Annotated in this window: 48 protein-coding genes and 1 pseudogene (1 of these 49 only partly in view); 20 read left to right on the top strand and 29 right to left on the bottom strand. The window is 69.2% G+C overall.

Features of this window, described 5'->3' with window-relative positions; translation table 11 throughout:
• Positions 1 to 945, top strand: partial view of a TIGR01777 family oxidoreductase gene (locus AC1D2H_RS15095; RefSeq protein WP_478011528.1) — the 3' portion only. It extends 525 nt beyond the left edge of the window; the window shows 945 of its 1,470 coding nt (coding positions 526–1,470); its start codon lies off the left edge, out of view; the stop codon is at positions 943 to 945.
• A complete protein-coding gene (locus AC1D2H_RS15090) occupies positions 926 to 1,852 on the top strand; it encodes a sugar phosphate isomerase/epimerase family protein (protein ID WP_478011527.1) in 927 nt (308 codons plus the stop codon). The genes AC1D2H_RS15095 and AC1D2H_RS15090 overlap by 20 nt, the downstream gene beginning before the upstream one ends.
• On the opposite strand, the gene AC1D2H_RS15085 is transcribed toward AC1D2H_RS15090, so the two are convergent.
• Positions 1,845 to 4,562 carry a M16 family metallopeptidase gene (locus AC1D2H_RS15085; protein WP_478011526.1) on the bottom strand — a complete coding sequence of 906 codons (2,718 nt, stop codon included), beginning with the start codon at positions 4,560 to 4,562 and terminating at the stop codon, positions 1,845 to 1,847. The two genes, AC1D2H_RS15090 and AC1D2H_RS15085, sit on opposite strands and share 8 nt — an antisense overlap.
• A gap of 161 nt (positions 4,563 to 4,723) precedes the next feature.
• Between AC1D2H_RS15085 and AC1D2H_RS15080 the strand changes: the two genes are divergently transcribed.
• Together AC1D2H_RS15080 and AC1D2H_RS15075 are read left to right on the top strand one after the other, a co-directional pair.
• Positions 4,724 to 5,392, top strand: a complete 669-nt coding sequence (locus tag AC1D2H_RS15080; RefSeq protein WP_477927495.1) for a response regulator — start codon at positions 4,724 to 4,726, stop codon at positions 5,390 to 5,392.
• A 155-nt stretch (positions 5,393 to 5,547) separates the two neighbouring features.
• Complete coding sequence (locus AC1D2H_RS15075; RefSeq protein WP_478011525.1) at positions 5,548 to 6,942, top strand: sensor histidine kinase; 1,395 nt, start codon at positions 5,548 to 5,550, stop codon at positions 6,940 to 6,942.
• Here the strand turns inward: AC1D2H_RS15075 and AC1D2H_RS15070 are convergent.
• The 9 genes from AC1D2H_RS15070 to AC1D2H_RS15030 form a co-directional block, all read right to left on the bottom strand.
• Positions 6,899 to 7,489, bottom strand: coding sequence for a 2OG-Fe(II) oxygenase family protein (locus tag AC1D2H_RS15070; protein ID WP_478011524.1), 591 nt, complete (start codon positions 7,487 to 7,489; stop codon positions 6,899 to 6,901). The genes AC1D2H_RS15075 and AC1D2H_RS15070 overlap by 44 nt on opposite strands.
• The gene (locus AC1D2H_RS15065; RefSeq protein ID WP_477927501.1) at positions 7,486 to 7,827 is read right to left on the bottom strand and encodes an antibiotic biosynthesis monooxygenase family protein; all 342 of its coding nucleotides are present in this window, start codon (positions 7,825 to 7,827) and stop codon (positions 7,486 to 7,488) included. Before AC1D2H_RS15065 ends, AC1D2H_RS15070 begins: the two co-directional genes overlap by 4 nt.
• The gene (locus AC1D2H_RS15060) at positions 7,827 to 9,737 is read right to left on the bottom strand and encodes a B12-binding domain-containing radical SAM protein (RefSeq protein WP_478011523.1); all 1,911 of its coding nucleotides are present in this window, start codon (positions 9,735 to 9,737) and stop codon (positions 7,827 to 7,829) included. The genes AC1D2H_RS15065 and AC1D2H_RS15060 overlap by 1 nt, the downstream gene beginning before the upstream one ends.
• A 57-nt stretch (positions 9,738 to 9,794) precedes the next feature.
• A complete protein-coding gene (locus AC1D2H_RS15055) occupies positions 9,795 to 10,430 on the bottom strand; it encodes a GAD-like domain-containing protein (RefSeq protein WP_478011522.1) in 636 nt (211 codons plus the stop codon).
• Positions 10,431 to 10,450: 20 nt separating this feature from the next.
• Positions 10,451 to 12,100 (bottom strand): GMC family oxidoreductase, encoded by a 1,650-nt coding sequence (locus AC1D2H_RS15050; protein WP_478011521.1) that lies wholly within the window; start codon positions 12,098 to 12,100, stop codon positions 10,451 to 10,453.
• Between the two features lie 54 nt (positions 12,101 to 12,154).
• On the bottom strand, positions 12,155 to 13,435 hold the full coding sequence (gene creD / locus AC1D2H_RS15045; protein WP_478011520.1) for a cell envelope integrity protein CreD: 1,281 nt from the start codon (positions 13,433 to 13,435) through the stop codon (positions 12,155 to 12,157).
• A 59-nt stretch (positions 13,436 to 13,494) separates the two neighbouring features.
• On the bottom strand, positions 13,495 to 14,916 hold the full coding sequence (creC, locus tag AC1D2H_RS15040) for a two-component system sensor histidine kinase CreC (protein WP_478011519.1): 1,422 nt from the start codon (positions 14,914 to 14,916) through the stop codon (positions 13,495 to 13,497).
• Positions 14,916 to 15,584: a two-component system response regulator CreB gene (gene creB, locus AC1D2H_RS15035; RefSeq protein ID WP_478011607.1), complete on the bottom strand. Its 669-nt coding sequence runs from the start codon at positions 15,582 to 15,584 to the stop codon at positions 14,916 to 14,918. Before creB ends, creC begins: the two co-directional genes overlap by 1 nt.
• A gap of 228 nt (positions 15,585 to 15,812) precedes the next feature.
• Positions 15,813 to 16,454, bottom strand: coding sequence for a MarC family protein (locus AC1D2H_RS15030; RefSeq protein WP_477927512.1), 642 nt, complete (start codon positions 16,452 to 16,454; stop codon positions 15,813 to 15,815).
• Between the two features lie 315 nt (positions 16,455 to 16,769).
• Here AC1D2H_RS15030 and AC1D2H_RS15025 point away from each other — a divergent pair, with 315 nt between their 5' ends.
• On the top strand, positions 16,770 to 17,999 hold the full coding sequence (locus AC1D2H_RS15025) for a reverse transcriptase family protein (protein WP_478011518.1): 1,230 nt from the start codon (positions 16,770 to 16,772) through the stop codon (positions 17,997 to 17,999).
• On the opposite strand, the gene AC1D2H_RS15020 is transcribed toward AC1D2H_RS15025, so the two are convergent.
• Both AC1D2H_RS15020 and AC1D2H_RS15015 read right to left on the bottom strand, forming a co-directional pair.
• A complete protein-coding gene (locus AC1D2H_RS15020; protein WP_478011517.1) occupies positions 17,962 to 18,753 on the bottom strand; it encodes a helical backbone metal receptor in 792 nt (263 codons plus the stop codon). The two genes, AC1D2H_RS15025 and AC1D2H_RS15020, sit on opposite strands and share 38 nt — an antisense overlap.
• Positions 18,750 to 19,661, bottom strand: coding sequence for a hypothetical protein (locus AC1D2H_RS15015; protein WP_478011516.1), 912 nt, complete (start codon positions 19,659 to 19,661; stop codon positions 18,750 to 18,752). The genes AC1D2H_RS15020 and AC1D2H_RS15015 overlap by 4 nt, the downstream gene beginning before the upstream one ends.
• Positions 19,662 to 19,881: 220 nt before the next feature.
• Between AC1D2H_RS15015 and AC1D2H_RS15010 the strand changes: the two genes are divergently transcribed.
• Positions 19,882 to 20,424 (top strand): RNA recognition motif domain-containing protein, encoded by a 543-nt coding sequence (locus tag AC1D2H_RS15010; RefSeq protein ID WP_478011515.1) that lies wholly within the window; start codon positions 19,882 to 19,884, stop codon positions 20,422 to 20,424.
• A 101-nt stretch (positions 20,425 to 20,525) separates the two neighbouring features.
• On the opposite strand, the gene AC1D2H_RS15005 is transcribed toward AC1D2H_RS15010, so the two are convergent.
• The 5 genes from AC1D2H_RS15005 to AC1D2H_RS14985 form a co-directional block, all read right to left on the bottom strand.
• On the bottom strand, positions 20,526 to 22,847 hold the full coding sequence (locus tag AC1D2H_RS15005) for a carbohydrate binding family 9 domain-containing protein (RefSeq protein ID WP_478011514.1): 2,322 nt from the start codon (positions 22,845 to 22,847) through the stop codon (positions 20,526 to 20,528).
• 223 nt (positions 22,848 to 23,070) lie between these two features.
• Positions 23,071 to 23,844, bottom strand: a complete 774-nt coding sequence (locus tag AC1D2H_RS15000) for an SDR family oxidoreductase (RefSeq protein ID WP_478011513.1) — start codon at positions 23,842 to 23,844, stop codon at positions 23,071 to 23,073.
• 163 nt (positions 23,845 to 24,007) lie between these two features.
• A complete protein-coding gene (gene lptC, locus AC1D2H_RS14995) occupies positions 24,008 to 24,658 on the bottom strand; it encodes an LPS export ABC transporter periplasmic protein LptC (RefSeq protein ID WP_477927526.1) in 651 nt (216 codons plus the stop codon).
• A gap of 5 nt (positions 24,659 to 24,663) precedes the next feature.
• Entirely contained in the window at positions 24,664 to 25,245 is a 582-nt protein-coding gene (locus tag AC1D2H_RS14990; RefSeq protein WP_477927528.1) for a KdsC family phosphatase, read from the bottom strand.
• The gene (locus AC1D2H_RS14985; protein ID WP_477927530.1) at positions 25,245 to 26,231 is read right to left on the bottom strand and encodes a KpsF/GutQ family sugar-phosphate isomerase; all 987 of its coding nucleotides are present in this window, start codon (positions 26,229 to 26,231) and stop codon (positions 25,245 to 25,247) included. Before AC1D2H_RS14985 ends, AC1D2H_RS14990 begins: the two co-directional genes overlap by 1 nt.
• Positions 26,232 to 26,371: 140 nt before the next feature.
• Between AC1D2H_RS14985 and AC1D2H_RS14980 the strand changes: the two genes are divergently transcribed.
• A complete protein-coding gene (locus AC1D2H_RS14980) occupies positions 26,372 to 27,076 on the top strand; it encodes a phosphatase PAP2 family protein (RefSeq protein WP_478011512.1) in 705 nt (234 codons plus the stop codon).
• Here the strand turns inward: AC1D2H_RS14980 and AC1D2H_RS14975 are convergent.
• Complete coding sequence (locus tag AC1D2H_RS14975) at positions 27,054 to 27,758, bottom strand: Hcp family type VI secretion system effector (protein WP_477927534.1); 705 nt, start codon at positions 27,756 to 27,758, stop codon at positions 27,054 to 27,056. The two genes, AC1D2H_RS14980 and AC1D2H_RS14975, sit on opposite strands and share 23 nt — an antisense overlap.
• Positions 27,759 to 27,909: 151 nt before the next feature.
• Here AC1D2H_RS14975 and AC1D2H_RS14970 point away from each other — a divergent pair, with 151 nt between their 5' ends.
• The 5 genes from AC1D2H_RS14970 (at position 27,910) to AC1D2H_RS14950 (ending at position 34,744) form a co-directional block, all read left to right on the top strand.
• Complete coding sequence (locus AC1D2H_RS14970) at positions 27,910 to 29,688, top strand: FAD-dependent oxidoreductase (protein WP_477927536.1); 1,779 nt, start codon at positions 27,910 to 27,912, stop codon at positions 29,686 to 29,688.
• A 79-nt stretch (positions 29,689 to 29,767) separates the two neighbouring features.
• A complete protein-coding gene (locus tag AC1D2H_RS14965) occupies positions 29,768 to 31,603 on the top strand; it encodes a 2-oxoacid:acceptor oxidoreductase subunit alpha (RefSeq protein WP_478011511.1) in 1,836 nt (611 codons plus the stop codon).
• Positions 31,600 to 32,652, top strand: a complete 1,053-nt coding sequence (locus tag AC1D2H_RS14960; protein WP_478011510.1) for a 2-oxoacid:ferredoxin oxidoreductase subunit beta — start codon at positions 31,600 to 31,602, stop codon at positions 32,650 to 32,652. The genes AC1D2H_RS14965 and AC1D2H_RS14960 overlap by 4 nt, the downstream gene beginning before the upstream one ends.
• Positions 32,653 to 32,662: 10 nt before the next feature.
• On the top strand, positions 32,663 to 33,154 hold the full coding sequence (locus AC1D2H_RS14955) for a hypothetical protein (RefSeq protein WP_478011509.1): 492 nt from the start codon (positions 32,663 to 32,665) through the stop codon (positions 33,152 to 33,154).
• Positions 33,155 to 33,253: 99 nt separating this feature from the next.
• On the top strand, positions 33,254 to 34,744 hold the full coding sequence (locus tag AC1D2H_RS14950) for a sulfatase-like hydrolase/transferase (RefSeq protein ID WP_478011508.1): 1,491 nt from the start codon (positions 33,254 to 33,256) through the stop codon (positions 34,742 to 34,744).
• On the opposite strand, the gene AC1D2H_RS14945 is transcribed toward AC1D2H_RS14950, so the two are convergent.
• The 7 genes from AC1D2H_RS14945 to AC1D2H_RS14915 all read right to left on the bottom strand — a co-directional run bounded on the left by AC1D2H_RS14945 (position 34,741) and on the right by AC1D2H_RS14915 (position 43,985).
• Positions 34,741 to 35,943, bottom strand: a complete 1,203-nt coding sequence (locus AC1D2H_RS14945) for an erythromycin esterase family protein (RefSeq protein WP_478011507.1) — start codon at positions 35,941 to 35,943, stop codon at positions 34,741 to 34,743. The two genes, AC1D2H_RS14950 and AC1D2H_RS14945, sit on opposite strands and share 4 nt — an antisense overlap.
• A gap of 45 nt (positions 35,944 to 35,988) precedes the next feature.
• Positions 35,989 to 37,557 carry a flavin monoamine oxidase family protein gene (locus tag AC1D2H_RS14940; RefSeq protein WP_478011506.1) on the bottom strand — a complete coding sequence of 523 codons (1,569 nt, stop codon included), beginning with the start codon at positions 37,555 to 37,557 and terminating at the stop codon, positions 35,989 to 35,991.
• 118 nt (positions 37,558 to 37,675) lie between these two features.
• On the bottom strand, positions 37,676 to 38,209 hold the full coding sequence (locus tag AC1D2H_RS14935; protein ID WP_478011505.1) for an Lcl C-terminal domain-containing protein: 534 nt from the start codon (positions 38,207 to 38,209) through the stop codon (positions 37,676 to 37,678).
• Positions 38,210 to 38,219: 10 nt separating this feature from the next.
• Entirely contained in the window at positions 38,220 to 39,632 is a 1,413-nt protein-coding gene (locus AC1D2H_RS14930) for an Lcl domain-containing protein (RefSeq protein WP_478011504.1), read from the bottom strand.
• 131 nt (positions 39,633 to 39,763) lie between these two features.
• Positions 39,764 to 42,139, bottom strand: coding sequence for an apolipoprotein N-acyltransferase (gene lnt, locus AC1D2H_RS14925; RefSeq protein ID WP_478011503.1), 2,376 nt, complete (start codon positions 42,137 to 42,139; stop codon positions 39,764 to 39,766).
• 53 nt (positions 42,140 to 42,192) lie between these two features.
• Positions 42,193 to 42,795 (bottom strand): hypothetical protein, encoded by a 603-nt coding sequence (locus AC1D2H_RS14920; RefSeq protein WP_478011502.1) that lies wholly within the window; start codon positions 42,793 to 42,795, stop codon positions 42,193 to 42,195.
• 74 nt (positions 42,796 to 42,869) lie between these two features.
• A complete protein-coding gene (locus AC1D2H_RS14915; RefSeq protein ID WP_478011501.1) occupies positions 42,870 to 43,985 on the bottom strand; it encodes an SGNH/GDSL hydrolase family protein in 1,116 nt (371 codons plus the stop codon).
• 252 nt (positions 43,986 to 44,237) lie between these two features.
• Here AC1D2H_RS14915 and AC1D2H_RS14910 point away from each other — a divergent pair, with 252 nt between their 5' ends.
• A complete protein-coding gene (locus AC1D2H_RS14910; protein WP_477927565.1) occupies positions 44,238 to 45,173 on the top strand; it encodes a zinc metalloprotease in 936 nt (311 codons plus the stop codon).
• Positions 45,170 to 45,481 carry a hypothetical protein gene (locus tag AC1D2H_RS14905; RefSeq protein ID WP_478011500.1) on the top strand — a complete coding sequence of 104 codons (312 nt, stop codon included), beginning with the start codon at positions 45,170 to 45,172 and terminating at the stop codon, positions 45,479 to 45,481. Before AC1D2H_RS14910 ends, AC1D2H_RS14905 begins: the two co-directional genes overlap by 4 nt.
• A 15-nt stretch (positions 45,482 to 45,496) precedes the next feature.
• Here the strand turns inward: AC1D2H_RS14905 and AC1D2H_RS14900 are convergent, their stop codons facing one another.
• The 3 genes from AC1D2H_RS14900 to AC1D2H_RS14890 form a co-directional block, all read right to left on the bottom strand.
• A complete protein-coding gene (locus tag AC1D2H_RS14900; protein WP_478011499.1) occupies positions 45,497 to 46,999 on the bottom strand; it encodes a TonB family protein in 1,503 nt (500 codons plus the stop codon).
• Between the two features lie 66 nt (positions 47,000 to 47,065).
• Complete coding sequence (locus AC1D2H_RS14895) at positions 47,066 to 47,437, bottom strand: VOC family protein (protein ID WP_477927571.1); 372 nt, start codon at positions 47,435 to 47,437, stop codon at positions 47,066 to 47,068.
• 46 nt (positions 47,438 to 47,483) lie between these two features.
• Positions 47,484 to 48,785, bottom strand: coding sequence for a M23 family metallopeptidase (locus AC1D2H_RS14890; RefSeq protein ID WP_478011498.1), 1,302 nt, complete (start codon positions 48,783 to 48,785; stop codon positions 47,484 to 47,486).
• 158 nt (positions 48,786 to 48,943) lie between these two features.
• Here AC1D2H_RS14890 and AC1D2H_RS14885 point away from each other — a divergent pair, with 158 nt between their 5' ends.
• Positions 48,944 to 49,195, top strand: coding sequence for a hypothetical protein (locus AC1D2H_RS14885; RefSeq protein ID WP_478011497.1), 252 nt, complete (start codon positions 48,944 to 48,946; stop codon positions 49,193 to 49,195).
• Positions 49,196 to 49,197: 2 nt separating this feature from the next.
• Here the strand turns inward: AC1D2H_RS14885 and AC1D2H_RS14880 are convergent, their stop codons facing one another.
• Positions 49,198 to 50,130: an NAD(P)-dependent oxidoreductase gene (locus AC1D2H_RS14880; protein WP_478011496.1), complete on the bottom strand. Its 933-nt coding sequence runs from the start codon at positions 50,128 to 50,130 to the stop codon at positions 49,198 to 49,200.
• Between the two features lie 127 nt (positions 50,131 to 50,257).
• On the opposite strand from AC1D2H_RS14880, the gene AC1D2H_RS14875 reads away from it, so the two are divergent.
• The 5 genes and pseudogenes from AC1D2H_RS14875 to AC1D2H_RS14855 form a co-directional block, all read left to right on the top strand.
• Positions 50,258 to 52,303 (top strand): M13 family metallopeptidase, encoded by a 2,046-nt coding sequence (locus AC1D2H_RS14875; protein WP_478011495.1) that lies wholly within the window; start codon positions 50,258 to 50,260, stop codon positions 52,301 to 52,303.
• A 570-nt stretch (positions 52,304 to 52,873) separates the two neighbouring features.
• Positions 52,874 to 53,296, top strand: coding sequence for a hypothetical protein (locus AC1D2H_RS14870; protein ID WP_477927581.1), 423 nt, complete (start codon positions 52,874 to 52,876; stop codon positions 53,294 to 53,296).
• 550 nt (positions 53,297 to 53,846) lie between these two features.
• Positions 53,847 to 54,029, top strand: coding sequence for a hypothetical protein (locus AC1D2H_RS14865; protein WP_477927583.1), 183 nt, complete (start codon positions 53,847 to 53,849; stop codon positions 54,027 to 54,029).
• Between the two features lie 108 nt (positions 54,030 to 54,137).
• Entirely contained in the window at positions 54,138 to 55,706 is a 1,569-nt protein-coding gene (locus tag AC1D2H_RS14860; protein WP_478011494.1) for a diguanylate cyclase domain-containing protein, read from the top strand.
• A gap of 242 nt (positions 55,707 to 55,948) precedes the next feature.
• Positions 55,949 to 56,115: pseudogene (locus AC1D2H_RS14855) on the top strand (IS5/IS1182 family transposase); the annotation flags it as partial.

Genomic DNA, 56,115 nt, shown 5'->3' with positions numbered 1-56,115 from the left:
CGCCGCCAGGGCGCCATCCTCGTCACCGGTGCGACTGGCTTCGTTGGCCAGGCGGTAGTGGCCGAGCTGTGCCGCGAGGGCCGCCGCGTCATCGCGCTGTCCCGCGACCTGCGCCAGGCGCGCGGCCTGTTCGGGCCTGGCGTCTGGGTGGTCGACGAGCTGGATGCCATCCCGTCCGAGACGCGTATCGACGCCATCGTCAACCTGGCCGGCGCCCGCGTGCTCGGCATGCCCTGGACGGCGGCGCGCCGGCGCACGCTGCTGGCCAGCCGCGTGGGCATCACGCAGCGGCTGGTGGCGCTGATGCGCCGCCTGGAACAGCGCCCTCGCGTGCTGGTCAGCGCCTCGGCCGTGGGCTTCTATGGCGCGGTCAATGACGGCTCGCCCTGCACCGAGGCCGGCCTGCCCCGGCCGGGCGAATTCCAGTCCGACCTCTGCGCCGCCATCGAGCACGAGGCGCGCCGCGCCGAGGCCCTGGGCGTGCGCGTCGTGCGCCTGCGCTTTGGCGTCGTGCTGGGGCGCGAGGATGGCGCCTATCCCATGCAGGCCCTGGCGGCGCGCTTCGGTCTGGGTGCTGTGCTCGGAAACGGCCGGCAACCCGCGCCCTGGCTGCATCGCGACGATGCCGTCGGCCTGATCCGCTTCGCGCTGGAGACGACCGAGCTGTCAGGCGCCGTCAACGCCGTCGCGCCCGACACGCCGCACCAGACCGGCTTTGCGCAAGCGCTCGCCGCTTCCTTCGGCCGCCGCGCCTGGCTGCGCGCGCCGGCCTGGCCGTTGCGCCTGCTGGCCGGCGAGATGTCGACCCTGCTGCTCGATGGCCAGAACGTCGTGCCCGCCGCCGCGCTGGCCGCCGGCTATCGCTTCCGCCACCCGACCCTGCAGACGGCGCTCAGCAACCTGGCCGCGCGGCATGATGCCGGCCATGAATGCCCTGCCCCTTGATCGCTGCAACGACGGCAGCCGGCGCCCGCCGCGGCTGCGCCGTGACATCAACCTCGGCACGATGGCCGAGCTGCCGCGCGGTTCGACCGGCTGGCGCGCCAGCCATGCCGAACAACTCGCGCTGCTGAAGGCCGATGGCCACGAGGCCGTGCAGATCTGGCAGCCAACCACCGAGGCTGCGCAGGCCGCACGCGACGCCGGCCTGGCCGTCACCGGCATCTGCCGGGCGCTGACACCGCCCGACGTGGACGCCATCGTGCGCGAGCAGCGTGACCTCGGTTGCGAGATCACGACGCTGCACGTCGGCAACTCCTTCGAGACCGATGCCGAGATGGATGCCCTGGCCGCGGCCGTGCTGGAGACGTCGGCGCGCCATGCCCACCCGGTCTACGTCGAGACCCATCGCGGCACGATGACCCAGGACCTGCGCCGCACGCTGGATCTCGTCGAACGCTGGCCGAACCTGCGCTTCAACGCCGACCTGTCGCACTGGTACACCGGCCACGAGCTGACCTATGGCGGCGAGTTCTACGAGCGCGCCGGCCGCCTGCAGCCGGTGTTCGAGCGCGTGCGCTTCCTGCATGCGCGCGTCGGCAACCCGGGCTGCATCCAGACCGGGCTCGACGACCCGGGCGACTATCTGAGCCATTTCCGCTGGATGTGGCAGCGCTGCTTCGAGGGATTTCTGCGCGAGGCGGGGCCAGGTGACTACTTGAGCTTCAACGCCGAGCTGCTGCCGCAGAAGATGGGCGCCGATTTCTGGCTGCACTACGCCCAGCCGCGCCGCGAACTCGTCGGCGACGCGTTGGTCGGCGAGCCCAGCGACCGCTACGACGACGCGGCGCGCCTGTGGCGGATCGCGAACGAATGCTTCGAGGCCGCCCGAGCGGCCGTGGCGCTTACTTAGCAGCCGCCTTCTTGTCGAAGTCGCCGGCCCAGGACCAGTTGGCCTTGGCGGGGTCTATCCAGCGCTTGATGGCCGCATTCACCTGCTCAAGCGTCAGCGCCTCGCCGCGCGCATCCAGCTCGGCATTCCACTTGAACTGGCGGCCGCGCTCCAGGTGGCCGGCGATGGCACCGGCCACGGCGCCGTCTTCGCTGCGCCAGGTGTCGCTCTGGGCCTTCATCGCGCGCTTGGCGGTGTCCAGCTCGGCCTGGGTCAGGCCGTCGCGCGCAAAGCGGGCCAGCTCGTCGTTCAGCGCCGCCTCCACGCGGGTGCGGTTCTCCGGCGCAAAGATGGCAAAGATGTCGAGCTGGGCGCGCGGCTCGAAGCTGGACGCGTTCAGCCAGGCGCCGGCGCCGTAGGAAACGCCTTCCTTCTGGCGCAGCCGGGTCAGCAGCCGTGAGTCGAAGCCGCTGGCGCCCAGCACATGGGCGGCGACGCGCAGGGCGGCGTAGTCGGCGTGGTCGTCGTTCATGGGCAGCAGCAGGCCGCCCAGGACCATCGCATTGGCCTTGTCTTTCAGCGTCGCGCTGAGCTTGAGCCCTTGCACGGGCGGCAGGGGCTGGGCGAGGCGGGCATAGGCCTGGGGCGCCGTCCAGCTGCCGAACAGGCGCGCGATCAGTGGCTTGACCTCGGCGGCGTCGAAGTCGCCCACCAGCACCAGCTCGCCGTGGGCGGCGCCGAAGAAGTCGCGGTGGAAGGCCTGCAGCTTCGCCGGCGTCACGGCCTTCACGGCGGCGATGTAGTCGGGGAAGGCGAGGAAGGCGCGTGGGTCGTCGGCCGGGTAGGCGGCGGCCAGGGCCTGCTGCAGGGCCTGCGGCGCGATGCCTTGGGGCTGCTGGGCCATCTCCTCCAGATTGGCGACCTGCTGGCGCACCATCTGCTCGACCTCGGTGGCCGGGAAGATGGGGTCCCGCAGCACCTCGGCCATCAGGCCCAGGGCCTCGGCGAGCTGGCCGCGGCGGCTGCCCAGCGTCAGGCGTGCACCGTCGGTCGCGCCGCTGTTGGACGAGAAGCGGGTCTTGAGGCGGTCGAAGCCGTCGCTGAGCTGGGCCCGCGTGTGCTGCCTGGTGCCCAGGGCCAGCGCCTCGCCGACGAGGTTGGCCTCGGTGCGCCGGCCGCGCAGGGCCTCCAGCGTGCCGTACTGCAGGTTCAGCGCCACCTCCACCGTCTCGCCACGCGAGCGCTTGGGCACCAGGGCGACCTTGAGGCCGTTGGGCAGCTGGTAGCGCTCGGTGCGGCGGTCGAAGTTGGCGGGGCTGGTGTCGAAGACCTCGCCGGCGGCGACGGCGGCCTTCGGCGTGTAGTCCTTCAGCGCGTCGGCGGCCGGCACGGCCAGGGCCAGTGGCGAGCGCGCCGGTGCGGCGGTGGCGAACAGGCGGCCGAGCGAGCGGTTGCTCGGCAGCAGCCATTTGCCCAGCGTCGCGTTGACGTCGTCCAGCGTGGCGGCCTCGATGCGGTTGCGCATCAGGAAGAGCAGGCGCCAGTCGCCCGCCGCAATCGCTTCGGACAGCGTCACGCACAGCTGCTGCGGGTTGGCCATCAGGTCGTCGAAGCGCTGCGTCCACTGCGTCTTGGCGCGCTGCAGCTCCTCGGCGGTGATGGGCTCCTTGGCCAGGCCTTCCACGGTGTCGACCAGCAGCTGCTGGGCGCGCTCGACGTCGTTGTCTTCCTTCAGCATCAGGCCGAAGTTCAGCAGCCCCGGCTCGGCATTGCGGCCGGGCCAGCCGAAGCTCTGGGCCGCCAGGCCGGGCTCGACGAGGCGCTTGTGCAGGCGGCCGCTGGGCGTGTCGGCCAGGGCGGTCACGGCGACGTCGAAGGCCGCGTACTCGGCGCTCGCCAGCGGCGGGATGTGATAGCTGACGAGCAGGCCCTGGTTGCCCGAGGGGCGGCGCAGCGTGACGAGGCGCTCGCCCTCCTGCACGGGCTCGACGGTGTAGCTGGCGCTGAGCTTGCGCGTGGGCTTGGGCAGGGCGCCGAAGACGCGCTGCACCTCTGCCAGTGTCTTGGTGGCGTCGAAGGCGCCGGCGACGATCAGCGTCGCGTTGTCCGGCTGGTAGTGGCGCTTGTAGAAGGCCTGCAGGTTGGGGATGTCGACGTTCTCGACGTCCGAGCGCGCGCCGATGGTGCTGCGGCCATAGGCATGCCACTGGTAGGCGGCGGCCTGGGTGCGCTGCACGAGGATGCCGAGGGCGTTGTTCTCGCCCGCCTCCATCTCGTTGCGCACGACGCTCATCTCGGTGTCGAGGTCGCTCTTCAGCACCTTGGCGCCGGTCATCCGGTCGGCTTCCATGCGCAGCGCCCAGCTCAGCGCCTCGGCATTGGCCGGGAAGGTCTCGAAGTAGTTGGTGCGGTCGACATTGGTCGAGCCGTTGAACTGCATGCCGCGCTTGGACAGCTCGGCGCCGACGTTGGCGAACTGCTTCGTCGTCTTGAACAGCAGGTGTTCGAGCAGATGGGCCATGCCGGTCTCGCCATAGCCCTCGTGGCGGCTGCCGACGCGGTAGGTCACGTTGACGGTGACGGTGGGCTTGGTCGCATCGGGGATCAGCAGCAGCTGCAGGCCGTTGGCCAGTCGGTACTCGCTGATGCCTTCGGCCTCGCGGACCGGGGCCGCCAGCGCCAGCAGCGGCAGGGCGAGGAAAAGGGCGGTGGCGCGGGCGGGCAATCGCATGGCTGACAGGGGGAGTCGGGTTGGCGGGCAGCATAGCCAGCGCCCACCCCGGCCGGGATGGTGACTAATGCCGCGTTGCCGCGACGGCTTGCCACGAACTGTCGCGCCGTGACAGCCCTGAGTCAGCACTTGGGCCACTCTCGCGCCATACTGCCGCCACCATGCGCATCCTGCTCGTCGAAGACGACGATCAACTCGTCGAAACCACTGCCCGCGCCCTGCGCTCCCAGGGCTGGGTCGTGGACTGCACCGCCCGCGGCGAGCCCGTGCCCCGTTCGCTGCGCGAGGACGCCTACGACCTGCTCATCCTCGATATCGGCCTGGCCGGCATCGACGGCTTCGAGACGCTGCGCCGCGTGCGCGCCGAGAGCATTGCCGTGCCGGTGCTGATCCTGACCGCCCGTGACGCCGTCGAGGACCGCGTGCGCGGCCTGGAAGGCGGCGCCGACGACTACCTCGTCAAGCCTTTCGCCTTGACCGAACTCGTTGCCCGCGCCCGCGCGCTGGTGCGGCGCAGCCAGGCGCGCACCAGCAACCAGCTGCAACTGGCGCGCCTGCGCATCGACCAGGAAGCGCGCCGCGCCTATATCGACGACGAGCCGCTGGCCCTGTCGGCTCGGGAATGGGATGTGCTGGGCTTCCTGATGGCGCGCTCCGGCAAGGTCGTGCCCAAGGAACACATCGCGCTGGCCAGCAATGCCTGGGACCAGGGCGTCAGCGACAACGCCATCGAAGTCTGCCTGTCGCGCCTGCGCGCCAAGATCGAGCCCGGCGGCGTGCAGCTGCGCACTGTGCGTGGCCTGGGCTACCTTTTGGAAGAAATAGGCTGAGTTGGCTCAACCCATGAAGCCGGCGTCTTTCGGGCCGAGCGCCGGGCCGCTCCCTAGCCGGCCCGTCATGGCGATGTGCTTGCCGGTCGGGCCGGCAAGCATCGCCGTCCCCTCGGGGGACCGGCCAAGGTACTCCTTGGACGAGGGGTTCGGTAGTGGCTGAAGCGCCGCGCTCCAGCCTGCAGCGGCGGCTGTTCGGCTGGCTGATGCTGCCGCTGCTCGTGGCCCTGCCGGTGCTTGGCACGGCGCTGTACGAGCAGGTCAGGCACAGTGCCCAGAGCTGGCTCGACGAGGGCCTGGAGGACACCGCCCTGACGCTGGCCGGTCAGATCGACGTGCGCAGCGGCGCTCCCCGCATCGACGTCAGCGCGACCATGGACCGCGCCCTGCGCTTCGACCGCCAGGACGACGTCTTCTACCTGGTGCTGTCGCCGCAAGGCGAGGCGCTGCAGGGCGACGCGGGCCTGGCGGAGCTGCAGCCCCGGCCGGCCCTGCAGGCCGCCGGCCACACCTATTACGGCGACGTGAAGCTGCGCGGGCGCGAGCTGCGCCTCGTCCAGCTCGGCCAGGACTGCGGCACCGGCGTCTGCCAGATCCTCGTCGCCGAGACCCTGCACAAGCGCGACGCGCTGCAGCGCGAGATCGGCAGTTCGGTGGCCCTGAACGGCGCCGCGCTGGCCCTGCTGCTGGCTCTGGCCGGCTGGTGGGCCATCCGCCAGGGTCTGGCGCCGCTGACCGACCTGAGCGCCGAACTGGAACACCGCGACCTGCATCGCCTCGCGCCGTTGGCGGCCAGCCTGCCGCGCGAACTCGTGCCGCTGCAGGCCGCCTTCAACCGGCTGTTTGAGCGCCTGGCCCGTGCGGCCGGGGCGCAGCGCGAATTCCTGGCCGATGCGGCCCACCAGCTGCGCACACCGCTGACCTCGCTGCAGACCGAGATCGAGCTGGCCATGCTGGAGCCGCACGACCAGCGCGTCGACCCGCTGCTGGAGCGGCTGCGCCAGCGCGTCGTGCGCAGCGCCCGCCTGGCCCAGCAGCTGTTGTCACTGGCGCGCGCCGAGGACCGCAGCGTCGACGTCGGCAATGCGCTGGACCTGCGCGACATCGCCACCGAAAGCGGCCAGGACTGGGCCCACCGCGACCTGCCCATCGGCGTCGACCTGGGCTTCGAGCTGGCCGAGGCGCCGGCCCTGGGGCATTCCTTCCTGCTGCGCGAACTGCTCGAGAACCTCATCCACAACGCCGTCAGCTACGCCGGCGCGGGGGCGCGCATCACGGTGCGTTGCGGCAGCGGGCCGGGCGGCCCGTGGCTGGAGGTGGAGGACAACGGCCCCGGCATTCCGGTCGCCGAGCGACCAGCGGCCATGCAGCGCTTTCGGCGCGGCAGCAGCGCCAGCGGCACGGGCAGCGGCCTGGGCCTGGCCATCGCGGCCGACATCGCGGCCCGCCACGGCGGCCGGCTGGAACTGCTGGACGCCCACGTCGGCCCGGGCCTGCGTGCCCGGCTCAGCCTGCGGCCGCTGCCACCGGATCCAGCCCCAGCTGCTTGAAGAGGTTCATCGCGACGACGACGCGCCGCCCCGGCGTGGCCGGCACCTCGTGCATGGTGATGCCGGGGAACATGATCAGCGTGCCCGGCCGCGGCTGGAAGGCGCTGGTCTTGGAGAACACCAGCGGCGCGCAGCCGGCTTCAGCCTCCAGGTAGACGACACAGCTCAGGTCGGCCGGCCAATGGTTGTGCGGCGCCGTGTAGTCGGCCTGTTCGTAGATGGCGCCCCAGCAGTGGGTGACGAGCAGGTCCAGCCCCAGGGAGTCCAGGTCGCCAGACCAGGCCTTGGGCGCCGCGGCCTTGGCGATCTCCACGACGCTGGCGCACAGCGGCATCAGCTTGTCGTTGAGCATGTGGCTCTTCCACGGGCTCATATAGGCCGCCTTCACGTTCGAGGCCGGCGACTGCGGATGGCTGATTCGCAACTCGTCGATGGCCTCGCGCGCGAGCTGCAGGCGGTCCGCGATGGGGCCCAGTTCGGCAATGATGACGGGCAGCTCGGTCTGGACGCTGGCGCCGACGACGTGAACGGACGCGGATGTGCTCATCCGGGCATTTTGAAGCTGCCCCGGCCGGCCAGCGGATGGGCGATGCCGCCGTCGCCATAGCTGCCGACGACTTCGGCGACGACGACCTGGTAGCCCTTCAGCCAGCGCGCCTGGGCCTGTTTGGCCTCGCGGTGGTCGGGGTGGCCCATCAGCTGCTGCAGGGCCTCCATCGAGTCCCAGTAGTAAACGTTGGAGATCAGGCCCGTGGCGGCGTTCTCCCAGGCCTCCTCGCCGAGGTAGCCGGGAATGCCGCGGGCCACGGCGGCGATGCGCTCGTCCAGCGCGAAGAAGTCGGCGTCGTAGTCGCCCTTGGCGAAGGTGAAGGTGGCGGTGTACATCAGCTGATTGTCGACAGCGCGCGCTCGACGAAGCGGCGCGGCACGGTGGTCTTGGGCACGCGCACCGGGAACCAGCTGCGGATGTCCTGCTCGATGCCGATGCCGTGCATGAAGTTGTAGAGGCCCTTTTTCAGCCCCTGGCCGAGGCCGTCGTGGTCGGTGGGCGTGGGGTCGACGAAGGCGATGTCGTTCTTCGCAAAGCGGCCGTCGGCGGGCAGGGGTTGCAGCGTGACACCGTACTCCGCCGGGTTCAGGCCGACGGGCGAATGCACGGTGCAGGCGAAGCGGTGGAAGAAGCCGCTGTGGATGCAGCCGTTCTCGAACAGCTGGCGCACGTATTCGAGCGCGTCGACGGTGTCCTGCGTCGTCTGCGTGGGGAAGCCGTACATCAGGTAGGCGTGCACCAGCACGCCAGCATCCGCAAAGGCCTTGGTCACGCGCGCCACCTGCTCGATGGAGACGCCCTTCTTCATCAGCTTCAGCAGCCGATCCGACGCCACCTCCAGCCCGCCCGAGATGGCGATGCAGCCGCTGTCGGCCAGCAGCTGGCAGAGCTCGGGGGTGAAGGTCTTCTCGAAGCGGATATTGCCCCACCAGCTGATGGCCACACCGCGGCGGATTAGCTCCTCGGCCAGGGCCTTCAGCGCCTTCGGCGGCGCGGCTTCATCGACGAAGTGGAAGCCCGTCTGGCCGGTCTCCCTGACGATGGCCTCGATGCGGTCCACCAGCACTTCGGCCGAGGCGGCCTCGTAGCGCGAGATGTAGTCCAGTGACACGTCGCAGAAGCTGCATTTCTTCCAGTAGCAGCCATGCGCCACCGTCAGCTTGTTCCAGCGCCCGTCACTCCACAGCCGGTTCATGGGGTTGAGCATGTCCAGCAGCGACAGATAGCGGTCCAGCGGCAGGCCATCCCAGGTCGGCGTGCCGACGTCGTCGAAGGGAATGTCGGGTTCGACGAAGTTGGTGTACTTGACCGCATCGCCATCGCGCCAGAACGTACGCACCAGGCGGGTCCTGGAGCGTTTGCCGGCGACATGTTCCAGCAGCGCCAGCAGCGGCCGCTCGCCGGCGTCCAGCGTCACATAGTCGACGAAGTCGAAGACGCGCGGCTCGGCCAGCTCGCGCAGCTCGGTGTTCACATAGCCGCCGCCCAGCACGCAGACGACGTTCGGCCGTGCGGCCTTGATCGTCTGCGCGATGCGCAGTGCCGCATAGACCGAGCCGGGGAAGGGCACGGACAGCAGCACGACGTCGGGCTGGTGCTGTTCCAGCGCGGCCAGCGTCAGCGCGTGCAGCGTGTCGTCGACGAGATTGGGCGGCGCGGCCAGGGCCTGGGCCAGCGGATCGAAATGCGCCTGCGCTGCAGCCAGCGACTCGGCATAGCGGACGAACTCGAAGCGCTCGTCGACGGCGTCGCGCAGCACGTCGGCGAGGTCGTTCAGGAACAGCGTCGCGAGATGGCGGGCGCGGTCCTGCAGGCCGAGGGCACCAAAGGCCCAGGCCAGCGGGTCGCCGCCGTCCTCGTCGACATAGTTGTCCAGCGAGGCGAAACGCGCGCCCTCCGGCAGGAAGCTGCGCGCGTTGATGCGATGCGCCAGCGTCGGGTCGTTGCCCTGCAGAAAGCCGAGGACGCGCGGTGTGGCGGCGGCGATGGCCGCGAATTCGGCATCAAACCAGGCGGTCTGCGGCGTGCGCCTGGCTTCGGGCAGGGCTCGGACGGCTTCGTGGATCCGGGGCATGCCGGCGGGGGAGAACAGTTCCAGCACCAGCGTCAGCGCCAGGTCCACCTGCCGCGCCTCGACGCCGCGCGAGCGCAGAAAGCCGGTCAGATAGGCGGTGGACGGGTAGGGCGTGTTCAGCTGCGTCATCGGGGGGATGACGGCGAGCACGCGAGGGGACGGGGACGACATAGATCCGATTGTCGCGGGCATGCGCGATGGACGCGATGGACCGCCCGGCGCGGATGCCTAGCCCAGGGCCAGCTCCAGCAGCAGGCTCAAGTGCACCGGCGCGTTGCCGCGAGCAATGCCGTCCAGGCCGCCATCACCGCCCAGCCGCAGCGCCGGCTCGTGGAAGTACATCTCGTCGCACTGCAGTGGCCCGGCCTTGGCCACCATTGCATCGAACTGCTCGGCATGCAGCTGGTCGACGAGGTTCTCGTCTTCACAGAGCCATTCGTTGAAGAATTGCGCCAGCGACCAGACCGTGCAGCCGGCCTCCGAGGTGTGAGGGTTCAGGAAGGACACGTCCTCGTCGCCGTCCTCGCTGAGCTTGCGGTAGTAGAAGATCGTGCCCATCGCGCTGATCGCGATGGGCAGGCGGTCCATGTCGGGTTCCTCGCGCATCAGCCAACCCCACAGGTTCTCGCTGTAGACGTCAGGGTTGATCAGCTGCACCAGCCCCTTGCCGTAGAAGCCGAAACCGTGCTGCTGCCACAGCGTCAGCAGCGGGGCGGGCAGGTGCTGGGCGTAACGGGCGAGCTGGCCGGCGCTGGCGCGGGTCAGGCTGGCGGTGGGCGGGTGGCGCTGCAGGAAGGGGTCCAGCCCTGGGGCGCTGCCGACGGGTTCCGCGGCAGACTCGGTGCTGAGGCCAAGAGCCCGCATGAAACGCCGCAAGGCCTGCATCACGCGGTCAGCCAGCCCGACAACTTCTCCGCAATCATCAAGGTCGGCGAATTCGTGTTGCCGCTCGTGATCGTCGGCATCACGCTCGCATCCGCGATGCGCAGGCCGGCCACGCCCAGCACGCGCAGCCGCGAGTCGACGACGGCGCCGGGGTCTTCCCTGCGACCCATGCGGCAGGTGCCGACGGGATGGAAGATGGTCGTCGCGATGTCGCCGGCCAGGCGGGCCAGCTCCTCGTCGGTCTGGTATTGCGACCCCGGCTTGTATTCCTCGGGCTTGAAGCCGGCCAGCGCCGGCTGCGACACGATGCGGCGCGTCAGCTTCAGGCTCTGGGCGGCGACATGGCGGTCCGCCTCGGTGGACAGGTAATTGGGCCGGATGGCCGGTGCCACCGACGCGTCGGGCGAGGTGGCGTGCACCGTGCCGCGGCTGGTCGGGTTGAGGTTGCAGACGCTGGCCGTGAAGGCATTGAAGCCGTGCAGCGGTTCGCCGAAGGCGTCCAGCGACAGCGGCTGCACGTGGTATTCCAGGTCGGGCCAGACCTTCTCGGGGTTGCTGCGCGTGAAGGCGCCGAGCTGCGACGGCGCCATGCTCATCGGGCCGCTGCGGCGCAGCGCGTATTCGAGGCCGATCATGGCCTTGCCCATCAGCGAAGCCGAGCGGGTGTTCAGCGTCYTGGCGCCCTCCACCTTGTAGACGCTTCGGATCTGCAGATGGTCCTGCAGGTTGGCACCCACGCCGGGCAGGTGCTGCTCGACCGTGATGCCGAGGCTTTGCAGCAGGTCGGCCGGGCCGAGGCCACTGAGCTGCAGAATCTGCGGCGAACCTACCGAGCCCGCGGCCAGGATGACCTCGCCGCCCGCATTGAGCCAGGGCTGCTCGACGCCATGCGGCGTCAGCACCTCGACGCCGCTGCAGCGCAGGCCAATGTCGTCGCGCATCAGCCGCAGCTTGCGCACCTGGGCACCGGTCCACAGCTCGAAATTGGGGCGGCCAAAGGTGGTGGGGCGCAGGAAGGCCTTGGCCGTGTTCCAGCGCAGGCCCTTCTTCTGGTTGACCTCGAAATAACCCACGCCCTCGTTGTTGCCGGCGTTGAAGTCGCTCGTGGCCGGGATGCCGGCTTGCGCCGCCGCGGCGGCGAAGGCGTCGAGGATGGGCCAGCGCAGGCGCTGCTGCTCGACCCGCCACTCGCCCTTGTTGCCATGCACGGCGGCAAAGCCTTCGGGCGCGGTCTTGGGGTTGTCCAGCCGCCAGTGGTTCTCATGCTTGCGGAAGGCGCGCAGCACGCGCTCCCAGCGCCAGGTGTCGTCACCGGTCACCTCGGCCCAGTGCTCGTAGTCGCGGCTCTGGCCGCGCATATAGATCATGCCGTTGATGCTGGAGCTGCCGCCCAGCACCTTGCCGCGCGGGTAGCGCAGGCTGCGGCCGTTCAGCCCCGCCTCGGCCTCCGTGTTGAAGCACCAGTCGGTGCGCGGGTTGCCGATGCAGTAGAGATAACCGACCGGGATGTGGATCCAGTGGTAGTCGTCCTTGCCGCCGGCCTCGATGAGCAGGATGCGCTTGTCCGGATTGGCGCTGAGCCGGTTCGCGAGCAGGCAGCCGGCGGTGCCGGCACCCACGATGATGTAGTCGAAACCTTGACGGGCCATGGAGCGCTAACGGGGCGTGCGAGGGGGACTGCGGGATGCAGCCCCTAGCGTACGTTACCCGGCGCTGGCGTTGCTCAGTCGATACCAGTCAAGCTTGCGCGTGAGTGTCATCACGGTTGCGAGCACGCTGAACAGCAGGATGGCGCCGATGGCCAGCGCCGCCTGCTCGCGGCTCAGCAGCACATAGAGGGCGCCATAGAGCAGCGCCACGCCGCCGCCGAAGGCCGCGCCGCGCAGCCAGCCCCCCAGCATGGCTGCGGCGTACTGCGTCAGCACCGCGGCGGCGGCGGCCGAGGCGACCAGATAGGCCACCAGGAAGGGCAGATGCTCGGACAGGCTGAGCAGCAGCAGGAAGAACAGGCTCAACGCCAGGCCGACGAGCAGGTACTGCACCGGGTGCACGCGCCGGCCCGTCAGCAGCTCGGTCAGGCCGACGGTGACGAAGGTCAGCGCGATGAACATCAGGCCGTACTTGATGGCGCGGTCGCTCATCACATAGGGGTTCACGGGGTCGATCAGGTCAACGGCAAAGGTGTCGAGATTGCCCTTGCCGGCCACCACGTCGGCGACGCCGCTGCTGGCCAGCTCGGTGACCTGCCAACGCGCCTTGAAGCCGTCGTCGCTGACGTCGCTGCTCGTCGGCAGGAAGCGACCGCCGAAGCTCGGGTGCGGCCAGCTGGATTCCAGCGTCATGGTGGTGTCGCTGGCAGCGGGCACGACAGCCAGGCTCCGCGTGCCGGCCAGGTCCACGACCAGCTTCAACTCCAGGCGCTCGCCCGCTTGCGGGGCCTGCAGCATGGCATGCAGGCCCGAGGTGTAGGCGGAGTCCATGGTGCCGGGCTTGACGGTCAGGGCACGGCCATCGCGTGTCAGCGTGACCTTGCGCAGGCCGCGCGCATCCCGGGCCGAGAACATCGCGATGACGTCCCCGCATTCGATGCGGCCACCGGCGTTGTCGGGCCGCGGTGTCAGGCCAGAGGTTTCCTCCCAACGCGCCAGCAGCGTCAGCTTGCCGGCGTAGGTGTTGACCTTGAACAGGCCGCGGTGGCGTGGGTCGGGGACGAGGTCGCCGCTCACCTGCAGTTGGGCGGGCGGCAACCTGTGTGTGAAGGTCCGGTTTTGATAGCCATTCAAGATCTCGGAGCATTGGCGGACGAGGATGGGGCCGAGCAGGGTCTGCGGCCCGGCGAGCGACTGCTCGACGTTCTGCTCGGCCTCCTGCTGCCGGGCCTGGCGTTCATGCGCGAGGCCGCGAATTTCGCCCAGCACGACGATCAGCAGCAGGGTGATGACAGCCAGGATGACCAGCTTGAGAAGAAGGGGGTGCTTGTTCATGCCGCCAGCATCGCCAGCGGTGGTGAGGGCATGACGAAGTCTGTGAAGCGTGCGTGAAGTCAGCGCGGGAGGGTGAGCGACACGCGCAGGCCGGGCTCGACCGCCTCGAACGCCAGCCAGCCGCCGTGCAGCTCGGCCACCCGGCGTGCGATGGCCAGGCCCAGGCCCGAGCCCTTGACCAGGCTGCCCGGCCGGGCCGTCGAGAAGAAGCGCTGGCCGAGTTGCGGAAAACCGGCGGGCGGCACGCCGGGGCCGTGGTCGCGCAGCGTCAGCCGCGCGGTGGTCGGCGTCGTGCTGACGGTCACCTCCAGCGCCGAGCCGGCGGGCGCGAAATCGATGGCGTTGACGAGCAGATTGCCGAAGGCCAGCTCCAGCAGCGCCAGGTCGGCGTCGACGGCCACGTCCTCGCGCGCCATCCAGACAACGCGCAAACCTTTCTGCGCGATGCGTGGGGCCTGCCGCTCCAGCTGGCTTTCGGCCCAGCCGGCCAGTGCGACGTGCTGGCGTTCACCCAGGCCCACCTGCGCTTCCAGCTGCGACAGCGCGAGCACCCGCTCCACCAGCGTCTGCAGGCGGGCCGTCTGGTCCAGCACCTGGGCGGCAAAGCGTTGGCGGTCGGCGGCGGGCAGTTCGTCCTGCAGCAGTTCGCCGCTGGCGCGCAGCGCGGCCAGCGGGCTCTTGAGCTCGTGGGTCAGCGCGCGCACATCGTGCTCGAGCTGCTCGCGCCCCTCCAGCCGGCGGCGCATGTCGTCCATCGCATGCGCCAGGTCGCCCAGCTCGCCGGGCATGGACGGCGGCGCGAAGGCCTGGCCGGCCTGGGCTTGCTGCGCATAGAGGCGCAGCCGCCGCACCGAGGCCACCAGCCACAGCGTGACGGCCACGCCGACGATGAGGCTGGTGGCCAGCAGGGCGGCGCCGGCCCAGAAGACGCGGCGTTCGGCGCGGTCGATGAAGCGCTGCACGCTGGCCACCGGCTTGGCGACGCTGACGACGCCCAGGGCGCGGCCGTCCTTGAGGATGGGTGCCGCGACGACCAGGATGGTGCTGCGGTCGTCGGCCGAGTAGCGCGTCGCACGGGCGCCGTAGTCGCCGCGCAGCGTCAGCGCCACGTCGCGCCATTGCGAGTAGTCCTGGCCCACGGCCGAGGGCTGGCCGGAGTCCGCCACCACCTGGCCCCGCGCGTCGGTCACGTACAGGCGCAGGTCCAGGCTCTGCTTGCGCAGCCCCCAGATCGGCACGTCGACCTCGCGCTTCACATAGCGCTGCAATTGCGCGGTGAGCTGGCTGCCTGGTTTGAGACCGTTCGAGTCCATCTCGTCGGCGGCGGTTTCGGCCAGCAGATGGGCCGTGTCCACCATCAGGTCTTCCATGACCTCGCGCACGCTGGGCTTGACCTCGGCCAGGAAGACCTTGAGCAGCAGCATGGCGCTGAGGCCGGCGATCAGGAAGAAGCCGAAGAAGACGCGGAGCCCCAGTCTCATCAGAGCTCCAGGGAATAGCCGAGACCGCGGTGCGTCTTGATCGGGTCGCGGCCCGGCGCGGCCTCACGCAGCTTGGCGCGCAGCGTCTTGATGTGGGTGTCAACGGTGCGGTCGGTGCTCTCGGCGCTGCTGCCCCAGACGGCGTCCAGCAGCGTGTCGCGACTGTGGATGCGCCGGGGTGCGCGCAGCAGATGCGTCAGCAGGCCGAGCTCCAGCTTGGTGAGGCTGAGCGGTACGCCGTCCAGGCTGACCCGTGAGCCATCGATCGCGAAGCCCAGCGTGGGTGCCGGTGCGGCCTGGGCTCGGCGCAGCAGGGCGCGCACGCGGGCGACGAGCTCGCGCGGGCTGAAGGGCTTGGCGAGATAGTCGTCGGCCCCCAGCTCCAGGCCGAGCACGCGATCCATTTCCTCGCTGCGGGCGCTCAGCACGATGACGGGCAGCTGGGCCAGCGGCCCGCTGCGCAGCTCGCGGCACAGGTCCAGGCCATGACCGTCGGGCAGGCCGATGTCGAGGATGAGCAGCTCGGGTGCGGGCGCCTGCCTGAGGCGCTCGCGGGCCTCGGCCAGCCACGCGCGGTGCTCGACGACGAAGCCCTCGCGCCTCAGCGCGAAGGCGACCGTGTCCGCGATGGCGGGATCGTCTTCCAGCAGCAGGATCAAGCGCGCCAGCCTTTCGACGGTGCCGCGCTGGACGCCTCGCTGGCCATTGGTGCCGTCCAGATCGGCGGCAGATTGAAGAGGGTCATGACAGCCTTCCGTTGCGTTTGCGCGGGCCGAGCGCCGGGCCGCTCCCTAGCCGGCCCGCCTTGGGCGATGTGCTTGCGGCTCAACGCCGCAAGCATCGCCGTCCCCTCGGGGGGGCCGGCCAAGGTAGTCCTTGGACGAGGGGCTTCACGATCAACCCACGGTTCGCGCGGCCAGCACGGGGAAGAGCTTGATGAGGCCGTCGGCCAGCAGTTCCACCGCCAGCGCGGCCAGGATGAGGCCCATCAACCGCGTCATGATGTTGATGCCGGTCTGGCCCAGCACCTTGGCGATCTTGCTGCTGGCCGAGAAGACGATGAAGGTCACCAGCGCGACGACGACGCCATAGCCGCACAGCACGGCCAGCTCCCACCAGACGCGCGTCTTGTCGGCATAGATGACCATGGTGGAGATGGTGGCCGGGCCGGTCAGCAGCGGGATGGCGAGCGGCACGACGGCGATGCTGGCGCCGGCGTCGGCCTTGGTGTTGCCCTCGGACACATCCTCCTTGCGCGCCTCGGCCGGCTGGGCGTTCAACATCTGCAGCGAGCTGATCAACAGCAGGCAGCCGCCGCCGACCTGGAAGCTGGCCAGGGAGATGCCGAAGAACTCGATGATCTTCAGCCCGAACAGCGCGCTCAGCGCGATGACGATGCCGGCGGTGCTGGCGCTGACCAGGATGGTCTTGCGCCGCTGCGTGCGCGAGAAGGCGGACGTGAAGTGGATGAAGAAAGGCACCACGCCGACCGGATTCACGATGGCCAGCAGCGCGACGAGGGGCTTGTAGATGTCCATGGCGGGCGATTGTGAGTCAGCTGTGAGCCAGCTCCTTATCATCCGCCCGCGGCCGCAGTCCGAGGTCTTTGCAAGCCTTCCAGGGCAAGCACTCCGGGGCAACCCCGGGGGTCTTGAATCTCTCGTCCAGCAGGGCGTGAAGTGCATGGCGCGAAGGCGCCAGGGTCCTCACGCATCACCCGTCGCTCGGGCAGCGCGCCGCGCCTTTTCGCAGGGAGACCCCAAAGGGTGGATCACGCCCGCACGATGACGGCTCGGGCCTTGGCCCGCGCGATGCTTGCCGGCGCTCGTCACGAGGACGGGTTGGCGGCGCGCATGGCTGTTTGCCTGGCGGGGCGTCCGCCTTGGCTCGCGGCGCTGGCGCACGCGATGGCGCGTGTGCCGGGCGAGGTCTGGCGGCAGCTGGACGTGCAGGCCCTGGGTCGGCGCGTCGAAGCGCACACGGGCTTTGCCAGGGCCTGGGCCAGCAAGGCAAGACCCGAGGCCCGCCGCTGGCTGCTACGTTCGCCCGACGGGTTGACGCCAGCGCCCGCCGGCCTGGAGCGCCCGCATTGGCCCACCGTCGGTGCACTGGCCCGTGGCCTGGGGCTGACGCCGGCCGGCCTGTGGCGGTTGACGCTGCCGGCCGACTGGCAGCGCCGCCGGCCGTTGATTCAGCAGCACTATCGCCAGGCGCTGATCCCCAAGCGCGGCGACGGCGCCGGCTGGCGGCTGCTGGAGGTGCCCGCGCCGTATCTGCTTGCCGTGCAGCGCCGCCTGCTGACGCAGTTGTTGGACGGGCTGCCGCCCCACGATGCGGCCTTCGGCTACACGCCCGGCCGCTCGGTCGTGCAGCACGCGGCCCTGCATGCCGGCCAGGGGCGGGTCCTGCGCTTCGACCTGAGCGACTTCTTCTCGACGGTGAGCGCCGCACGCGTCCATGCCCTCTTCAAGACCCTGGGCTATTCGACGGCCGTAGCCCGCTCGTTGACGGCGTTGTGCACCACGTCCGCGCCCGAGGCCTGGTTGCGCAGCGAGACGCGGCTGAGCTGGTTGCAGAAGCAGCGCCTGCGCGACGCCCATCTGCCCCAGGGCGCGCCCACCTCACCGGCCCTGGCCAATCTCTGTGCCTTTGGCCTGGACGCACGCCTGACCGGTCTGGCCGGCAGCTTTGGCGCGCGCTACAGCCGCTATGCGGACGATCTCGTCGTCTCCGGACCCGCAAGCCTGCCAACGCGGGCCATCTCGGCCTGGGTCGCTGCCATCGCGGCCGACGAGGGCTTTGTCATCAACCCGCGCAAGACCCGCAGCCTGGGCCCCGCGCAGCGCCAGGCGGTCTGCGGCATCGTCGTCAACGCGCGGCCCAACCTGCCGCGCGACGAGTTCGATCGGCTCAAGGCCATGCTGCACCGCTGCGTCGTCGACGGACCCGCGACACAGAACCGCGACGGCCATGCCGATTGGCGCGCCCATCTGCAGGGCCGCGTGGCCTGGGCGGCTCAGCTCAATGCCGTCAAGGCCGAAAAACTCAAGTCGCTGCTTGATCGCATCGACTGGTCGCGCTGAGGCTGCACAGATAGTCCAGCCCCGCGGCGCCGCGTGAACCCCACCAGCTCAGCAGTTCACCGTCGACGAGCTGCACGCTTGCCTGCGGGCACAGGCCTAGAGCTTGCGCAAGATGCTCGGGGCCGAAGCGGTAGGGCTCGGAGCTGAGCAGCACCCTGTCGATGTCGAGAAGCCAGGTTTCGTCGCCGGTCAGGGCTGGGTAGCGGCCGGCGCCATGTTCGCCCCCGAGCACCGCCGGCCAAGTCTGCCAGCGGCATTCGGCCAGCAGCGTCGAGATGTAGGTGTCGCGGGCCACCGTCATCCACGGGTCGCGCCAGATCAGATAGAGCACCTTCTCGCCGGGCCAGGCTCGGCGACGGCAGCGGGCCAGCGCCGCCCGGAACTCGGCCGACAGCGCGGCGGCGCTCTCGTTGACGCCCGGCTCCCCGGCAAAGGCCGCGCGCAACTGCTCGAACAGCACGAGGTTGTCTTCGGGCCGGCTCGGGTGGGTCACGATGACCTCGGGCACGAACTCACGCAGCGCTTCGGCCGTCTCCAGCCGGTTCTCGTCCACATTGACGATCACATGCGTGGGCGCGAGCTTCTTCAGCTTGGCGAGATTGACGTCCTTGGTGCCGCCCACCTTGGGCACGGCCGCGACGGCCCCGGCCGGGTGGATGCAGAAGCCCGTTCGGGCCACGAGGTGGGGGCCGAGGCCCAGGGCCACCAGCGTTTCGGTCGCGCTGGGCACCAGGCTGGCAATGCGCGGCTTCATTCAGCCTCGGTCACAGCCAGGTAGACGGCACAGCAGCCGCGCAACCAGACCAGGGTCGGCAGCACCAGCGCGATGGCGAAGACGACGCCACCGCCAATCAGCGCCGCCAGGCCGAGAGACCCGCCCTGCAGCGGCACACCACTGGCGCCCAGGCCACGAGGCCCCAGGCCCATGACACCGGCCAGCAGCTGGTTGGCGGGCAGCTCCACGCCGGCACCGAGGATGGCCAGACCGGCCACCAGCCGCCCACCGCTGACGACGACGAAGCTGATCGCCGCCGTGGCCAGCGCCGTCATCAGGTAGACGGCGGCCATCAGCAGGGCCGTTTCGGGCAGGCCATGGCGCAGGCGTTCGCGCAGAAACCCCAGCACGCCGGCGCTGCGCCGCCCGGCCCAGACCGCCGGCCCGGCCAGCGGCCCGACGAGAACGACCAGCACAAAACTGACGCCGCCCAGTGCCAGCACGCCCACCGGCAGCACCAAGGCCAGCAGCGGCGCGCCGACCAGCGGCCAGCGGGTCGCCCACAGCAGGCCGGCCAGGATGAGCACCACGGCGCCGGCCAGTGCCAGGCAGGCCAGCAGGGCCAGCAGCACGCGGTGACCGCTGCGCAGCGCATCGGCCAGCGCGTCCTGGGGGTCACGCACCGGCAGGCCGCGCGCCTGGTCCATCAACATCAGCCCCGTCGCATTGACGCCAAAAAAAGCGACAGCCAAACCCAGGCCCAGCCAGACCGCGCTCAGCAGATTCTGTTCGCGCACCAAGGCCGACTGGGCCATCGCCACCAGCAGGCCGGCGAAGCAAAAGCTGGCCAGCAGGGCGTAGAGGGCGCGCAGATTGCGCAAAGCGTCGACGCTGGCGAGGACGCGGGACAGGGCGGAGAGCAGGCTGGACGTCATGAATTCGGGCACGGGCGGCATGGTATCGATGACGAAACGGTGATGGCTCCCAGGCGCCAGGGTTTGTGCTAGCTCTGAAAAACAACACTTGCCGGAGTGGCGTTCCGCAATCGCAGGACCCCGCCACCATAATCAATTGCCTGTGTCTGGACGCCGCACCTTCGCTTGAATGGTTCACGATGGGTTGAAAGTCCACATGGTTTTTTGGTTTTGAGAAGAGAAGGGCTTCCCCATGGGAAACAAGCTTTATGTGGGCAATCTGGCCTACAGCGTGCGTGACGAATCGCTGCAAGAATCGTTCGGTCAATTTGGTACGGTGACCTCTGCGAAGGTCATGATGGACCGCGAGACGGGCCGTTCCAAGGGTTTCGGTTTCGTCGAAATGGGTTCGGACGCTGAGGCGCAAGCAGCCATCAACGGCATGAATGGCCAGGCCCTTGAAGGCCGCGCCATCGTCGTTAACGAGGCTCGTCCTCGTGAAGAGCGTCCGGGCGGCTTCGGTGGTGGCGGTGGCCGCTCCGGCGGCGGCGGCTTCGGTGGTGGCGGCGGCTACGGCGGTGGCGGCGGTGGCCGTTCCGGTGGCGGTGGCGGCTACGGCGGCGGCGGTAGCGGCGGTGGCGGCTACGGTGGTGGTGGCGGCTACGGTGGCGGCGGCGGCGGTGGCCGCTCCGGTGGTGGCGGCTACGGCGGCGGTGGCCGTTCCGGCGGCGGCGGTGGCGGCTACGGCGGTGGCGGTGGTGGCTACGGCGGCGGTGGCCGTTCGGGCGGCTACTGATCCTCCCAGCCTCGCAAGAGATTGAGCAAAGCGCCCTTTCGGGCGCTTTGTCTTTTCTAGGGTTGTCTCTCTAGGGCCTGGTGGCACTAAGGCCACGGGCCCTAGTAGCCGAGAGTCGCTTTCGCGAAGAGTTCGTTCGCCCGCACGCCGCCCGGCTGCTCGCGGGCCCGGTTCAGGCCCAGGCTGAGGATGCGGCTCAGGCCGACGCGGTGCTGGAACATCAGGGACAGCACCCGCCCCCTGTCATCCTGGGCCGCCAGTTGCGTGCCGGCGTCGTCGCGGCGGTTGAAGCGGGTCTGCTGATGGATGAGGCGCACCGAGTCGCGGGGGCTCAGGTGCAGCACGACCAGGCTCTGGGCGCTGCGGTCGGTGAAGGCGCGGCGGCCGTCGGGCGCGTCGACCCAGGCCAGCCCCAGGCGCTGCTCCAGCTCCAGCCACAGCCCTGAACCCAGGAATGACGGCAGCGGCAGGCGCATCTGGGCCTGGGTCTGAACCTGGGCCCCGAGGCCGACGCGATCGGCGTCGACGTCCAGGCGCCGGCCCCATTCGACCTCGGCGTTGACGTAGTTCAACACCTCACCGGGATTGGATTCCATGCCGAGCACAAGGGTTCGCGTCGGGTGCAAGCGGCCGCCGCTCCTGGCGCGGTGGCTGTCCATGCCGACATGGCCCCAGACGCCGGTGTTGCGGGCGCTGGCGAACCAGAAGCCCGGCTGAAAGAGCCGGTCAACGACCTGACCCGCGGCGACGCCCAGCAGCGGGTCGGCCAGGGTGCGCGTCTCCTGGGCTTTCAGCTGGATCTCGTGGTCGTGCATGTCGATGCCGGCGAACTCCCGCGGGCCCATGCGCAGATAGCCGAAGGCCGACGCGCGGCGCACGCCGCTCTGGCTGACGAAGCCGTTGTCGTTGGCGAAGCGCGGGCTGATCTCCTCGACGTTGACGTTGGCGACCCAGTTCGCGTCGCGGTGGCGCCAGGCCGCCCAGGCGCGGTGGCCGCGCTCGGGGGCCACGCGCAGCACCTGGCCATTGGCGTCGAGGCCCAGGGTCGTGTCCGACAGCAGCAGGTGGCCGCGCCATTGGTCACTGTCGCCGGCGCGCCAGACGCCGTCGCTGCCGACGACGCGGGTCGTCAAGCCGTTGCCGAAGTCGCGCAGCGACACCAGGCCCGCCAGGCCCAGGCCACCAAGCTGCGTGCGGCCACGCGCGAAGCTGGCCTGCGAGCCGCGCGGTTGCACGCCACTGCGCGTCGCGAAGGCACCGGCACGCAGCAGGGTCCCGCCGCCGGCGTCACGCAGGTGCAGGGCCGTGGCCTCGGCGCCGGCGCCGCGCCAGGTGGCGCGCAGGCCCCAGTCGGGGTCGGTGATGGCGCGCGTGTAGAAGGCCGCGAGGCTGCGGTTCTCGCCCGATTCATCCGGCTGGGTCGGACCGACGACGTCGGCGCTCTCCAGGAAGAAGGGGCGCTTCTCGGGCACGCTCAGCGCAAAGCGGGTGTTGCCGGCGAGCTGGGGCGCGTCGATCTCGACCTGGGAGAAGTCGGGGTTCAGCGTCGCGTCGATGACCCAGTCGGCGCGTGGCCGCCACTTGAACTCGGCACCCAGCGAGGCCTTGCGCGAGCGGCGCGTGCCGTCAGCGTCGCTGCTGTCGCGCGTGCTACGCAGCGTCAGTTCGGGGCGAAAGCTGATGAAGCTGCGCTCGCGCACCTGTTCGACGAGGTCTCCCAGCGCGTCCAGCGGCTGCAGTTCCGCGATGAAGCTCAGCGCATCCTTGGTCAGGGCGGGCGAGCTGACGTTGAGGGTGCGGTCCTCGCGCGGGATGTTGCGCGCGACCATGACGCGCCAGGGCGCGCCACCGGCATGCGGGAACCTGAGCGCGGCGAGCGGCCAGCGCAATTCGATGCTGTAGCCATCAGGCAGCCGAGTGGCGGCGGCGTCGATGTCGAAGTCGGGCGCCGAATCCTCGGTGTCCTCCTCGGCGGCGAACAGCCCGTCCTCGACGCCGCCGGCCGCGCTGACGCGCACGTACTGCGCCGTGCGCCGGTGGCCCACGGGGTCGATGAAGACGGCGATGAAGTCCTGGTCGGCCTTGACCTGATCGCGCCGCGCCAGCGGTGCGCGGATGCGGCCCGGCTCGGGATCCCAGGCGCGGATGCCGAAGACCAGGGCGTCCTCGGTGACGAGGACCTGCACGGTGGTGCGCCAGCGCGCCGCCTGCTTGTCGGCGGGCAGGAATTGCGCGAAGCGTTCGTAGACCGGGGCGCGTTGCCAGGCGGTGTCGTCGAGGCGTCCATCGATGACGGGTGCGGCCTCGCCGGTGGTGAGGCGCAGCGCGGTGGGGTGGGCAAGTTCGGGGGCGTTGCCCCAGGCGGGCAGGGCCAGGGCGCAAAGGCCCAGGGCAAGGCCCGGGCCAAGAAGGCGGAATGTCATGACGTGGTCCGAGATCGGCCGCCATGCAGGCGGCTGCGGGGATCAATGGGCTGGCGCAGTCGATCGACGTTGCGGCAGCCAGCGAGCGGCGCTGAAGCGATGTTCAGCGCGCGGGCTTAGCAGGGGTGAAGCACCTTGGCCATGATGTCCTCCTCAGCTGCGTCGGGCAGCTCTCGGTCCGAAGGCGCGCAGTGTAGCCACGGCACGCGGGCTGTGAACAGCCCTATTCGCTCGCCCGTTTCTTGCGCGGCCGGCTCCCTAACGCACGGTCATAGAGCCAGTTGGGCAGCAGGCGCAGCAGCTTGGCCATCACGCCCATCTGCCAGGGGATGACGCGGTAGCTGACCTGGGCGCGGATGGTGCGCACGGCTTGGTCGGCGAAGTCCTCGACCTGCATCAGGAAGGGCATGGAATAGCGGTTGCCGCGCGTCAACGGCGTGTCGATATAGCCCGGCAGGATCGTGACGACACTGACGCCGAAAGGCCGGCATTCGCCGCGCAGGCTTTCGCAGTAGGCGACGACGGCCGACTTGCTGGCGCAGTAGGCGCCATGCCCCGGCAGGCCGCGGATGGCGGCCACGCTGGCGATGCCGACCAGCGTGCCCGAGCGGCGCTCGTTCATCGCCGCGACGAAGGGGTGGAAGGTGGCGGCGAGGCCGACGTTGTTGGTCTCGAAGGTGCGGCGCATCACTTCGAGATCGTCGAAGTGGGCCGTGTCCATGCCGATGCTGATGCCAGCGTTGGCGATGACGACGTCGGGCAGACCCTGGGCGGCGATGCACTCGCGGCCGATGCGGGCCATGGCGTCGAGGTCGGCCACGTCGGCGCCATAGACCTTGAAGCGCCCGGCGTCGAGCTTCTGCTCGGCCGCCCAGCGCTCGACCTCGGTGGTGCGCCGTGCCACCAGGGCCAGGCGGGCGCCGTCGCGGTAGTAGCGCAGCGCCAGGGCCTGGCCGATGCCGCTGGAGGCGCCGGTGATGAAGACCAGTTCAGTCATGTGAGCCCCTCGTCTCGCGGGTACGCGCGCCGGCCTTGCAGGCCGCGCCTCGGCGGGTGCCGCGGCTCTTCGGCAGGCACATGCCGCCCACTGGGCGCCATGTGTCCGGCCTCAGCCCCCGCGGGGATGCAGCGCCGGCTTGGGGCGGCCCGGCGCTCGGCGCTCATTTGCCGCCCTTTGCCGAGATCTGTCCCTGGGCCTTGCCGGTGAAGCTGACCTGGCCGGTCAGGTGGCGGTATTCGAAGTTCTGTGCGTTCAGCGTCGAGCCGCCCTGGCGGATGGTGACGGGCAGGTGGGAGCGCAGCACTTCGCTGTTGGACAGGGCCTGCAGGAACTCGCCGCGCACCTCGAGCTGGGCCGGTGCGTTCTCGCCGGCACCGGGTGGCAGGCGGCGCAGATGCACATTGCCCATCAGCTGCATGTCGCTGCCGTCGCCATTGCTGATGGCGCGCTTAGCCTCGGCGATGGCCAGGCTGCCGTCGGGTGCGATGGCGCGCACGCGTGCCTGGTCGATCTCGACGGTGTCGGTGTCCGGGTAGTGGCGCAATTCGGCGCCGGCGATCTGCACATGCAGGCGGCCATCGGCGGCGATGCGCTGGATCTCGAAGTTGGCCATGCGGTAGTCCGGCACATGACGCAGCGGCGCGACCTCACCCGGCGCATCGATCAGCGGCGTGTTCTTCACCAGCCACCAGGTGCCGCTGGCGAGCACGGCCATCAGCAGCAGCGGCAGATAGTTGGACAGCAGGGTCTGCGCCCGCCACAGCAGCGGCCGGGACTTTTGACGACGTGGAGCGGGAGCGGGCAGGGCCACTGGAGTCACGGGGTCTTGCCCCCATCCAGCGTGTCGTGATGCGCATTGAGCAGGCGCTCGTAGTGGCCGGCCGCCATCAGCAGCACGTCGCAGTACTCGCGCGCGGCGCCATGGCCGCCGGCAGCCTGGGTGACGTGGTGGGCGATGGCCAGCACCTCGGCGTGGGCGCCGGGCGGGGCGCAGGCGAAGCCGGCGCGCAGCATCAGCGGCAGGTCGGGCCAGTCGTCGCCCATGACGGCGACCTCGTCCCAGCTGGCGCCCAGTTGGGCCAGCAGCGGCTCGGCGGCGGCCAGCTTGTCCTTCACACCGTAGAGGGCATGCGACAGGCCGAGGTCGGCGACGCGACGGCGCACGGCCGGGCTGTCGCGGCCGGTGATGATGACCGGCGTGATGCCCGCCTGCTGCAGCGACTTCAGGCCATGGCCGTCCAGCGTGTGGAAGGCCTTGAACTCCTCGCCGCGCTCGCTGATGTAGATGCGGCCGTCGGTCAGCACGCCGTCGACGTCGAAGATGGCGAGCTTGATGGCCAGGCCGCGGCCTTGCGCCTTGACGAGGAGTTCGGGCGGGAATTTCAGTGCGGGCTGCATCAGATCACTTTCGCGCGCATCAGGTCGTTGATGCTGATGGCGCCCAGCAGGCGCTGCTCGGCATCGACGACGAGGACGACGGTGATGCGCGCGGCTTCCATCAGGTCGGCCGCATCGACGGCCAGCGCCTCGGCGCCGACGGTGCGCGGCTTGGCGTGGGCGACCTCGGCGGCGGTGAGGGCGCGCAGGTCGCGGCCCTGCTCGACGAGGCGGCGCAGGTCGCCGTCGGTGAAGATGCCCTGGACGCGGTCCTCGGCATCGACGATCACCGCCATGCCCAGGGCCTTGGCGCTCATCTCGCGCATCAGGTCGGTGAAACCCATGTCGGCCGCCACGCGTGGCAGGGCGTCGCCGCTGCGCATCAGGTCGCGCACATGGGTCAGCAGCTTGCGGCCCAGGGCGCCGCCGGGGTGGGAGCGGGCGAAGTCCTCGGCCTTGAAGCCGCGCGCATCCAGCAGCGCCACGGCCAGCGCGTCGCCCAGGGCCATCTGGGCCGTGGTGCTGGCCGTGGGGGCGAGCTGCAGCGGGCAGGCCTCCTCGGCGACGGCGCTGTCGAGCACGACGTCGGCATGGGCCGCGAGGCTGGATTCGGCGCGGCCGGTCATCGCGATGATGGGAATGCCCAGGCGCTTGAGGACGGGCAGGATGGCGTTGAGCTCGTCGCTCTCGCCGGAGTTGGACAGGGCCAGCACGACGTCGCCGCCGGTGACCATGCCGAGGTCGCCATGGGCGGCCTCCGCCGGATGGACGAAGAGGGCGGGCGTGCCGGTGGAGGCCAGCGTGGCGGCAATCTTGCGGCCCACATGGCCGCTCTTGCCCATGCCCATGACGGCGACGCGGCCACGGCAGGCCAGCACCAGCTCAATGGCGCCCGCAAAGGCGTCGCCCAGGCGGGGCACCAGCTCGGCGAGGGCGCGGGCCTCGACCTCGAGCGCCTGACGGCCGATGCGCACGGCGCGCTCGGCGGCAAAGACGGGAGAACTCATGCGGCCAGTGTAGACAAGCGCTTGCGCGGCGTAACCGGCGTGATTTCCGGCCGCCTGGCGAGGCTATTGGGGTCTGCACGGGTGCGATTTGCCAGCCAGCAGCAAGCCAAACCCCTGCGCTCTCAACACAATGGGCGGCTATGCAGACCGAGCTGTTAGACCGCCCCGTGCGCGCCAGGGCCCTGCCGGCTGGCACCCTGGCGATGGGGATGGCCCTGCTGGCGCTGCTGGCCTGGGACTTGAGCCACCTCGACCTCTGGGCCGTGCGCCTGGCCGGGGACGCCAGCGGTTTTGCGCTGCGCGAGGCCTGGGTCACGCGCGTCCTCATCCACGAGGGCGGGCGCCTGGTCTCCTATGTCGCGATGGGCTTCATCGTCCTGCTCAATCTGCTGCCCCGGCTGCTGCCCGCACTGAGCCGGGCCGACCGGCGCTGGTGGCTGGTGACGACGCTGGTCTGCCTGGGCGTCATCTCCCTGATGAAGCGCGTCAGCCTGACGAGCTGCCCCTGGGACCTGGCCGAATTCGGCGGCGTGGCCCACTATGTTTCGCACTGGGTGCTGGGCACGCGTGACGGCGGGGGCGGGCATTGCTTCCCGTCCGGCCACGCGAGTGCCGCTTTCGCCTACTTGAGCGGCGGCTGGGCCCTGGCACGGGCCTACCCGCGCGCCGCCCGCGCCTGGGTGCTGGCCTGCGTGGGGCTGGGCGTCGTCTATGGCCTGGGGCAGATGCTGCGTGGCGCCCACTACCCCAGCCACACGATGTGGACGGCCTGGATCTGCTGGGCGGTGACGCTGGCCGCCGCCCAGGTTCGACCCTGGCGCTTCAGGCGCGCCGCCGCAGCCTGAGCCCCGCGAGGGCCGCCAGGCCACCCAGCAGCAGCAGGGCGTTCGCCGGTTCCGGCACGGGCGTGACCGCACCGGCGTCAAAGGCGATGCTGCCACCCGAGCCGAACAGTCCCATCAGCACGGTCTCGTCGCCGCTGAAGATGGCCGTGGACGAGTTGGTCTTGAGGTTGAAGCTGCCCTCCACCCAGGCCCCGAAGCCGCCCTTGTCGTCCTGCGGCCGGTAGCGCAGTTTCACGATCTCGCCCGAGGTCATGGAGGCGCTGGCGAAGAGGTCGCCCCCGCCGCCGCTGATGTGCAGGCTGCTGCCCAGCGTGTCGCTGAAGATCATCTGGAAGAAGGAGTCGTTGCGGCCGGCGGATACCTTGACCACGTCCAGCGTGACCGTCTTGACGTGCTTGCCCGACGCGACGGCGAGGAACCACTTGGGTGTCGAGACGTCGACATGCTGGGCCCAGGCCAGGTCGGAGAAGCTGGCCTTGCCGATGCCCCCGCTGCTGACCAGGGTCAGGCCCCAGGAAAAGCTTTCGATGTCGATCCAGTCCTTGTGGTCCTTGTCGGTCGACTCGCCGGGAATGCCGTCGATCTGCAGGAAATAGTCGTTGGCGGCCTGGGCGAGGCCCGCCGTGGCCAGACCGATGGCGAGCACCGCCACGCGCCAGGCCCGCTTGAAACCAGAAGCCATGTCGAATCTCCTTGCGCCCGAAATGGGCGCAGTGATGCTGAGCAGGAGCGGGGGCTCCCGCCATCCCCACGATGCAAAGGGTTTCCACAGAGTCGAGGAGGGAACGGGAGTCCTAGACTCGCCGCACAAAGCGCACCACGGAGGAGACACCGTGCAGCGGACCGATATCTCGGACCCGGCCTATTTCCACAAGGTCGTCGATTGCCAATGGGCCTGCCCGGCACACACGCCGGTGCCCGAATACATCCGCCTCATCGCGCAGGGGCGGCATGACGAGGCGTATTGGGTCAACTGGGTCAGCAACGTCTTTCCCGGCGTGCTCGGTCGCACCTGCGACCGGCCCTGCGAGCCGGCCTGCCGGCGCGGTCGCGTGGAAGAAAAGCAGGCGGCCAAGCCGGAGCCGGTCGCCATCTGCCGCTTGAAGCGCGTGGCGGCGGATAACAAGAGCGACGGTTTCCGCGCCATGATCCCCAAGCCCGCCGCGCGCAAGAACAAGCGCGTGGCCTGCGTGGGCGCGGGGCCGGCCTCGCTGGCGGTGGCGCGTGACCTGGCCCTGGAAGGCTATGCCGTCACCGTCTTCGACGGCGAGGCCAAGCCCGGTGGCTTCATCCGCACACAGATCCCGCGTTTCCGACTGCCCGAGCGCGTCATCGACGAAGAATGCGGTTACATCCTCGGCCTGGGCGTCGAGTGGCGCGCTGGCCAGCGCATCGATTCGATGAAGGCGCTGCTGGGGGAGGGTTTCGACGCCGTCTTTGTCGGCTGTGGCGCCCCGCGTGGCCGTGACCTGCCGCTGCCGGGCCGCCAGGAGGCCGCCGAGCAGATCCATATCGGCATCGACTGGCTGGCCAGCGTCAGCTTCGGCCACGTGACGAGCGTCGCGCCCCGCGTCATCGTGCTCGGTGGCGGCAACACGGCCATGGACTGCTGCCGCTCGGCGCGGCGTCTGGGGGCTTCGTCCGTCACCGTGACCGTGCGCAGCGGCTATGCGCAGATGAAGGCCTCGCCGTGGGAGAAGGAGGACGCCGAGCACGAGGGCATCCCCATCCTCGACTTCCATGTGCCGCTGGCCTTCGAGCATGTCGACGGCAAGCTGACCGGCATGCGCTTCAAGAAGGCACAGACCGGCGAGGAGATCGTCATCCCCTGCGACGAGGTGCTGATTGCCGTCGGCCAGGAGAACAGCTTCCCGTGGATAGAGCGCGACTCGGGCATCGCCTTCGACGAGCACGGCCTGCCGGTGCTCAACGCGCAGAGCTTCCAGTCCTCGCTGCCCCATGTCTTCTTCGGCGGCGACGCAGCCTTCGGACCGAAGAACATCATCACGGCCGTCGCCCACGGCCATGAGGCTGCCGTCAGCATCGACCGCCTGCTGCACGGCGAGCCGGTCACGCAGCGCCCGCCGCCCCATGTCAACCTCGTGTCCCAGAAGATGGGCATCCACGAGTGGAGCTATGACAACGCCATCACCAACGACCTGCGCAGCAAGGTGCCCTGGACGGCTGCCAACATCGCGCTGGCCAGCATCAAGGTCGAGGTCGAACTGGGCTTCGACGCCGCCACGGCCTTCAAGGAAGCGCAGCGCTGCCTGAACTGCGATGTGCAGACGGTCTTCGCGCCCAAGCTCTGCATCGAGTGCGATGCCTGCGTGGACATCTGCCCGATGGACTGCATCACCTTCACGGAGAACGGCGACGACCTGCGCGAGCGGCTCAACGCGCCGGCGCTGAACCTGATGCAGGACATCTATGTGGAGGGCGGCCTGAAGACCGGCCGCGTGATGGCCAAGGACGAGGACGTCTGCCTGCACTGCGGCCTGTGCGCCGAGCGCTGTCCGACGGGGGCCTGGGACATGCAGAAGTTCCTGCTGGTCACTGCCAAGGCGGGCGCGGCTTGCCGTGACACCACGACGCGCAAGGAGGTGGTATGACCGCGACCCCCACGCGCGCTTCGCGCACTGCCCCCCGAGGGGGCTCGGCCTCCCTAGGGGCGGCCCGTCGGGAGGCCGCATGAGCCGCATCGAAGCCGTCAACGATTTCGTCGTCAAGTTCGCCAACGTCAATGGTTCGGGCTCTGCCTCGGCCAACGAGCTGTTCGCGCGCGCCATCCTGCGCATGGGCGTGCCCGTCAGCCCGCGCAACATCTTCCCGAGCAATATCCAGGGCCTGCCGACCTGGTACGAGGTGCGCGTCTGCGAAGCCGGCTGGCTGGGCCGGCGCGGCGGCGTGGACCTGATGGTGGCGATGAACCCCCAGACCTGGGCCCAGGACCTGGCCGAGATCCAGCCCGGCGGCTATCTTTTCTATGACAGCACCAAGCCGATGCCGGCGAGCGCCTTCCGCCCGGACATCCACGTCATCGGCATGCCGGCCACGGCCATCTGCAACGCCACCTATGACGTGCCGCGCGAGCGCACGCTGTTCAAGAACATCCTGGTGCTGGGGGCGCTCAGCGAGCTGATGGGCATCGAGTCGGCCGTCATCGAGGGTCTGTTTGCCGAGCAGTACAAGGGCAAGGAGAGGTTGCTGGACTCCAATGTGCGGGCCCTGCATGCCGGCCGCGAGTTCGCGCGCGACCATCTGTCGGTGCAGCCCTTCGGCCTCAAGCTCAAGACCGCCAATGCCGTGGGCGACAAGATCTTCATGGAGGGCAATGCGGCCACGGCCCTGGGCTGCGTCTATGGTGGCGCCACCGTCTGCGCCTGGTACCCGATCACACCGTCATCGTCCGTCRCCGAGGCCTTCGAGAAATACGCGCTCAAGTTCCGCACCGACCCCGAGACCGGCGAGAAGCGCTACGCCATCGTGCAGGCCGAGGACGAGATCGCCTCCATCGGCATCATCACCGGCGCCGGCTGGAACGGCGCGCGCGCCTTCACCTGCACCTCGGGCCCCGGCGTGTCGCTGATGACGGAGTTCCTGGGCCTGGCTTACTTTGCCGAGATCCCCTTCGTCGTCATCGACGTGCAGCGCGGCGGCCCCAGCACCGGCATGCCCACGCGCACCCAGCAGGCCGACCTGCTCAGCAGCGCCTATGCCTCGCACGGCGACACCCAGCACGTGCTGCTGCTGCCCGAGGACCCGCGCGAATGCTTCGAGTTCGCCGCCGACGCGCTGGACCTGGCCGAGCGCCTGCAGACACCCGTCTTCCTGATGAGCGACCTCGACATCGGCATGAACCAGCGCCTGTGCGCGCCGCTGGAGTGGAACGACGAACGCCGCTACGACCGCGGCAAGGTCATGACGGCCGAGCAACTGGATGCCGGCAAGGAATTCGCCCGCTACAAGGATGTCGACGGTGACGGCATCCCCTGGCGTACGCTGCCCGGCACGCATGCGAGCAAGGGTGCCTATTTCACGCGTGGCACGACTCGCAATGAGCAGGCGATCTACTCCGAGCGCGGCGACGACTACGTCCGCAACGTCGAGCGCCTGCGCGCCAAGTTTGCGACCGCGGCCCTGCTCGCGCCCCAACCCCTGGTGCGCGCGGCGGTACAGAAGACGCGGCTCGGCGTCTTGTACTTTGGCTCCACGGCGCCGGCCATGGACGAAGCACTGGCTTCGCTGACCGAGGCCGGCATCCACATCGACGCGATGCGGCTGCGCGCCTACCCCTTCGCGCCCAGCGTGGCGGAGTTCATCGCCGCCCACGACGCCGTCTTCGTCGTCGAGCAGAACCGCGACGCGCAGATGCGCCGCATGCTGGTCAACGAGCTGGAGGTGGCGCCGCCTCAGCTCATCAAGGTGCTGCATTTCGACGGCACGCCCATCACGGCCCGCTTCATCACCGACGCGATCACGCGCCATGTCCATGCGCTGGCGACGGCCCCGAGGAGTGCCGCATGACCTATCTCGCCAAGCCCAAGCTGCACCACCCGAGTCTCACGAAGAACGCGGTTGGCTATACCCGCCGCGACTACGAAGGCAAGGTCTCAACACTGTGCGCCGGATGCGGCCACGACTCCATCTCCGGCGCCATCGTGCAGGCCTGCTGGCAACTGGACATCGAGCCGCACCGCGTCGCCAAGCTCAGCGGCATCGGCTGCTCCAGCAAGACGCCCGACTACTTCCTCGGCGCCAGCCACGGCTTCAACACGGTGCATGGCCGCATGCCCAGCGTGCTGACCGGCGCCTATCTGGCCAATCGCGAGCTGCTGTATCTCGGCGTGTCAGGCGACGGCGACTCGGCCTCCATCGGCCTGGGCCAGTTCGCGCATGCGATGCGGCGCGGCGTGCGCATGGTCTATATCGTCGAGAACAACGGCGTCTACGGCCTGACCAAGGGCCAGTTCAGCGCCACGGCCGACAAGGGCTCGGTGGCCAAGAAGGGCGCGACCAACAACGACACCGCCATCGACCTCGCGGCCCTCGCGCTGCAGCTCGGCGCCACCTTCGTCGCGCGCAGCTTCTCGGGCGACAAGACCCAGCTCGTGCCGCTCATCGAAGCCGCCATGCGTCACGGCGGCGCGGCCTTCATCGACGTCATCAGCCCCTGCGTGGCCTTCAACAACCACGCCGGCTCGACGCGCAGCTACGACCATGTCCGCGACCACAACGAGGCGCTGAACCGCATCGACTTCATCGACCTCGCCGCCGAGCAGGTCGTCGAGCACTCGCCCGACGTCATCGACGTGCCCCAGGCCGACGGCAGCACGCTGCGGCTGAGGAAGATGGCGCCCGACTACGACCCCACCGACCGCCTGAATGCGATGAACGCGATGCAGCTGCGCGCCGCGGCTGGCGAGATCGCGACCGGCCTGCTCTACGTCGACCCGGCGGCCAAGGATTGGCATGCGGCGCAGCGCACGGCGGCAGCCGCCTTGAACGCCCTTGGTGAAAAAGCACTCTGCCCGGGGTCGGCCGCCCTGGCAAAAATCAATGCCGGGCTGAGATGATGCGCGGGCCATGCGCCCACACCACCTCACCCTCCTCGCCGCCGCCCTCGTCCTGACCGCCTGTGCCAGTTCCAGCCAGGACAAGGTCACCAACGCCGCCACCACGCCGCTGAGCGACCTCAACGTCGTGCGTGCCGACATTCCGGAGGTGCTGAAGGCCGCGGCCGCCGCGCCCTATGCGATGCCGGCGGATGCCAGCTGTGGCGGCCTGGCGGCCGGTATCCGCGCGCTGGACGAAGTCCTGGGCCCGGACCTCGACGCGCCCCACACCAGCGGCAACACCGGCCTGCTGGACCGTGGCGAGGATGCTGCTACCGGTGCGCTGCAGCGCACGGCCGAGGGCGTCATTCCCTTCCGCGGCTGGGTGCGCAAGCTCAGTGGCGCCGAGCGCTATGCCCGCCAGGTCAGCGCAGCCATCACGGCCGGCGGCGTCAGGCGCGGCTATCTGCGAGGCCTCGCGGCCGCCAAGACCTGCACCGCTGCGCCGGCGAAGGCAGCCTGACTGGCACACGAACCGCGCACACAGTCCTTTGCTGAGCGCCAACGTTCAGCAAACCTTTGACTACGGGCCAGCAAAGCGGCGTCGGCAGACTCGCCGGCGATGCCTGCAGCCCGCCTTCTTTTTCGCTTTCTTCCCCGCATTCCGCCGCGCGCTGCCGTGCTGGCGGCTCTCGTCTTGCTGCTCTGGGCCGTCGTCGGCACGACTTGGTTCCTGCGCACCTATCTCGGGCTGGTGACTGCCGACCAGGTGCTCTATCACCTGCAGAACGGCGGCCTGGACTATGCCGACCCGCGCATGCTGTGGCGGGCCTGCCGCTGCCTGATGGCGGTGCTGGGGCTGACGGTGCTCAGCCTCTTCGCGCTCGGCCGCATGAAGCGCTGGCACGGCCGGCTGTTGCTGGCCCTGCTGGGCACGGGTGCTGTCGTGTCGGTCAATGCCACCGTCTCCGACCCCTGCCGGCCCGAGGCCGATGGCGGCGACTACCTGGCCCGTCACTACGTCGACCCTGGCCAGGTCAAGCTGCAGTTGCCGGCCGAGCGACCGGACGTCCTCGTCGTCTTCGTCGAGTCCCTCGACGAGGGCTACACCCGCCCGCGCGAACCGCGGGCGGCCCTGCTGCCGCGCCTGACGCGCATGCAGGACGACTTCCAGACCCTGGGTGAACTGCGCAACCTCAGCGGCGCGAGCTGGACGGTGGGCGGCATGTTCAGCGCGCTGTGCGGTGTGCCGCTGCAGCCCGTCGGCCTGATGAGCCACAACTCGCTGGAGTACAGCCGCCGTTTCTTCGAGGGCGGCCAGTGCCTGACCGACCTGCTGGCAGCCCGGGGCTGGGACATCAGCTTCTACGGCGGCGCCTCGCTGAAGTTCGCCGGCAAGGGCCGCTTCCTGGAGGACCACCACGTCGCACGCCGCTTCGGCGCCGAGCAATGGCAGCAGCGCGGCATTGCCGTACCGGCGGCGGGCTGGGGCCTGCTGGACAGCGACATGGTCGAGCAGGCCTGGGCCGACATGCAGCGCCCGCGCCAGGCCGACGCGGCGCGCATGAGCCTGCTGCTGACGGTCGATACCCATGGGCCCTCGGGCGCGCATGACCGCGGCTGCATTGCGGAGGCGGTTGCCGAGGATGATGACGATGAGCCGGCCGACGTCATGCGCGAGGCGCTGCGCTGCACCGACCGCGTCGTGGCCGGTCTGGTCGAGCGCTTCATCGCCGACCGCAATGGCCGTCCCAAGGTCGTCTGGATCATGGGCGACCACCTCAACCCCGAGCCCATGCTGAACGGCGAGCTGCTGCCCGAGGCCCATGGCCGTACCGTCTTCCACGCCTTGGCCCGCTATGACGCACAGGGGCGGGCGCTGCCGGCGGACGACCTGCAGCGCGAGTTCACGCATGTCGACATCCTGCCCACACTGGCCGAGGCCATCGGCCTGCGCTGGGCGGCCCATCCGCACCGGCTGGGCCTGGGCATGTCGCTGCTGGCCGGCCCGGCCCATGCCACGCTCGCCGAGCAAGACGGCATGGCCGTCGTCAATGGCCGGCTGTCCTGCCGCTCGCCGCTGTTCCAGCGGCTGTGGATGAAGGCGGCCTAGCGTTCCATCTTCACGGCATCCATGTCGCGGATGTAGAAGACACCATCCCATTGAGCGCCGAGGCCGATGCCGGTGCCCAGGGGCATGGTGTAGCCGAACTCCATGGCGCGCGCCGGCAGGCCGACCTTCAGCCGCGACGGCGCGTTCAGGAAGCCAAAGCCGGCCGGGTTGCCGGCGAAGGCCGCTTCCAGGCTGGGGGGATAGGCCGGCGGGATGCTTTGCACCTCGCCCGAGGCGAACTCCATGAAGCGGCCCTGCAGCGCCGTCAGGTTCAGCACGTAGTAGTCGCGGCCCAGCTTTTGGCCGAGGATGTCGCCGGCATAGCGGTGGCTGTCGTCGAACTTGACGCCGCGCGCGACGTGGATGGTGTGGGCCCAGATGACAGCCTTGCGGCCTGGGTAGACGCGCTCGAGCTGCCACAGCACGTTGTTCGCCATTTCGTGGTCGCGCTGATAGTCGCCGCGCCAGAAGCCGGCCGCCTGGGCCTGCAGGCCGGCCAGGCTGCGGCACAGCAGCTCATCGCCGCCGGCCTGGCACAGCGTCGCTTTCAGCCGCGCGGCCACTGCATCGAAGGTCTTCGCGTCGCCAGCCGACGGCGGCGTCCGGTCCATCTGCATCAGCTTGTCGGCCAGGCGCTCGAACACCGGCCAGTCGGCGGCATCGCCCTGCAAGCTGGCGCGCAGTCGCTTGGGCAATTCGCTGCGGCTCAAACCGCCGCTGAGCTGGCTGTCGATGCCCGACAGCAGCATGGGCTTCGGCCCCGCCTGCGCCTCGTCCAGATAGCGCAGCAAGGTTCGGCCGGCGTCGCTCTTGGAATACATATAGAAGACATTGCCCGGCGCCAGCGCATCGAGCTTCTCGCCGCGCTGCATGGCCTGCTGCAGCAGCGCGACGTCGAAGACGCCGCTCTCCAGCAGCAACACATCGAAGCCCCTCTTCTCGTGCAGATAGCGCACCAGCCGCGTCTTGAGTTCAAACTCCTGGCGGCCGCCGTGGGTCTGCTCGCCCAGGGCCACGACGCGGGTATTGCCGATGGCGTCCCCAAAGGCCTGCAGCTGCGCGTCGGTCAGCTCGGCCGCGGAGGTCGCCGGCATGCTTTTCATCTGGGCGCGCACCCAATCCAGCGAGCCCGTTTCGGCCGCCCGTGCGCCCGTCAGAGCCACCGTCAGCGCCGCCAGCGCCATCCATTTCCTGCTCATCGCCACTCCTTCAGTGCGCGGCAGGATATCGACTTCAAACTGGTATCAGGACAGCCCCAGGCTGGGCTCCTGGGCAGCCTCGTCCACAGGCCGCGCTGGTATGGTCGCCAGCGCCAGCTCGGCGCTGTTCAGCGCCCCTTCGATGAAGCCCTGGTAGTCGGAATAGGCCTCGCCGACGATGTGCAGATTGCGCGCGCCGCTGCCGAAATCGAAGGCCTTGAAGGCGTCCATGACCTTCCATGAGCGCACGCCCGGCTGCCAGCCGTGGTTGGCCGCGCCATAGGGCGCGCGCGCCCAGTCGCGGATGCCGTAGGTGATGATGGAGTTGCGGATGTACTGGCTGGTCTCGGCCAGGCTCAGGTCGCCAAAGATGCGCCGCGCGTTGTCGGTCAGCTTCAGTGCGGACTCGGCATTCGCATCCGCCGCCCGCTTCACGTCGCGGGCCACGAACAGGGCGAAGGCGTCGACGATGCGCGCGTTCTGGTCCACCTCGGCGCGGTCGTGGCGGTCGCCGTCGATGACGTAGTGGCGCCAGAACTCCGTGGACGGACGGTCCATGTAGAGCAGCACCATGCCGTGGCCGTCGGCATCGGCCTCGGGCGCGCGGCGGAAGTAGTGGATCTCGCGCGTCGGCATGCAGTTGGCGTATTGCTGCGGCGCCTGGCCATAGCTCCACCACGGCGTGTTGCAGACGAAGAAGACCTTGAGCATGGGGAAGCCGTTGACGCAGTCCAGCTGCGAGGCGATGTGCTCGGGCAGATGACGCGTCAGCTTGAGCAGCGGCAGGCGCGGCAGCGCCAGGATGAGGCGCTCGGCGCGCAGCGTGAGGGCGCCGTTCTGCGTCGCCACATCCAGGGCCAGCGTGGGCTTGCCCAGCTCCACGGGGCGCACGCCCATCAGCTTGTGGCCGCCGGCCAGCGTCACATTGGCATGGCCGCGCAGGCGCGTCAGCAGGCCCTCGGTCAGCTTGGCCGAGCCACCCTCGATGCTGGCCAGCTGCTGGCCCACGGTCTTGAGCGCGCGCAGCCACCAGATGATCCACTCGGCCGCGTTCAGGTTCTCCGGGATCATGTGATAGAAAGTTCCGGTGTCGCGCAGCTTGACCAGCGCCCGGTGGCTCAGGATGCCCTGGGCCGAAAGCGCGTTCCAGAAACCCATGTCCCACAGCGGCTGGCCGTGCAGCTGGGCGTGCTTGCGCAGCCGCATGTAGTCGGCCTCGGTCAGCGCGTCGATCCAGGCCTGGTCGTCGGGTGCCCGACCCATGATGAGCATGATGCCGCGCTTGAGCAGCTGCAGCGAGTTCAGGCCTCGCTCTGCCTCGGGCAGGTCTGTGTCATCGGCCGAGACCTGATCGGACGAAGGGCCCGAGAAGTCCAGCAGGCCCACGCCCAGCTCCGCGCACAGGGCCGCGAAACGCGGCTGCAGCGTCGGCTCGAAGCGCATCGGCCCGTACTCGGCGATGAAGCCGTCCATGTCCTCGGTCTCGATGCGCCCGCCCCAGCGGTCGGCCGCGGCTTCCAGCACGAGGATGCGGTGGCCCGCGTCGGCCAGGCGCAGCGCGCAATACAGGCCCGACACGCCGCCGCCGGCGATGACGATGTCATAGGTCGTCATGGGAATGCTCCACTTGTATGTACAACTGAGTGGAAGCATATCGGAGGCCGGGTCTGCCGACGCGCAGTCCTCCAAGAGATGACGAGGGTGCGGCGGCAGCGGGGGTGCGGATGGGCGGTCAGCGCGAGCTTCGCACCAGGAGGACAGGCACGCTGGCGTACTTGCTCGCCGTGCTGAAGGCGCCGTTCTCGCCCACCACCCATGCGTCGTCGAAGCCACCGTTCAGCAGGAAGGGGGCGGGCGTGGCCGTCCAGGTCGCGAAGTTGACGATGGGGAAGAGGTCAGCGTTGAGCGAGGGGGTGGCGCAGCGGTCTTCCAGGATGCTCACGACCTCCTTGGGGTTGGGCAGGCGCCAGTCGCTGTGCCCGGCAAAGCTGGAGGCCCGCGCGGCTTTCAAGGCGTCGGCCCAGGTGTAGGTGGTGACCGTGCCGGCACACCGACCGTTGCCGTTGAGGGTCTCACCGAGCAGGCAGCGCATCCACATCAAGCCGGTCCTGGGGTCCACGACCGTGCCGTCGCCGCGCACGCTGAAGGCCGCCGTCGGCGTGCTGATGGGTACGGCCGTGTCCTGGCGGTTGATGCAAGCCCCCAGCGCGGCGTCCAGGCACAGACTTGCCAGGGCGAGCAAACACAGGTTTCGGTGCGGCGGCATGTCGTTCTCCTCAGGGCGCCGGCTCGGAGCGCACGGCGATGACAGCGCCCGGGCTCTGGAAGGCGCTGGATGTGTACTTCGGGTTCGCCAGCAGCATGCCGGTGGTGACATCCACGGCCCAGGCCGCGTAGCCGACGCTGGCGCTCGCCGAGGCGACCGTCGAAGTCCAGTAGTAGGCGTTGAACCAGGGCGATACGTTGGGGAACACCGCGGGATCGAAGGCCGGCCTGACCCGTGAGTAGTCGACGATGCTGACGAGCTCGCGACGCGTCGGCAGCCGCCAATCCCGATAGCCGCAGAGGGCGGCTTCGTTCAGGGCCTTGATGAAGTGCTGGGTATCGCAGCTCGTCAGCGTGCAGACGCCATCCCCGGCCGGGCCGGGGTTGCCGCCGTTCACGCGCTCGTCCGGTTCGTGCCAGGAATAGGTGTCGCCGGCGGCGGTCAGCGGACTGTGGCCGGGAACCTCCCAGACCAGACCGGTGACGTTGTCCCTGACACAGGGCCATGCCGCGGCGTCGTGGGGCAATGGCGCACCGTTCACGCCGAGTTTGGTGAAATCGAAGCCGGCGCGGCCAAAGCCGAGCTTGGTGAGCTTGCCGGCGCGCGCATCGGCATCCCGGCCGACATCGGCGTCTTGCTGGGGCAGGGCGGCCACCGGGCAGGGCTGGTTCACGCGCTCGAAGTCCGTGCAGCCATCAGCGCCGGTGTCATTCAGCGCCGCAATGCGCTCGACCAGCGCGGGGATGGGCTTGGGCGTGACGCTGATCTCCGCGCTGGGCCGGCTCTCCACGCCGTTGGCGACGTCGGTCGCGACCAGATAGACCGGTGTGCCATTGGCCAGGCCCTCGATGACGACGGGCAGCATGATGCCGAGGTCGCGCACCACCTTGTTGCCGGCCGACTCGACGAAGTTGGCGACGTTGATGTTGGGGCGGGTGGACACATAGACCCGGCTGCTGACGAGATTCCCCTGGTAGTAGCTGCCCACCAGGGACTGCCACGAGACGGTGATGCTGCCGTCGCCCACGGCGGCCTGGATGGCTTGGGGCGGCGAGGGTGGGGGGATGGACGTCACCGTCACGGTCGCGGTCTTGGATACCGTGCCGCCAGGGCCTGTGCAGGACAGCGTGAAGTTGGTCGTCGCCGACAGCGCCGTCGTCGTCTCTGTGCCGGACACAGCCTTGCTGCCACTCCAGCCATTGGTAGAGGTGCAAGAGCTGGCGTCGGTGCTCGACCAGGACAGGGCTGCCGTCTGCCCGATCAGCACCGATTCCGGGCTGGCAGACAGGCTCAGCGTGGGCGCTGGCGCGAGCGGCTGGGGCGGGGCCGACCCACCACCACCGCCACCGCACGAGGCCATGGCAATGGCAACGAGCACGGCCGACATGCGAGCGCCGGACATGCCGCGCAATACGAGCTTCACGATGATCCCTCCCCTGGGTGCGGACCATGACCGCCGCCCGCCGCCCGCTGTCATCGGGCGTTGTTGTTTGATGAAAAATTCTAGCAACGGGCTGTTGCGGCGCAGGGCTGGGCGCCGCGCCTGGCCGCGTATCAGTTCGCCACGGCCCTCAGCAGCAGCCAGGCCGGCAGGCCCAGGTAGAGCGCGGCCAATCCCAGGTTTTCCAGCCAGACGCGCTGCGCCATCGCCTCGCGCGGATGCATGAGGCCGGCAGCGAAGGCGCCCGCCTCGATCACCGCCCTTACCGCCGCCGCACACAGCACCACGCCGGCAATCCACGCCGCCCACCACAGCGCAAAGGCGGTCAGATAGGCCCACAGCCCGTAGCTGTAGAACTCCCCGAAGGCGCTGCCGTAGGCGATCTTCTGGTGCAGCTGGAAGGCGGGCACGGCCAGCAGCAAGGGCAGCAGCAGGAACTTGAAGGCCGGGTGCGCGAGACGGCTGGATGGCAGTTGAGCGCGGCTGCGGGCGTAGGCCCACCAGGATTGCGAGGGCGCTTGCTCATGCACGGGCAAGCCGAGGGCGCGGGCCAGGGCCCAGAGGTCGGGCAGGGCCAGGCCGTGGGGCCAGCGTTCGCCGGAGTTCAGGTGCAGCGAAGCACCGGTGCAGGGCAGCGGCAGGCGCCAGGGTTCGATGGCGGCAATGTCGTGCAGCGGAATCTCCAGCCGCTGCGTGCCGCGTGTCAGCTCCAGCAGGCCGTCTGCAAGCGCGAGCTGCGCGGAACAGCTGCGCAGCAAGAGCCAGGCGGCTGCCTCGGGGATGAGGCACAGGGCCGTGAACGTGCGCAGCAGTGCAAAGGTGTTGCTCTGCAGCGAGCCATCGCCCCACAACCAGGCTGCGCCCATGGCCAACGCGCCGCCGCGCGAGATCAATCGCAGCAGGCCGGCCACGGCACGAGCGGCGGGTGGCAGCACGACGAGCCGCGTCGGCAGCGGGACCGGGGCATTCGCGGGCACCGCACCCAACCCACGGCGCAGCGCGGTCAGCACAGCCAGGCCGGCGAGGAAGAGGGCGGCAGCGCGGCCGACCCAGTCGCCCCAGCGGACCATGAGCGTTGGCGCGGGGTCGCGCACTGGCAAGTCGCCGATGACCAGGGTGCGCTCGCCCATGCGCGTCGCGGCGATGACCTTGCCACGGGCATCGAGGACGGCGCTGAAGCCGTTGGTCGTGACGCGGAACTGCGGCAGGCGCGTCTCGATGCTGCGAAAGGCCGCGACGGCCTGGTGCAGGGCGGCGCCCTGCTCGTAGTCCGTGAACCAGGAGTCGTTGGACATCGTCAGGATGACTTGAGCACCCAGGCGTGCGCCGGCGATGGCCAGGCCGGTGTCGGTGTCGTCCAGGCAGATCAGCGGCAGCACCGGGATCTCGCGGCCATCGGCCAGGCGCAGCGGGAAGACGCGTGCGCCGCTGCCGGGCTGCCAAGTGCCGGCGCCGGGCAGCCAGCCGCGCAGCGTGTCAGCCCAGGCGGGCAGGTATTCGGTGAACGGGAAGAGCCGGGTCTTGCGGTACAGGCCAGCCAAGCCGCTGCGGGGCTGCACGATGGCGGCGGCGTTGTATTCGCCAGCCTCATCGCGGTCGTAGGTGCCGAACACAAAGGGCACGCCGGCCGCGTCGACGATGGCCTGGATCTCGGCGTCCAGTTCTGCACCGGCCGCGCTCTTGGGCTGGCCGAAGCTGGTGGGGTAGACGGTCTCGGACCACAGCACCGCGTCCACGTGCTGGCGCTCGACGGCGTCGTAGCTCATCGCGAAATGGGTGTCGAGCACCTCGCGCACGACGTTGCCGGCACCTTTCTCGCGGCGCAGGCGCTCGTAGTCGGTGATGTTGGACTGGACCAGGCCCATGCGCAGCGGCTTGGCTATGGCGGGCGGCTCGGGCTGCAATGCAAGGAGGCCGTAGCCGGCCAGCAACAGAGGTCCCGCAACGGCCAGTGCCAAGGGCGTGGCAAAACCATCGCGACGGCGCGCCAGTGCGGCGGCAAAGGCCTCGTTGGCCAGCAGCAGCACGACGGTCAAGCCGGTGGCGCCGCCCAGCTCGGCGGCCTGGCGCAGCAGCGGCGCGGGGTAAAGGCCGTGGCCGAAGGTGTCGCCCAGCAGATGTGGCAGCGCCCATTCGGTGGCCACCCAGGCGGCCGCGCCGGCTGCGGCAGCGAGGGCCGCGCCGTGATGGTGACGCACGACGTGGCGCACGACGGCAAAGACGAGGAACTGCGGCTGGAACAGCGGCGCCGCGAGCAGCAGCAGCGCCAAGCCCGCGCCCGCGCCGATCTGCGTGTAGGCGCCCAGGGCGCTGCCGAACCAGAAGAACACGGCCGCCGTGTAGGCGACCGACATGGCCCAGGCACTGAGCAGCGTGTGGCCGAGCCGGGTTTCGGCATCCAGCGTGCGCAGCCAGGGCAGCAGGGCGACAAAGCCCAGCATCCAGGCCGAGCCGCCGCGGGCGTAGAGGCCGCAGAGCAGCGCGGCCATGACGACGCCGCTCCACCGGCTGCTAGCGAGCCGGCCGGGCCAGGCGGCGCGGGTCAACGCGGGCCGTCCACTGGGGCAGGGACGGCGATGCGCCGGATGGGCAGGCCGGGCGGCGCGAGTTCGGGTGTCACGATGCGGTCGGCCGGCACGGCGACCGTGCGGCCGTTGACGACGACGGTCTTGGCATCCGGCGAGAACATCAGCATGGGCTCGATGCGCTGGCCGTCGTCAGTGGCCTGGTGATGGCGCACATAGCCCGGTGGCAGCTCGAAGCCGTCGGGCACGGCCAGGCCGATCAGGGGCGGGCGGGTGCCGGGGGGATTGAAGGCGCCCAGGCCGGTGCGCACGCCGGCCGCGTGCAGGCGCTGGATCACTTCGGCCATCGTGGGGCGTTCGCCTTCGTTGATGTAGTCGGCCAGGTCGGGCGTCGGGTCGCCGTTGGGATCACGCAGGCGCGGGATGCGAGCGGCCGGTGCCATGTTCGTTGGGGTCATGACGGCCACCGTGACGGGTGTGCTGGCTTCGGGCAGCGGCGCCGCCGGTGGCGCTGCCGCCAGTGGCGCTTGGGCAGGCAGCGCGGCGACGCGCGGCGCGGGTGCCTCGGCCGTCGGCCACCACCAGGCCAGCCCACCGGCTACCGCAGCGAGCGCAAGCACCAGCACCCAGGGGGAGGGCCCCCAAGAGGTGTTTTGGCGATCGCTGGGTCGCGTCATGCCAGCCTGCCCTCAGCTCAGGGGGCGGCCGGGTTGGACGTCGAGATCGCCCAGCCCATGCGCTCGTGGCCGTACTGGTTCCAGATCGGGTTCTTGCCGTTGCTGAACGAGGTGTAGCGCGCCGCGCCCGAGCCGGTGGTGCCGCCGAAGATGCCGGCGGACACGGTGCCGCCGCTGTAGGTCGGGTGCGTGTCGTCGGACTGGATGTAGTCGTAGCTGCTGCTGCTGGAGACGAACTTGGCGTTGGCGTCGCGGATGGTGGGCTTCAGCGTCGTCGTGATGCGGGTCACATAGCTGGCCTCGCTCTCGCCGGCCACATAGCGCAGGCCGTCGGAGTCGATGACGCCGTCGCCGTTGCTGTCGTAGTCGGCGCCCATGTACTGCGCGAAGTTGTCGGCGCACTGGAAGCCCTTCTGGCGCGCGTACTCGCACATCCAGTAGTTCATCGTCGCGATCTTGGGCAGGAAGCGGTCGCGCATGTTCACGGTGGCGCCGGTGGTTGCGTCCTTGCAGCTGCTCTGCGTGTTGTCGGCGTTGTAGCCGGGGTAGTGCAGGTTGGAGATCTGCTTGAGCTTCACGCCCGCGTAGGCATTGGCGTTGATGAAGTCCATCGCGGCGGCCACATAGGTCTTGCAGCTGTTCACGGCGGCGTCCATGCCGGCGTAGTTGCAGGTGCCGGTCTGGCTCTTGAAGGCCGAGCGCGCCTGCAGGCCGTCGTTGCCGCACATCTCGAAGGTGACGACGCGCGTGGACGCCGCCTGCATATAGGACTTCTCGGCCACGATCTTGTTGCTGTAGACGTCCGAGGCCACGGCGCCGGACTTGGCGCGGCGCACGCTCTCGATGTCGGCGTTCCAGAGTGCCGACAGGTATTCGGCGTTCACCGTCGGCGCGGCGTATTTGGCGGCGTTCAGCACCGAGCCGTTGTAGCCGGCGTAGATGGAGTCACCGTAGGCGACGATGCGGTATTTGGCGGTCGTGCCGGCACGGTCGATGGTCCAGGACACGTTCTGCGTCAGCGTGCTGGCGGCGGCCGGCGTGGCGAGGCCGACGGCGGCCAGCAGCGGCAGCGCCAGTCGGCAGGCGGCGCGGCCTATGGTGCGGTGGATAGCGGCGCTAAGGGAAGTCCTCATCTGTGTCTCCTTGCTTGTGTTTTGCGACGGGAACCAACAGAGCGTCCGGCCGCGCGTCAGCACCGCCGGAACCACGAACAACATCTCACGCTAGCACCCCACCTGCGGGGTGAATCGGGGACATTCCCTCTGTGTGCGCTGCAGCAAGAGGGACAGGCGAACCCGGGTTCTTCCTCAAAGCTGGGGAGGCGCCGTCGGGCCATCGCCGCTACGTTTGCGCTGCTCATCCATCGGTGAGCAAGGAGTCCTGCCATGGCCACCAAAAAGGGCGCCGCCGGCGCCAAGTCCGCTGCCCCCGTGCTGAAGCGCAAGTGCGGCTGCATGTCCGTTCACTACTGGCTGCTGGAGCAGCATCCGCAGTACCGCATCGCGCAGAGCGCCATGGAGCATTCCTTCATGGACTCCCGGCGCATGGCCAAGGTTGCGCCCAAGAAGCCCTACCGCATCAACGTCGTGGTTCACCTGCTGCAGTCGCCGGGCGCGCCCAAGGTCACGGCCGCGCAGGTCGCCTCCCAGATCAAGATCCTCAACCAGGATTTCCGCGCCAAGAACGCCGATCGCAACAAGGCGCCCGTCGTCTGGAAGGGCCTGGTCGCTGACCCCATGATCGAGTTCCAGCTGGCGACCAAGGATCCCAAGGGCAAGCCGACCACCGGCATCCTGCAGGTGCCGACCAAGGAGACGGCTTTCGGTCAGAACGACTCGATGAAGGATCCCAAGCGCGGCGGCAGCGCGCCCTGGCCGGCCGCCCGCTACCTGAACATCTGGGTCTGTCCGCTCAAGGATGGGCTGCTCGGCTATGCGCAGTTCCCCGGTGGCCCGGCGGCGACCGACGGCGTCGTCATCTCCGTCAACGCCTTCGGCACCGGTGGCACGGCAAAGGCGCCGTTCAACAAGGGCCGCACCGCCACCCACGAGATCGGCCACTTCTTCAACCTGCGCCACATCTGGGGCGACACGCCGGACTGCAGCGGCGGCGACGGTGTCGACGACACGCCCAATGCGGAAGGCCCCAATTTCGGCGCGCCGGGCTTCCCCAGTGTCAGCTGCCAGAACGGCCCCAACGGCGACATGTTCATGAACTACATGGACTATGTCGACGACGTCGCCATGTTCATGTTCACGCCAGAGCAGGTGGCGCGGATGCACAGTGCGCTGGACGGCCCGCGAAAGTCGCTCATCACATGAACAAGCAGCAACTCCTTGGCGCCTGGGTGCATGCGCACGAGCGCGACAGCGCGGGTGCCAGCGTCTTCGTCGACGCCGCTGAATCCCTGCCACCCAGCCGTGGCCGTCAGCGGCTGACCTTCCTGGAAGACGGGCGCTTCGAGGAGGGGCGGCCGGGCGCCGACGACAAGGCGGTCCAGTCGGGCGGCACCTACGAGTTCGACGGCAAGCGCCTGCTGCTGCACCGCAGCGGTTTCGCGACCGCCACCTTCGAGGCATCGCGCAGCGACGACGGCGCCAACCTGCGGCTGAAGAAGCTGGAAGGCTGACGCGCCTCGCTCGCCTCAGTACAGCCGGATCGCCGAGTCGAAATGCCAGGTGCGGCGGATCTCGACGACGTCGTATTCGCGTGCCAGGGCCGGCGGGAAGGCGGGGTAGTTGGCCTGGCTCTCGATGACGCGGCGGATCGCCTCGTCCAGGGCCGGCACGCCGCTCGAGCGGTAGAAGCTGACGGACTCGACCGTGCCGTCGGCGCGGATGGCGACCGTCACCAGCGGGTCGGTGTAGGGCTGCTTCAGCGTGTCTCGCACCAGGTCGAAGGTCTGGTTGAGCTGGATCTTGCGCGCCCAGGCCTCGGCGTAGAGCACCATCTCCGCGTTGGCATCGGTGCGGCCGAACAGGCGGCCGCGGCGGGCGCTGCTCCAGGAGGACGGCAGGTTGGAGGGGGCCTGGCGTGCCGCATCACGTTTGGCGGCTTCCTCGTTCAGCTGCTGGCCGATGGCGCGCAACTTCGCTTCGCGTTGCTCCTCGACGGCCCTGGCCTCGGCCAGCTTGGCGGCCGCGGCGCGGGCGGCTTCCTGGCGAGCGGCCTCCTGGCGACCCGCTTCCTGCCTGGCTGCTTCCTGCCTGGCGGACTCGGCGGCCTGGCGGGCGGCTTCAGCACGCGCCGCTTCCTGGCGCACGGCCTCCTGGCGGGCCGCCTCCTGCCGAGCGGTTTCCGCGCGAGCCGCTTCGGTGCGCGCGCTCTCCTGCCGGGCCGCTTCCTGTTGGGCGGCGGCCCGACGTTCCGCCTCCAGGCGCGTCGCTTCCGCCTTCGCGGCGGCCTGGCGCTGGGCCTCGGCGCGTTCAGCCTCCAGCTTGGCCGCCTCGGCACGGGCCGCGGCCTCCTGACGCGCGGCCTCCTTGCGAATCGCGTCCTGCCGGCTGGCTTCCTGCTTCGCCGCTTCCAGGCGCTCCGCCTCGGCCAGTCTTTCCGTCTGCTGCTGGGCCTGTTGCTGGGTCTCGCGTCGGGCGCGGTCGAGCTGGGCCAGTTCCGCGGCGCGCTCGCGGGCTTCGCGATCCAGGGCGGCCCGGGCCGTGTCATCGCGGGTCAGCGTGGTCAGGGCGCTGGACGCGGCGGACAGCGCGGCGATGACGGGCGCCGACGCGGGCAGGGCGGCCGGTACGGCCCAGTTCGTCTCGGTCGGCTTCTCCACGGCGATGACGGCGGTGGCCGGCGGCGGCGCAGGTGGCGCCAGTGCGGGGGCCTCGGGCGCTGCTGCCGGTTCGGCGTGGGGCTCCGTGCTTGATGTCGGCGCGGTGACGGGCTCCGGGGGCGGGACAGCAGGCACTTCGATCGCCGGCGTGAGCAGCACGACACGCAGGTCGGGCACTTCGGCGCGCCGGGCCTGCCAGGGCAGGCTCAGGCCGGGCAGGCCCAGGCCTTCACCGCCGAAGGTCAGGCTCAGCAGCAGGGCATGGAAAAGCAGCGAGATCCCCCAGGCGAGCCCAGGGCGGGAGGGCGCGCGCCGCCGCGGCCAGGGGGCAAGCGTCGGTACGCGGCTGGGATCGGAGGACCAACGGCTCAAGCCGGCCCCATCAGGCGGGGGCGGTTCAGCTCGGAGCAGGCCAGGCAGCGCATGCGCCCATTGTCGTCAGACGTGCTGGTCGATCAGCACCGGGTTGCCATCAGGGTCGGTCAGCGAGATATGGCCCGGCCCCGTGGATGCGGGGTCGGCCGCCTGGTCCAGCGCCAGGCCCTGGGCCTGCAGCCGGGCCTGGATCTGCCTCACGTCGAGGAAGGCCGGCAGCGCCTGGGCATTGCTGTCCCAACCGGGGTTGAAGGTCAGCATGTTCTTGTCGAACATGCCCTGGAAGAGGCCGATGACGGTCGCTCCGTTCTTCAGGATGAGCCAGCGCTGGTCCTGGTTGCCGCCGAAGACGCTGAAGCCCAGCGCCTCGTAGAAGGCGCGGGAGGCCGCGATGTCCTTGACCGCGAGGCTGATCGAGAAGGCACCCAGTTCCATGGCGAATCCTTGGCGAGCTTGAAGCCCGCAGGGTATCGCCAAGGACTCAGTTCGGATTGCCGGTCTGCGAGGTCACGTTGTCGCCCGTCTTGGGCACCTGGCAGCCGTTGAAGCTGATGGCGACCGACTGGCCCCAGTCGAGGGAGTCGGCCTGCACCTGGAAGTGCAGATGCGGCCCGGTCGTGCGGCCGGTGTTGTCGCTCAGCGCGATGACGGTGCCGGCCTCGACCTTGTCGTTCTCCTTGACCTTGACGCTGTTGGGCGTCAGGTGGAAGTACCAGCTCGTGAGGCCGCCCAGGTGGCGGATGCGCACCGTGTTGCCCCAGTTGTCCTGGCTGCCGCCGGGGAAGGGCTGGTTGGTGGCCGTCGTGGGCGACGAGGGGTCGTAGGTTGTCGTCTGGCTCTGGCGCACCCACTCGACGGTGCCGGCACGCGCCGCGCGGACCTCCGTGCCGGAATCCATCATGAAGTCGAAGGCAAAGGCCTGGCTGCCGTTGTGCGAGCCCGGTGGCGGGCTGTTGTTGCCCTGGCCCACGTTGCGCGTGACGCCGTTCTTCCAGGGGTAGTGGTAGGCACCCTGGGCCTCTTCCTGCATCTTCAGGAAGCCCAGGCGAAGGCCCTTGCCGAAATAGGCCATGTCCTCGGTCGCGAGGTCGACCCAGCAGCGCCGGTGCACCCAGTACTGCGTGCCCGAGCCGGGGCGCCACACGGCGGCGTAGCTGCCGCCGTCCGACGACATCGTCTTCAGCCGCAGGCCTTGCGGGAAATAGGTAGCGTCCTTGGCCTCCATGGCGGCGCCGTTCATRCCCCAGTGGATCCACTGCGTGCCGCTGCCCGGCTGCCACACGGCGGCGAGCTTGCCGTTGTCCAGCTCGATCTGCGTGACGCGCAGGCCGGCCTTGAAATAGGGCGCGTCCTTGGCCTTGAACTGGTCGCCAGTCAGGTCCCAGTGCACCCACTGGGTGCCGCTGCCCGGGCGCCAGGCGGCGGCGAAGCGGCCGTTGTGCAGGGAGAAGGCGGCGATGCGCAGGCCCTGCTTGAAATAGGCCGTGTCCTTGGCCTTGAAGTCGGCCGCGCTCATGTCCCAGTGCACCCATTGCGTGCCGCTGCCGGGCTGCCAGACGGCGGTCAGCTTGCCGTCCCGCACGGTCAGCGACACGATGCGCAGACCCTGCTTGAAGTAGTCCATGTCGGCCGTCTTGAACTCGTCGGGCGACACGCCGGCCTTGACCCATTGCGTGCCCGAGCCGGGGCGCCATACGGCGACGTAACCGTCGGCGAGGGCCTGAGAGGCGGACAGCGTGGCGGCGGCCAGCAGGGCGGCGGCCAGGACATGACGCTTGGACATCGTCGGCTCCTTGTTCTGCCAGGGGGCCGGATCAGTATCTGGACAGGCGCGCCACGCGCCAATCGTGGAATTAGGGAAGGGTTGGTGCGGGGGCTTGTCGCAATCGGGACCGCCATGGCGTCTGTTCCATAAGCCCGACAGTTTTCGGAGATTCCATGATGGCCTCCCTGCCCGATCCCCGCCGCCTGCTGACCCTCGATGCGCTGTTCGCGCGCCGCCGTCCGGCGCGGGTCGAGCGTGAGGAGCCGCCGCTGACGCGCATGCCCGACGACGCCGACGTGCTGATGATGCAGGCGATGGCCAGCACCCAGATCGGCCGCCTGGCCGCTGAGGTGGCGCTGGAGGAGGGCGGCCGCCGCCAGTACGCGGCCCGCGGCGAGAGCCAGGTGGTGGAGGCCCGGCGCGGCTGAATTCAGAGGGCGGTCGGCAGCGCCTCGCCGCGCCGCCAGGCCTCGACGTTGGCGATGAAGTTTTCCACCGTCGCGCGGATGGACTGCGGCGACCAGCCGGCCACATGGGGCGTCAGGATGACGTTGTCCAGGCCCAGCAGCTCCTCGGGCGGCCGGGGTTCGCTCTCGTAGACATCCAGGGCCGCGCCGGCGATCTGGCCGGCCCTCAGCGCCGCGGCCAGGGCGGCCGTGTCCACGCAGCTGCCGCGCGAGATGTTGACGACATGGCCCCCCGGGCCCAGGGTGGCCAGCACCTGCGCATTGACGATGTGCCGGGTTGCGGCGCCGCCGGGCGTGGCGACGACGAGGTCGTCGGCCCAGGCGGCCAGGCTGGCCACGCTGTCGAACCAGGTCGCGTCGCCCGAACCCTCGCGCGGGCGGCGGTTGTGATAACCGATGACCATGCCGAAGGCGGCGGCGCGCGTGGCGATCTTGAGGCCGATGCCGCCCATGCCGATGACGCCGAGGCGCCGGCCCTTGAAGTTGGGAAACAGCGGCAGCGCATCGCGCCAGATGCCGGCGCGCAGGGCCACGCCCTGCTGGGGCAGGGCGCGCACGCTGGCCAGCAGCAGCGCCAACGCGTGGTCGGCCACGCAGTCGTCATTGGTGCCGGCGCCGTTGCAGACGAGCACGCCGCGCGCCTTGGCCGCCGCCACGTCGAGGTTCTCGTAGCCAGCGCCCTGGGCGGCCAGCAGCTTCAGCTGGGGGCAGGCGGCGATCTCGGCGGCGGTGAAGCCGACCGAGCCATTGGTCAGCACCAGCTCGATGTCGGCGCCGCGGGCCGCGATGGCGGCGGCACGCGCGGCGGGGTCCAGCGCCTCGATGACGGCGAAGCGCTGCAGCAGCAGGGCCTTGTGTTCGGCGGCGATCGGGACGAGGAGGAGCAGGGTGTTCATGGGCGGGGCTGGCGAATCAGAATGCGCCCATCATGGCTGAACCTCTTGAGCCGGCGGCGCCTCTGACGAATGGCGCGGGCCGGCCGAGCACCCACAATCCGCCCACTTGAAAATTTCCCGCCCCACCATGAAACGACTGCTGCTTCCCGCGCTGCTCGCGGCGACGCTGGCCCATGCGGCCAACGAGACGCCGCTCGACGCCCTGCCCTACACGCCCAGCCTGGACGTGACGGCCATGGACCGCACGGTTGACCCCTGCGACGACCTCTACAAGTTCGCCTGCGGTTCCTGGACCCAGACCAACCCGATTCCGGCAGACCAGTCGCGCTGGTCGGTCTACGCCAAGATGGCCAACGAGAACCAGCGCTACCTCTGGGGCGTGCTGAACAAGCTGGGCACGCCGGGCGCCGAGCGCACGGCCACCCAGGTCAAGCTGGGCGACTACTTCGCTGCCTGCATGGACGAAGGCGCCGTGCAGGCCGCCGGCCTGACGGGCCTGCAGCCGCTGCTGGACCGCATCGCCGCGCTGAAGGACAAGCCGGCCCTGCCAGCCCTGCTGGCCGAGCTGCAGCAGGCGGCCGGCAATGACCGCCTCTTCTTCGGCTTCAGCGCCGGCCAGGATTTCGCCGACGCGACGCGCCAGATCGCCTTCGCCTCGGCCGGCGGCCTGGGCCTGCCCGATCGCGACTACTACCTGAAGCGCGACGACAAGACGCTCAAGATCCGCACTGCCTACGAGGCCCATGTGGCCCGCCTCTTCGAGCTGCTGGGCGACTCGCCCGCGGCCGCCAAGGCGGGGGCACGCAGCGTGCTCGCCACCGAGACGGTGCTGGCCAAGGCGTCGCTCAGCAAGGTCGACAAGCGCGACCCCTACAAGACCTTCCACGTCGTCGATGCGCGCGGCCTGAAGGCGCTCGTGCCCGGTTTCGACTGGGCCAGCTACCAGGCCGCACTCGGCAGCGCGCCCTGGCATGCCCGCTACAACGTCACCGAGCCGGCCTTCTTCAAGGCGCTGGGCGCGCGGCTCAAGGCCATGAGCCTGGCCGAGCTGAAGACCTATCTGCGCTGGCAGCTGGCCAGCAGCCTGGCTCCGGCGCTGGACAACGGCTTCGTGCAGGCCAACTTCGACTTCTACGGCCAGACGCTGACCGGCACGCCGCAGCTGAAGCCGCGCTGGAAGCGTTGCGTGCAGCTCGTCGACGCCCAGCTCGGCGAGGCCCTGGGCCAGGAGTTCGTCGCGCGCAACTTCACGCCCGATCTGAAGGCCGCCACGGTGCAGATGACGGACGAGATCGAGGCCGCGATGGCGCGCAGCATCGACGGCCTGAGCTGGATGAGCGCCGAGACCAAGGCGCGCGCCCACGAGAAGCTCAAGGCCATCGTCAACAAGGTGGGCTACCCCGAGCGCTGGCGCGACTACACGGCCTTTGCCGTGAAGCCTGGCGACTTCCTCGGCAACGCCATGCGCGGCAATGTCTTCGAGGCCAGGCGCCGCCTGGCCAAGATCGGCCAGCCGCTGGACCGCGGCGAATGGAGCATGACGCCGCAGACGGTGAATGCCTATTACGACGCGCAGATGAACGACATCAACTTCCCCGCCGGCGTGCTGCAGGCGCCGCTGTATGACGCCGCACTCGACGAGGCGCCCAACTATGGCAACACCGGCGGCACCATCGGCCACGAGCTGACGCATGGCTTCGACGACGAAGGCCGCCAGTTCGACGCCCAGGGCAATCTGAAGAACTGGTGGACCAAGAAGGACGGCCAGGCCTTCGAGAAGCGCGCCGCCTGCGTGTCCGACCAGTACGCCACCTACACCGTCGTCGACGACATCAAGATCAACTCCAAGCTGACGCTGGGCGAAGACCTCGCCGATCTCGGCGGGCTCATCCTGGCCTGGGAGGCCTGGAAGGTGCACATGACCGGCAAGACGCTGGAGAACCGCGACGGCCTGACGCCCGAGCAGCGCTTCTTCGTCGGCTTCGCGCAGTGGGACTGCGCCGATGCCCGCCCCGAGGCGCTGCGCGTGCAAGCCAAGGTCGACCCGCATTCGCCGGCCCGCTGGCGCATCAACGGCGTCGTCGTCAACATGCCGGAGTTCGAGAAGGCTTTTGCCTGCAAGCCGGGCGCCAAGCTGGTGAAGAAGGCGGGAGAGCACTGCAAGGTGTGGTGAGGCTCGTGCAGATAGCCTGCGCGTTTGCGCTGGGCAACGCTTGGGCGCGCGCCATCGCGGCGCCCGGCGTGCCGCGTGCAGACCGGGGGGCTCGGGTCACGGCATGAGTCGCCCACTCCGCCCGCCCCATGCCCGTGTTTTGTTCGAATTGCTGGCCAGCAGGGCAGACGGGACCGTGAAGTGCGTACTTTCGGGATATCGGCCTGTCTACGACGTCAGGCCGGACTGCTGGACCAGCGTGCATCACGAATTCGAGGCCGACAGCGAAGTCCGGACGGGCGGCCAAGCTTCGGCGGACATCTGGTTTGTTTCACCAGAAGCCTATCCGGGTGTGTTGTGGCCCGGCCGGGTTCTTAGCGTCGCTGAGGGCTCTCGAATCGTTGGCAAGGCAACCATCGAGCAGGTCTTCGATGCGGGTCTCATGAGGCCGGTTGACTTGTAGTACCTCTTTGCAGCGATTGCTGCCTGTCGCGTGCATCGCCTCGGAGGTCAGGTTTCGGCCAGGAGCGGTCTCCGAAGAATGGCAGTTGTCGGGTAGGCTGCCGGAGCTTTCCTGGAGGTCAAAGGCACATGGATCATCTACGGCGAGTCACCGAACGGGTTTCAAGACTGGGACATCCAGATGATGCAGATACGCCTCGTCCGCTGCTTAGCCTGGAGGAGTTCTTCACTGGCAATACGTGCGTCGGAAGCATCGGCTGCAATCTTCCATCCGCTCCTAGTCCGGACGAAATCCATCAAGCGCTGAAACGCATCGCCGAGCGGCCAGACGTCGCGGACGTCCGCGTTCAGATTACCCAGTTCGATGACCCGGACTGGCCGTTTTCCGACACGGTCTTCATCTTCACAACCTCTACGCCGGAAGACGTCTTGGAATGGTTTCCTGAGGATCTGGCGCCTGATGAGACATGGGACGGCTTTGACCCCTCTGTCCGTTATGAGCCCTATGCCGTGCCGAAGGGAACCCGACCGATCGCATGCTGGTGGGACTGAGACTTGACGCCCGCAACCGGCCAGGAGCTGCCAGTCGCTAGCGATGGCTTTCGTACCTCGGCCAGCGACTGCGCTACTCGCTGCCCTGCCGCAGCGGCCTGCGCTGGCCCTCAAGGCAATCTCGGGCGCAATGTCAGCGCCTGCGCCTGACTTGGCCCCTTCGCCACCCCGAGCAAGCGGCGAGACTTGATCTTTCCAGTCGATGAGGAGCCGGGATGTGCGCGTCGGCTCTGTGGCGTCCGCGCAGAGCAGCAGGCGGGCTGAAGCGGGCCTGGTCGTGCTGCTGGTCCCGGCATCGGCTGTCCTTGGTGAAGGGCTGCTTTCAGGTTTCCCATCGATCGGTTCGTCGCCCAAGCGGCCCTATATGTGATGGCCGGACGCATACGGCAAGATCGCGGGCTTGCGCCAAGTACTGGACACCGCGGCCGCAGCGGCAGCGCGACGGCCGCGGCGATTTCGGGGAGCGGGGCGACAGAGCGCAGCTTCCCTACGAAGGCCGTCCAGAACTCCCCGCATTCAGCAGCGAGTACCGCTTCTAGAGTCTTCTACCGTGAAGACGCTCGCTGGCAAGATCGATGAAGGGCCCGTTGTGGATGATCTGGCCTTTTGGGCCTGCGTTCTTGACGTCGCCGAAGCGCAACTCGAATTCGTGGTGCGCATGGTGGGCCGTGATGCGAACGCTGTCGCGCGCTACATGGTGATGATCAGGCAGCTGAGCATCCACGGTCACTAGCTCCTGCTCAGGGACACCAGAACGACGCCTGGTCGATCGGGTGCATCAATCGCATCACCGGCGCCTTGCAACATCTGAGCCTCTGGCTGGCCTGGCCACAAGGCGTTCATGATCTGGATTCATCCCGGGCCCCATGACGTGCTGAGCACCCCCACTCTTTTTGTCGCTCTCTTCGCCGCGTTTGCCCTGTTCGGCCTGACGCTCGCCGTAGCCAGGCGCTCGCTGCCTGAAAGTCCGGCGCTGGGTATCTGGGCGCGCGGAACCTGGCTGATGATTGCAGGGTTCGTCTTGGTCGTGACCCGGGCTGTCGGCCCCGCGTGGCTTGCCATTATTGGCGGCAATGCACTGGTGATGGCGGGGCTCTGGTTCAACGCCCACGCGCTTCACCGATTCATCCGGGACCGTTCCGCCCCCAAGTTGCAATTGGGCCTGCTTCTGCTTGGCGTGGTCGCCGTCGTATCGCTCGTCAATCAGCCCTTGCCGCTTCGCACCGCGGTTGTTTCGCTGTTGATTGCCGCTCAGATTGCGCCGATGGCCATCCTCGCGCTGGGCAAGGGGTGGCACGCCGAGCCGTCCTTGCGCACGGTCGGCATCACGTTGGCACTGACAGCGGTTGCCTTGGTGGTGCGTGCGCTGCACGCGAGCTTGTCTCCTGAGCAATACGTCGACTTCTTTCAGGGGAGTCTGGGCAACGGCCTCACCTACCTTGCGTCCTACCTGTTTCCGCTGGGCGCCGGCATCGGGTTCATCCTGGCCAACCTCGAGCGCGCGACGCGCAGCATGGCCCTGCTGTCCGGGCGGCTTCAACAGGTGACGCGTGAGCAGCAGGCCATGCTCGATACCGAGTTGATCGGCATCACAAGGCTTCGTGATCGAAAGTCCATGTGGACCAACCGGGCGCTCGAGACCATGTTCGGGTATGAACCCGGCGAGCTGGCGGGAACACCCTCCCGGCTGCTGTACCTGCATCAAGAGGCGTACGACGCGCTGGGGCGGGAGGCCTACCCCGTCCTGCAGTCGGGGCTGACGTATCGCACCCAGATGCAGATGCGAAAGAAGAATGGCGATCCGATCTGGGTGGACTTGAGCGGTGTCCTGCTGACTGCCGACAAGGGTGAGTCGCTTTGGATGATGCAGGACATCACCGAGCAGAAGCTGCATCAACAGCGCGTCGAACAGATCGCTTTTCATGATGCGCTGACGGGCCTGCCGAACCGCGTGTTGCTGGGCGACCGGATCGGCCAGACCCTGCTGCTGTGCGAGCGACTGAAGTCATGCTGTGCCGTCTGCTTCCTCGACCTGGACGGTTTCAAGGCGGTCAACGACATCAGGGGCCACGACGCCGGCGACCGGCTGATGAAGGAAATCGGCCGCCGACTTCAATCCTGCATTCGGGCCAGCGACACCGCGGCGCGGCTCGGGGGCGATGAGTTCGTCCTGCTCCTGTCCCCCGTTGACACGCAAGAAGACTGCGACGAGATCTTGCGCCGCGTCCTGACCTCCATCGCCGAACCGATCTTCCTTGGCGAAGGCCCTCCAGTGACCGTGACGGCCAGCATTGGCGTCGTCACCTATCCCGACGTGCCTGCAGGCGCAGACGAGCTGGTGTCTTATGCGGACCGCGCCATGTACATGGCCAAGCGAGCGGGGCGAAACCAGGTCTGCTATTGGCGATGAAGGTGTAGGCGGCTGGGGAAGTCAGGTTGACGGCCTTGCCTCGGCCTGCCGCACAGCCTCAACGTTGAATGGCTACTTCGCGGAAGCCTGCTAAGCCTGTGCGAACTTCCGCTCTGGGTCGAAGCGACCGCTCGAAGCGCTTTCATTGAAGGACCGCGTTCAGCCGAGGCTGTGTGAAAACCCTCCTTTGATTGGACGCACCGCCGCCTAAATTTTGTGAACGCCACAGCACGGGCTGCCACATGAAGCGATTCATCGAGGGAGAAGGCCGACACCAGGTCACGCTGCTACCCGAGTGCCTTGACGACTTCGTCGACGCAGACAACCCGGTCCGAGTCGTTGACGCCTTTGTCGATGAGTTGGATCTGCAGGAGCTGGGCTTTGAAGGCGCCAACCCAGCGACGACGGG

The sequence above is a fragment of the Roseateles sp. P1_C1_2 genome, from assembly GCF_056406535.1.
The sequence above is the reverse complement of the archived record's forward strand: the minus strand, read 5'-3'. Positions and strand labels throughout refer to the sequence as shown.

Excerpts from the sequence above, each read along its gene's own strand:
- creD (WP_478011520.1), bottom strand. The coding sequence starts at position 13,435 with ATGAACAAGCACCCCCTTCTTCTCAAGCTGGTCATCCTGGCTGTCATC.
- AC1D2H_RS15000 (WP_478011513.1), bottom strand. The coding sequence starts at position 23,844 with ATGACTGAACTGGTCTTCATCACCGGCGCCTCCAGCGGCATCGGCCAG.
- AC1D2H_RS14955 (WP_478011509.1), top strand. The coding sequence starts at position 32,663 with ATGCGCCCACACCACCTCACCCTCCTCGCCGCCGCCCTCGTCCTGACC.
- AC1D2H_RS15005 (WP_478011514.1), bottom strand. The coding sequence starts at position 22,847 with ATGACATTCCGCCTTCTTGGCCCGGGCCTTGCCCTGGGCCTTTGCGCC.
- AC1D2H_RS15055 (WP_478011522.1), bottom strand. The coding sequence starts at position 10,430 with ATGCGGGCTCTTGGCCTCAGCACCGAGTCTGCCGCGGAACCCGTCGGC.
- AC1D2H_RS15025 (WP_478011518.1), top strand. The coding sequence starts at position 16,770 with ATGGCTGTTTGCCTGGCGGGGCGTCCGCCTTGGCTCGCGGCGCTGGCG.
- AC1D2H_RS15080 (WP_477927495.1), top strand. The coding sequence starts at position 4,724 with ATGCGCATCCTGCTCGTCGAAGACGACGATCAACTCGTCGAAACCACT.
- AC1D2H_RS14985 (WP_477927530.1), bottom strand. The coding sequence starts at position 26,231 with ATGAGTTCTCCCGTCTTTGCCGCCGAGCGCGCCGTGCGCATCGGCCGT.
- AC1D2H_RS14915 (WP_478011501.1), bottom strand. The coding sequence starts at position 43,985 with ATGAGGACTTCCCTTAGCGCCGCTATCCACCGCACCATAGGCCGCGCC.
- AC1D2H_RS14940 (WP_478011506.1), bottom strand. The coding sequence starts at position 37,557 with ATGACGACCTATGACATCGTCATCGCCGGCGGCGGCGTGTCGGGCCTG.
- AC1D2H_RS15065 (WP_477927501.1), bottom strand. The coding sequence starts at position 7,827 with ATGTACACCGCCACCTTCACCTTCGCCAAGGGCGACTACGACGCCGAC.
- AC1D2H_RS14990 (WP_477927528.1), bottom strand. The coding sequence starts at position 25,245 with ATGCAGCCCGCACTGAAATTCCCGCCCGAACTCCTCGTCAAGGCGCAA.
- AC1D2H_RS14960 (WP_478011510.1), top strand. The coding sequence starts at position 31,600 with ATGACCTATCTCGCCAAGCCCAAGCTGCACCACCCGAGTCTCACGAAG.
- AC1D2H_RS15085 (WP_478011526.1), bottom strand. The coding sequence starts at position 4,562 with ATGCGATTGCCCGCCCGCGCCACCGCCCTTTTCCTCGCCCTGCCGCTG.
- AC1D2H_RS15090 (WP_478011527.1), top strand. The coding sequence starts at position 926 with ATGAATGCCCTGCCCCTTGATCGCTGCAACGACGGCAGCCGGCGCCCG.
- AC1D2H_RS14885 (WP_478011497.1), top strand. The coding sequence starts at position 48,944 with ATGGCCTCCCTGCCCGATCCCCGCCGCCTGCTGACCCTCGATGCGCTG.
- AC1D2H_RS15060 (WP_478011523.1), bottom strand. The coding sequence starts at position 9,737 with ATGTCGTCCCCGTCCCCTCGCGTGCTCGCCGTCATCCCCCCGATGACG.
- AC1D2H_RS14905 (WP_478011500.1), top strand. The coding sequence starts at position 45,170 with ATGAACAAGCAGCAACTCCTTGGCGCCTGGGTGCATGCGCACGAGCGC.
- AC1D2H_RS14860 (WP_478011494.1), top strand. The coding sequence starts at position 54,138 with ATGATCTGGATTCATCCCGGGCCCCATGACGTGCTGAGCACCCCCACT.
- creC (WP_478011519.1), bottom strand. The coding sequence starts at position 14,916 with ATGAGACTGGGGCTCCGCGTCTTCTTCGGCTTCTTCCTGATCGCCGGC.
- AC1D2H_RS14975 (WP_477927534.1), bottom strand. The coding sequence starts at position 27,758 with ATGGCTTCTGGTTTCAAGCGGGCCTGGCGCGTGGCGGTGCTCGCCATC.
- AC1D2H_RS14980 (WP_478011512.1), top strand. The coding sequence starts at position 26,372 with ATGCAGACCGAGCTGTTAGACCGCCCCGTGCGCGCCAGGGCCCTGCCG.
- AC1D2H_RS15020 (WP_478011517.1), bottom strand. The coding sequence starts at position 18,753 with ATGAAGCCGCGCATTGCCAGCCTGGTGCCCAGCGCGACCGAAACGCTG.
- AC1D2H_RS14950 (WP_478011508.1), top strand. The coding sequence starts at position 33,254 with ATGCCTGCAGCCCGCCTTCTTTTTCGCTTTCTTCCCCGCATTCCGCCG.
- AC1D2H_RS14935 (WP_478011505.1), bottom strand. The coding sequence starts at position 38,209 with ATGCCGCCGCACCGAAACCTGTGTTTGCTCGCCCTGGCAAGTCTGTGC.
- AC1D2H_RS14880 (WP_478011496.1), bottom strand. The coding sequence starts at position 50,130 with ATGAACACCCTGCTCCTCCTCGTCCCGATCGCCGCCGAACACAAGGCC.
- lnt (WP_478011503.1), bottom strand. The coding sequence starts at position 42,139 with ATGGCCGCGCTGCTCTGCGGCCTCTACGCCCGCGGCGGCTCGGCCTGG.
- AC1D2H_RS14870 (WP_477927581.1), top strand. The coding sequence starts at position 52,874 with ATGGATCATCTACGGCGAGTCACCGAACGGGTTTCAAGACTGGGACAT.
- AC1D2H_RS14910 (WP_477927565.1), top strand. The coding sequence starts at position 44,238 with ATGGCCACCAAAAAGGGCGCCGCCGGCGCCAAGTCCGCTGCCCCCGTG.
- AC1D2H_RS14875 (WP_478011495.1), top strand. The coding sequence starts at position 50,258 with ATGAAACGACTGCTGCTTCCCGCGCTGCTCGCGGCGACGCTGGCCCAT.
- AC1D2H_RS14945 (WP_478011507.1), bottom strand. The coding sequence starts at position 35,943 with ATGAGCAGGAAATGGATGGCGCTGGCGGCGCTGACGGTGGCTCTGACG.
- AC1D2H_RS15070 (WP_478011524.1), bottom strand. The coding sequence starts at position 7,489 with ATGAGCACATCCGCGTCCGTTCACGTCGTCGGCGCCAGCGTCCAGACC.
- AC1D2H_RS15010 (WP_478011515.1), top strand. The coding sequence starts at position 19,882 with ATGGGAAACAAGCTTTATGTGGGCAATCTGGCCTACAGCGTGCGTGAC.
- AC1D2H_RS15030 (WP_477927512.1), bottom strand. The coding sequence starts at position 16,454 with ATGGACATCTACAAGCCCCTCGTCGCGCTGCTGGCCATCGTGAATCCG.
- AC1D2H_RS14895 (WP_477927571.1), bottom strand. The coding sequence starts at position 47,437 with ATGGAACTGGGTGCCTTCTCGATCAGCCTCGCGGTCAAGGACATCGCG.